At 70.3% G+C, this 57,671-nt stretch carries 33 protein-coding genes and 1 pseudogene (2 of these 34 running past the window's edge); 22 read left to right on the forward strand and 12 right to left on the reverse strand.

What is annotated here, in order from left to right:
• A protein-coding gene (locus H6693_08995) for a M3 family oligoendopeptidase (protein ID MCB9516320.1) crosses the window boundary here: on the forward strand, positions 1–508 show its 3' portion. It extends 1,316 nt beyond the left edge of the window; the window shows 508 of its 1,824 coding nt (coding positions 1,317–1,824); its start codon lies beyond the left edge, outside the window; its stop codon occupies positions 506–508.
• Positions 509–639: 131 nt separating this feature from the next.
• Positions 640–2,418 (forward strand): response regulator, encoded by a 1,779-nt coding sequence (locus H6693_09000; protein MCB9516321.1) that lies wholly within the window; start codon positions 640–642, stop codon positions 2,416–2,418.
• Here H6693_09000 and H6693_09005 read toward each other — a convergent pair.
• Complete coding sequence (locus tag H6693_09005) at positions 2,415–3,767, reverse strand: saccharopine dehydrogenase NADP-binding domain-containing protein (protein MCB9516322.1); 1,353 nt, start codon at positions 3,765–3,767, stop codon at positions 2,415–2,417. The genes H6693_09000 and H6693_09005 overlap by 4 nt on opposite strands.
• Positions 3,768–3,864: 97 nt before the next feature.
• Positions 3,865–4,386 carry a hypothetical protein gene (locus H6693_09010; GenBank protein ID MCB9516323.1) on the reverse strand — a complete coding sequence of 174 codons (522 nt, stop codon included), beginning with the start codon at positions 4,384–4,386 and terminating at the stop codon, positions 3,865–3,867.
• A 120-nt stretch (positions 4,387–4,506) separates the two neighbouring features.
• On the opposite strand from H6693_09010, the gene H6693_09015 reads away from it, so the two are divergent.
• From H6693_09015 to H6693_09025, 3 genes are all read left to right on the forward strand, one after another.
• A complete protein-coding gene (locus tag H6693_09015) occupies positions 4,507–6,555 on the forward strand; it encodes a DUF3857 domain-containing transglutaminase family protein (GenBank protein ID MCB9516324.1) in 2,049 nt (682 codons plus the stop codon).
• A gap of 13 nt (positions 6,556–6,568) precedes the next feature.
• The gene (locus H6693_09020) at positions 6,569–8,518 is read left to right on the forward strand and encodes a DUF3857 domain-containing protein (protein ID MCB9516325.1); all 1,950 of its coding nucleotides are present in this window, start codon (positions 6,569–6,571) and stop codon (positions 8,516–8,518) included.
• Positions 8,519–8,698: 180 nt separating this feature from the next.
• Positions 8,699–10,012: an OFA family MFS transporter gene (locus H6693_09025; protein MCB9516326.1), complete on the forward strand. Its 1,314-nt coding sequence runs from the start codon at positions 8,699–8,701 to the stop codon at positions 10,010–10,012.
• A 59-nt stretch (positions 10,013–10,071) separates the two neighbouring features.
• On the opposite strand, the gene H6693_09030 is transcribed toward H6693_09025, so the two are convergent.
• A complete protein-coding gene (locus H6693_09030; protein ID MCB9516327.1) occupies positions 10,072–10,803 on the reverse strand; it encodes a hypothetical protein in 732 nt (243 codons plus the stop codon).
• Positions 10,804–10,926: 123 nt separating this feature from the next.
• Here H6693_09030 and H6693_09035 point away from each other — a divergent pair, with 123 nt between their 5' ends.
• From H6693_09035 to H6693_09050, 4 genes and pseudogenes are all read left to right on the forward strand, one after another.
• Entirely contained in the window at positions 10,927–12,525 is a 1,599-nt protein-coding gene (locus H6693_09035; protein MCB9516328.1) for a PQQ-binding-like beta-propeller repeat protein, read from the forward strand.
• Between the two features lie 65 nt (positions 12,526–12,590).
• Entirely contained in the window at positions 12,591–13,529 is a 939-nt protein-coding gene (locus tag H6693_09040) for a PD40 domain-containing protein (GenBank protein ID MCB9516329.1), read from the forward strand.
• Between the two features lie 96 nt (positions 13,530–13,625).
• A pseudogene (locus H6693_09045) lies at positions 13,626–13,808 on the forward strand (helix-turn-helix transcriptional regulator).
• A gap of 579 nt (positions 13,809–14,387) precedes the next feature.
• Positions 14,388–15,701 (forward strand): hypothetical protein, encoded by a 1,314-nt coding sequence (locus H6693_09050; protein MCB9516330.1) that lies wholly within the window; start codon positions 14,388–14,390, stop codon positions 15,699–15,701.
• A 9-nt stretch (positions 15,702–15,710) separates the two neighbouring features.
• On the opposite strand, the gene H6693_09055 is transcribed toward H6693_09050, so the two are convergent.
• The 5 genes from H6693_09055 to H6693_09075 form a co-directional block, all read right to left on the reverse strand.
• A complete protein-coding gene (locus H6693_09055; GenBank protein MCB9516331.1) occupies positions 15,711–16,532 on the reverse strand; it encodes a T9SS type A sorting domain-containing protein in 822 nt (273 codons plus the stop codon).
• Between the two features lie 245 nt (positions 16,533–16,777).
• Positions 16,778–18,913, reverse strand: coding sequence for an alpha-glucan family phosphorylase (gene glgP, locus H6693_09060; protein MCB9516332.1), 2,136 nt, complete (start codon positions 18,911–18,913; stop codon positions 16,778–16,780).
• Between the two features lie 98 nt (positions 18,914–19,011).
• On the reverse strand, positions 19,012–21,282 hold the full coding sequence (locus tag H6693_09065) for a S8 family serine peptidase (protein MCB9516333.1): 2,271 nt from the start codon (positions 21,280–21,282) through the stop codon (positions 19,012–19,014).
• 14 nt (positions 21,283–21,296) lie between these two features.
• Positions 21,297–21,647, reverse strand: a complete 351-nt coding sequence (locus H6693_09070) for a VOC family protein (protein ID MCB9516334.1) — start codon at positions 21,645–21,647, stop codon at positions 21,297–21,299.
• Between the two features lie 96 nt (positions 21,648–21,743).
• Entirely contained in the window at positions 21,744–23,729 is a 1,986-nt protein-coding gene (locus H6693_09075) for an FG-GAP repeat protein (GenBank protein ID MCB9516335.1), read from the reverse strand.
• A 344-nt stretch (positions 23,730–24,073) separates the two neighbouring features.
• Here H6693_09075 and H6693_09080 point away from each other — a divergent pair, with 344 nt between their 5' ends.
• Positions 24,074–27,892 (forward strand): S8 family serine peptidase, encoded by a 3,819-nt coding sequence (locus H6693_09080; GenBank protein MCB9516336.1) that lies wholly within the window; start codon positions 24,074–24,076, stop codon positions 27,890–27,892.
• 70 nt (positions 27,893–27,962) lie between these two features.
• Here H6693_09080 and H6693_09085 read toward each other — a convergent pair whose 3' ends face one another.
• Positions 27,963–28,928, reverse strand: a complete 966-nt coding sequence (locus H6693_09085; GenBank protein ID MCB9516337.1) for an HNH endonuclease — start codon at positions 28,926–28,928, stop codon at positions 27,963–27,965.
• Positions 28,929–29,257: 329 nt separating this feature from the next.
• Here H6693_09085 and nifJ point away from each other — a divergent pair, with 329 nt between their 5' ends.
• The 5 genes from nifJ (at position 29,258) to H6693_09110 (ending at position 38,654) form a co-directional block, all read left to right on the forward strand.
• On the forward strand, positions 29,258–32,842 hold the full coding sequence (gene nifJ, locus H6693_09090) for a pyruvate:ferredoxin (flavodoxin) oxidoreductase (protein ID MCB9516338.1): 3,585 nt from the start codon (positions 29,258–29,260) through the stop codon (positions 32,840–32,842).
• 14 nt (positions 32,843–32,856) lie between these two features.
• On the forward strand, positions 32,857–33,858 hold the full coding sequence (locus H6693_09095) for a dihydroorotate dehydrogenase-like protein (protein MCB9516339.1): 1,002 nt from the start codon (positions 32,857–32,859) through the stop codon (positions 33,856–33,858).
• A 54-nt stretch (positions 33,859–33,912) separates the two neighbouring features.
• On the forward strand, positions 33,913–36,000 hold the full coding sequence (locus H6693_09100; GenBank protein ID MCB9516340.1) for an acetate--CoA ligase family protein: 2,088 nt from the start codon (positions 33,913–33,915) through the stop codon (positions 35,998–36,000).
• Positions 36,001–36,012: 12 nt separating this feature from the next.
• Positions 36,013–37,881 (forward strand): GNAT family N-acetyltransferase, encoded by a 1,869-nt coding sequence (locus tag H6693_09105; GenBank protein MCB9516341.1) that lies wholly within the window; start codon positions 36,013–36,015, stop codon positions 37,879–37,881.
• A 71-nt stretch (positions 37,882–37,952) separates the two neighbouring features.
• A complete protein-coding gene (locus H6693_09110) occupies positions 37,953–38,654 on the forward strand; it encodes a hypothetical protein (GenBank protein MCB9516342.1) in 702 nt (233 codons plus the stop codon).
• A gap of 6 nt (positions 38,655–38,660) precedes the next feature.
• On the opposite strand, the gene H6693_09115 is transcribed toward H6693_09110, so the two are convergent.
• Together H6693_09115 and H6693_09120 are read right to left on the reverse strand one after the other, a co-directional pair.
• On the reverse strand, positions 38,661–41,156 hold the full coding sequence (locus tag H6693_09115; protein MCB9516343.1) for a hypothetical protein: 2,496 nt from the start codon (positions 41,154–41,156) through the stop codon (positions 38,661–38,663).
• 72 nt (positions 41,157–41,228) lie between these two features.
• Positions 41,229–44,831 carry a right-handed parallel beta-helix repeat-containing protein gene (locus H6693_09120; protein MCB9516344.1) on the reverse strand — a complete coding sequence of 1,201 codons (3,603 nt, stop codon included), beginning with the start codon at positions 44,829–44,831 and terminating at the stop codon, positions 41,229–41,231.
• A 220-nt stretch (positions 44,832–45,051) separates the two neighbouring features.
• Between H6693_09120 and H6693_09125 the strand changes: the two genes are divergently transcribed.
• From H6693_09125 to H6693_09135, 3 genes are all read left to right on the forward strand, one after another.
• The gene (locus H6693_09125) at positions 45,052–46,194 is read left to right on the forward strand and encodes an AI-2E family transporter (protein ID MCB9516345.1); all 1,143 of its coding nucleotides are present in this window, start codon (positions 45,052–45,054) and stop codon (positions 46,192–46,194) included.
• A gap of 118 nt (positions 46,195–46,312) precedes the next feature.
• Positions 46,313–48,412, forward strand: coding sequence for an elongation factor G (locus H6693_09130; protein MCB9516346.1), 2,100 nt, complete (start codon positions 46,313–46,315; stop codon positions 48,410–48,412).
• A gap of 12 nt (positions 48,413–48,424) precedes the next feature.
• Positions 48,425–49,138, forward strand: coding sequence for a hypothetical protein (locus H6693_09135; protein MCB9516347.1), 714 nt, complete (start codon positions 48,425–48,427; stop codon positions 49,136–49,138).
• 124 nt (positions 49,139–49,262) lie between these two features.
• Here H6693_09135 and H6693_09140 read toward each other — a convergent pair whose 3' ends face one another.
• Complete coding sequence (locus H6693_09140; protein MCB9516348.1) at positions 49,263–49,787, reverse strand: ferritin; 525 nt, start codon at positions 49,785–49,787, stop codon at positions 49,263–49,265.
• Between the two features lie 251 nt (positions 49,788–50,038).
• Between H6693_09140 and H6693_09145 the strand changes: the two genes are divergently transcribed.
• The 4 genes in view from H6693_09145 to H6693_09160 are tightly spaced (at most 1 nt apart) and all read left to right on the forward strand, a layout consistent with a single transcriptional unit that may run on beyond the window.
• Positions 50,039–51,319: a 6-bladed beta-propeller gene (locus H6693_09145; protein ID MCB9516349.1), complete on the forward strand. Its 1,281-nt coding sequence runs from the start codon at positions 50,039–50,041 to the stop codon at positions 51,317–51,319.
• 1 nt (position 51,320) lies between these two features.
• Complete coding sequence (locus H6693_09150; GenBank protein MCB9516350.1) at positions 51,321–52,628, forward strand: efflux RND transporter periplasmic adaptor subunit; 1,308 nt, start codon at positions 51,321–51,323, stop codon at positions 52,626–52,628.
• Positions 52,625–55,744: an efflux RND transporter permease subunit gene (locus H6693_09155; protein MCB9516351.1), complete on the forward strand. Its 3,120-nt coding sequence runs from the start codon at positions 52,625–52,627 to the stop codon at positions 55,742–55,744. The genes H6693_09150 and H6693_09155 overlap by 4 nt, the downstream gene beginning before the upstream one ends.
• Positions 55,741–57,671, forward strand: partial view of an efflux RND transporter permease subunit gene (locus H6693_09160; protein ID MCB9516352.1) — the 5' portion only. Its footprint extends 1,411 nt past the window's final position; the window shows 1,931 of its 3,342 coding nt (coding positions 1–1,931); it begins with the start codon at positions 55,741–55,743; the stop codon falls past the right edge of the window. The genes H6693_09155 and H6693_09160 overlap by 4 nt, the downstream gene beginning before the upstream one ends.

Genomic DNA, 57,671 nt, shown 5'->3' on the forward strand with positions numbered 1-57,671 from the left:
GAACCCGACGCAGCGGCTGCACATCCTGCAGGAGATCATCGAGGACGGCTTCGCCACCACCTTCCGGCAGATGCAGTTCAACCGCTTCGAGAGCGCCGTCCACAACTACCGGCGCGACCACGGCGAGATGAGCACCGAGAAGATCGCCGAGCTCTACCGCGACGCCGAGAAGGACTACTTCGGCAACACCATGAAGCCCGCTCCGCGCGCGGAGAACTTCTGGATGTACGTGACGCACTTCGTCAACGTGCCCGGTTACGTCTACGCCTACTGCGCGAGCTACCTGGTGGTCCTGGCCCTCTACCGGCGCTACCAGCAGGAGGGCGAGTCCTTCCTGAAGGGCTACGAAGCCATGCTGGCCGCCGGCGGCAGCCAGGCGCCGGCCGAGCTGCTGGGCGCGCTGGGCGTCGACTGGACCGACCCGGGCTTCTGGCGGGGAGGATTGGACGTCCTGGACGACTACGTGAAGCAATTCGCCGCCACGGCACGCGAGCTGAAACTGGTCTGAGCCGGACGCGAGCGGCTTTTCGACACGGGGCCGGGGGCATCAGCGCCTCCGGCCCTTTCTCCACTTTAGTGTCACGCGAGAGTGGCCGACAACCCCTTGGGTAGCCCTGACAGGCTGACGGGGGTTTCGGCGTGCCCACTGCACTCGACAAGCTGGAGTTACGGCGCCGCCGCGAGTTGGACATCGCGGTTCGTGCGCGCTATGCGGGGTTCGTCTACCTCCCCCTGTCGGTGGCGCTGGCCTTCCTCACCCGCCTGGGGGACGAGCGCCCCCTGCTCGGCTATCTCTGCATCGCCGCGTTCGCCTTCTTCGCCTTCCAGCGCTGGCTCCTGCACCGCCGCTTCGACGCCTGCTACGCCCGCTCCCCCCAGGCGACCGCACTCTGGAGCACGGCCAACTCCCTCGCCGGCCCCCTGCTCTGGGGTCTCATCGTGGCCTTCACCTACGGGCTCTACGGTGTGAGCGAGGACTTCATGCTGATCATGCTCCCCACCACGGGCCTGGCGACGGGCGCGTCGGCCTCGCTGGCGCCGAGCCCGCGGCGCCTGGCGGGCTTCCTCAGCTGCCTCCTGCTGCCCATGCTCGTCCCCATGGGCCTCGACGCCTCCCGCAGCGCGGGCACGCTCATCATCCTCGACCTCATGCTGCTCGGCTTCAGCTTCGTGCTGGGCCTCTACCTGAACCGCCAGTACCGGCGCGACCAGGAGAGCAAGCTCTTGCTGCAGCAGCGGGCCGAGGAGCTGGAGCTCGCCCAGCGCCGGCTCGAGGCGGCCAACGAGGCCAAGGACGAGTTCCTGGCCAACATGAGCCACGAGATCCGCACGCCGATGAACGGCGTCATCGGCCTCACCGAGCTCGTGCTCGAGACCGACCTCAAGCCTCTGCAGCGCGAATACCTGAAGGACGTCAAGAGCAGCGCCCTCTCGCTCCTGCGGGTGATCAACGACATCCTCGACCTCTCCAAGCTCGAGGCGCGCAAGCTCGAGTTCCACCCCGAGCCGGTGGATCTCAAGCACCTGCTGGACGAGCTGCTCCGCACGGTCTGGGCGCCGGCCAACGAGCGCGGCCTCGAGCTCCGCACCGACTTCGACGCCAACCTGCCGAAGACGGTGGAGATCGACCCCGTGCGCATCAAGCAGGTGCTCTGGAACCTGCTGGGCAACGCGATCAAGTTCACGGAGGCCGGGCACATCGTCTTCCGCGCGCGCCTGGCCGACTGCGACGGCTCCCAGTGCACCCTCGCCTTCGAGGTGGAGGACACGGGCGGGGGCATCCCCGAGGCCGAGCAGGAGCGCATCTTCATGGCCTTCGAGCAGGGCGACGGCTCCATGCGCCGGCGCACCGGCGGCACGGGGCTGGGCCTCGTGATCGCGCGGCAGCTGGCGCGGCTGCAGGGCGGCGACGTCGTGCTGCTGCGCAGCGGCGCGGGCGGCTCCTGCTTCGGCTTCAAGGCGCGCGTGCGCCTCCTCGAGCGCGCTGCCGAGGAGCGTCCGCGGACGGCGTCCGCGAGCACGTCGCCGCTGGAAGGGCGCGTCCTGCTGGCCGAGGACAACGCCATCAACCGGCGGCTGGCCACGCGCCTGCTGGAGGGCTGGGGGCTCACGGTGATCAGCGCCGGCGACGGCCAGGAGGCCCTGGATCGCATCGCGTCGGAGGCGGTGGACGTGGTGCTGATGGACGTCCAGATGCCGGGGATGGACGGACTCTCCGCCACGCAGGAGCTGCGCAGGCGCGAGCCCGCCGGCGGCGCGCACCTGCCGGTCGTCGCCCTCACCGCCCACGCCATGGAGGGCTACCGCGAGCGCTGCCTGGCGGCGGGCATGGACGACTACCTGAGCAAGCCCCTCGACCCCCGCGCGCTGCGCGCCTGCCTCGAGCGCTGGCTGCCGGCCGCGGTGGAGAACCGCTAGGCCAGGGGCATCACCCGTTCGTCGAAGCCGATGCCTTCGGACGCCAGTCCCGCGAGGATGGGCGTGTAGATGGACGGGTGCGTCGGAATCTGCGAGCCCCGCAGGTGCAGATCCTCGCAGAGCACCAGCCGCACGGCGAGGGCCGCGGGCAGGCCCACGGTCTTGGACATCGCCGTGAAGCCGCCGGGCTCTCCTTTCGCCACCAGCGTGGACGTGACCCGCTCCGCGGGCCGGTCCTGGTCCGGGTAGTCCACTTCGAGTTCGTGCAGGAGCAGCACCATGTCCTTCATGTCGGGGGCCAGGGGGAGCTTGCGTTCCAGGAGCTCCTGCAGCAGGGCCGCGGCGGTGTCGCCCTTGCAGCCGCTGGGGGTCTCGTCGAAGAGTCCGAGCCAGCGCATGTTCTCGATGATGCGGCCCGTGGGACTGATGGCCAGGAAGCGGGCGATGCGGGTCTCGATGCGCGGCCCCGAGACGCTGAGCGGCAGGAACATCTCCACCACTTCGCGCGGGCTGCGCGCGCCGAGGGCCGGAATGCGGGCGCCCTCGTTGGGCAGGCCCAGCTTGACGATCTGCGCCCAGGTCTCGCTCCAGCCGGGCCAGCGCAGCGTGCCGCGGATCATGGTGCGCACGTGCTCGAGCCCGAAGGACTGCATGTAGGACAGGCTGTCGCGGTTGGGGTAGGCCTCGAGCGCGCCCACGCCCGGCACCTCCACGCGCCAGGTGTGATGAAAGACGTGGTGGTAGGGCACGATCTTGATCTGCCCGTCCTCCATGTACTGCGCGCCGCCCTCGCCGGCCATCACCACGTTGCGGGGATTCCAGGTGATGACGTAGCGCAGCGGGTAGTCCCGCGGGTTGTCCGGCGCGGGGATGCCGCTGCCGTAGGAGCAGAAGCCCGTGACGCGCCCGCCGTCGGCCTTGAGCCTGTGGATCAGGCTCATCGCGGACATGTGATCGATGCCGGGGTCGAGTCCCAGCTCGCAGAGCAGCAGCACGCCCTCGCGCAGCGCGTCGGCGTCGAGCTCGCGCAGCGCCTGGTTGCGGTAGGACACCGAGATCATGTGCTTGCCGTGGCGCACGCAGTCGTGGGCGATGAGCTCGAGGAAGCGCGGGGCCATCATGTTCACCACGAGATCCGAGCTGCCGATCTGCCGGTCGCGCAGCTGGGCGTCGTTGACGTCGAAGCGCACGGCCTCGCCGCGGCTGTGCCCGTTCACACGGCTGCGCGCCATCTCCAGATCCAGATCGCCCACGGTGACGAACCAGTCGCACTCGCCGGCCATGTCCAGAAGCTTGGCGATCAGATACGGCGCGCTCTTGCCGGCGCCCAGCACGAGAACCTGTTTCATCGTCACTTCCTCACTGCGGCTGCGAAGTCGTGTCCGGGGCCGACCCCGGACGGGATTCGCTCAAGGTAGCCAATCGACCGCGGGCCGCCAGGGCCCGTCACTCCGCGGTCTGGGGAAAGCTGCGGATCAGGGCCGGCAGCCCGATGGCGCCCTGGGGCTGGCCGTAGAAGTCCAGGGTCCAGGTCTTGTAGAAGCCCTCCTCCCAGACGCGGGTCTGGTCCGAGCGGATCTTGAGGAAGGCCAGTTCGCCCAGCGTGGCGCCGAGAAAGTACTGCTCGCCCGCCGCGAACTCGAGGTCCACCGAGAGCACGGGGCGGCGGGCGTCGGGGTCCGCGACCAGTTCGTCGGGCGGCTTGTCCGCCGCGCTGATGTTGGGGGGGCCGGCGAGCTTGATCCGGTGCAGCCCCGGCTGCAGGAAGACGTAGTTCGGCGGGCTGGGCCTGCCGTCCACCGCCAGCAGCTCCACCGTCGTCCCCGAGCGGTAGCAGTCGAGCTTGGCGAGCTGCGTCACCGGCTGCTCCGGCCCGGGGTAGAGGTGATGCGTGCCGCCGCCGCAGCCCAGCAGGCCGGCGAGCAGCAGCGGAGTCAGCGAAGCGAAACGTCGAAGCGGTGCGCGCATGGAACCTCCTGGCTGCGCCCATACTGCCCGTCGCTCCCGCGGGTGTCAAAGGGCGTCTGGACGGCGCGGCCGCCGCGCGCTAGAGTGGCCGCGACCGCGTCCCCTTCCGCTGGAGTGACCATGCGCGCCCTGTTCGCCGCCCTCGTCCTGCTGCTGCCGGCCGTGGCGCCGGCCCAGGAACCCGCCGCTCTGCTCGATCCCGCCCAGGCCCGGGACCTGCTCGAGGCCCCCGTGCCGGAGAGCCTGACGGCCGGCGCCGACCAGCTCGTCCTCTTCGACCGCGAGCGCGTGATCGTGGAGGACAGCGGCCTGTCCCACCGCCATCGTCACCGCTTCGTGAAGGTGCTCACCGCCGACGGCGCGCTGGCCCTGCGCGCGCTGCGCTTCGACTACGATCCCGCCAGCAACACGCTGGAGCTGCGGGGCATCCGCGTGCATCGCGCCGGCGGAGGCGTGGAGGACGTCCCCGCGGCCACCGCCCGGGACGTCGCCCAGCCCACCGGGCTCATCAACTGGGGCGCGCGCATGCAGATCGTGGGCCTGCCGCCGCTCGGCGTGGGCGACGGCGTGGAGACCCTCACCTACAGCAAGGGCTACCTGATCGCCTACCTCGGGCAGCCAGAGGATTCGCCGGTGGATCCCGTGCCCGCGGCCGATGCCATGCACCTGCTGGACAGCACGGCCACCGCCCTCGGCGACGCCGACGACTCCCGCTACGTGCCGCCCATGCGCGGCCACTTCTACGACAAGGTGCGCTTCGCCGAGGAGCTGCCTCTCCTCGAGAAGCGCTACGCGGTCAGCCTGCCCGCCGACAAGCCGCTGCAGTTCAGCGTCTACAACGGCGAGGTGGCCAGCCGGCTGCTCTTCGAGGGCGAGGGCGCGGACCTGCGCCACCGCTACGAGTTCTGGCGCGAGGACGTCCCCGCCGTGAAGCACGAGCCGCGGATGCCCGATCTCGACGACGTCGCCCCCAAGGTGGTCATGGCCACCACCGCCAGCTGGCAGGAGAAGAGCCGCTGGTTCTGGGAGACGAACGAGTGGGTCTTCGCGAGCAACGCGGAGATCGACGCCAAGGTGCGCGCCCTCACCGCGGGGCTTCCCCGCGACGAGCAGATCGCCGTGCTCCTGCACTGGGTCGCGCAGAACATCCGCTACTTCGGCCTGTCCATGGGCAAGGGCGAGGGCTACACCATCCACCCCAGCGCGATGACCTTCCGCGACCGCGCCGGCGTCTGCAAGGACATCGCCGGGATGCTGGTCACCATGCTGCGCTCGGCCGGCTTCGAGGCCTACGGCGCCATGACCATGGCCGGCGCGCGCGTCGAGCAGATCCCCGCGGACCAGTTCAACCACTGCGTCGTCGCGCTGCGCCGCGAGGACGGCAGCTTCCAGATGCTCGACCCCACCTGGGCGCCCTGGAACAACGCCGAGTGGAGCCGCTGGGAGGGCGAGCAGAACTACGTCATCGGCACGCCCGAGGGCGAGGGGCTCGCGAGCACGCGCAGCTTCGCGCCGGAGGAAAACCTGCTGACGGTCGAGAGCGAGGCGCGCCTCGCCGAGGACGGCGCGCTCGTCGGCACCCTGCGCTTCGAGGGCCGGGGCGTGGCCGATGGCGCGCTCCGCGGCATGGTGGCGAACCACGCGCAGCGGGAGCTGCGGCCCACCCTCGAGCGCTGGCTGGGCCACCTCTCGCCGCGGGTGGAGCTCACGGAGTTCCTCTTCAGCGACCACCGCGACTTCACGCGCGACACGACCCTGCGCCTGACCTATCGCATCCCGGGCTGGGCCGCCGACCGCGGCGACGCCGTGGAGCTGCGCTCGCCCGCGCTGGCGCTGCTGGCCCACGGCGGCCAGACGCGGATCGGGGCGATTCCCGCCGGCGACACGCGGGAACATCCGCTCTTCCTGTGGGCGGGACAGCGCGTCCAGATCGACGAGACGCTCGAACTGCCCCGCGGCCTGACCTGGAAGGCCCCGGAGCGCCTCGCGCTGAGCGAGAGCCAGGCCGCGCTCGCCTGCGACTGGACCGCCCGCGGCCGCAGCCTCGCGCTGACCGCCAGCTGCCAGGTGAACCAGCGCACGATTCCCGCGGCGGACTTCCCCGGCTTGCGCAAGGTCGCCGACGCCCTCGAGCAGCGCGCCGACGAACCCCTCGTGGCGACCCGCTAGAAAGGTGAGGACGATGACGACGCGCCTGTGCACCCTGCTCCTGCTCGCCGCCCTGGCCGCGCCGGTTGCCGCCGCGCCCTGGGGTCCGCTGGACGACCCTGCCGTGCGCGACATCATCGCCGGCGCGCCGGCCCCGGCGGCGGGCGAGGACGGCCTCGTCCTCTTCGAGGGCCGCTACTACACCCACGCGGACGGCCTGACGACGCTGCGCCACCAGCGCCTCGTCCGCGTGAGCACCGAGTGGGCGCTGGAGCGGATCAGCGATCCGCGCCTGCGCTACGACTCCAGCCGCCAGGAACTCGAGGTGATCGCCGCGCGGAGCTACCTCCCCGGCGGCGAGGCGGTGGACGCGCCGGCCAACGCCCTGAACCGCGTCACGCCGGACGCCCTGACCCTGGCCGTCGACTTCCTCGACATCCAGGAGCTCGCGGTCACGCACACGGCGCTGGAGCCCGGCGTCGTCGTGTGGCTGGACTACACGCTGCGTGACACCGCGCCGGCCGCGCTGCCCGCCGGCGAGCTGATCTTCCCGCAGGCGGACTTCCCCACGTTGCGCTGGGAGCTGATCGCCGGCGAGGGCATCTTCGGCGAGGTCGTGAACCCCAGGGACGGGCTGCTGGCCCTGCCGCCGGCCTCTCCCTGGCAGTTCGAGAATCTGCCGGCCGCGCCGGGGGACGCCCCCTTCCGTCTCGGGGACCAGCTGCCCCACCTGCACCTGTCGCCGCAACTCGGTGGCGTCGGAGAGGCGATCGGCGCCGTCATGGCCAGCCTCGACAGCGCCATGGCTGACACGGCCGGCCTGGGCATCTGGCTCGCCCGGCAGGAGGCGGACCGCCCCTTCCTCAGCGACCGCGAGGCCATCGAGACCTGGGTGAAGACGCTGGGCGAGAGCACGGCGCTGCTTCGCCTCGACGACTGGGAGTGGCGGCGCGCGCCCCGCTCCGTGGCGCGGGTGCTGCAGACCTCGGTCGCGACGCCGCTGGAGCGCGCCGCGCTGATGCTGGCCGCGCTGCGCAGCCGGGACATCGACGCGCGCCTCTACTTCCCGAAGCGCTGGCTGAGCATGCCCACGCAGCGCTTCGCGCTGCCGGCGCTCGACGCGCCGACGATCGCGCTCAATCACCCGGGCGACGCGAACATCGGTCGGATTGATCTCGTCTCGCCGAAGCTGCGGTCCTGGCGCGACGGCATGGCCGTGGACGAACCCTACTTCGTCGACAACAGGGGAGAGGTCACCGATCGCGTCAACATCGTCACCCTGGGCAGCTTCGGGGGACGGCTGACCCAGTACCTCGACTACCGCGAGAACACCTTCCGCGTGGACGGCCAACTCGGCTTCCCTGCCGGAAAGACGGCCAGTGCGAACTCCCTGGAGGCCTACCTGCGCGACTGGCTGGAAGGTCAGAGCGCGCGGATCGACGCGCTGCGCCTGCACGGGGGAGGCTGGGGAGGCGGTGCCATGTTCGACGCCGCCGGCGCCCTCGACTCGCTGGCGCTGGACGAGGACGGCGCCGCCCGCATCGACCTGCCCCTGCCGCCGGTCACGCTGGAGGACGCCCTCCCGCGCGGTTTCGACCGCAGCCGATCGCGGCTTCGCGGTCAGCTCTTCCCGGCCGAGCGCCCGCGGCTGCATCTAACCTGGATCCTCGACCTCCCCGAAGACCTGACGCCCGTCCCCGTACCGCCTCTCGAAGCGACCTGCCCGTGGGCCAGCTTCACGGCGACCCGCGACGTCCAGGGCAACCGCCTGACCGTCCACTACGATCTCGAGTTCGCCGTCGAGCGGCGGATCCCGGTTCACGATGAGACAGCGGATGAGATCAGGACCGTGCCCGCGAGCCATCAAACGCCCGAAGCGATGAGGGTCGGCCCGGCCGACTACCCGGCCTTCCGCGAGTTCGTGAACGCGGCCCTCGACCCCGCCGCGACCCGCGTGATCCTGCGCCCCCGCGCGTCCGACTGAGCCCCGGGCAGCCCGGCCCCCCGTCCCGCGCGCACGGGCGGCCGGCGCGGCGCGCGGAAACAATATAAACAGGTCTTGATTGCCATCTTATCCCTGCTATATTGGCACCCGTGAGTTTCCTCACGGTCCCACGCCTACAGTCTGGAGCGGCCAGTCCCCGCCCCTCTCGGGAGGACAAGCATGCAGAAGCAGGACAAGGTCATGAATCGCTGGTGGGTGGTGCTGGGGGCGTTGGTGATCCAGCTCTGCCTGGGCGCCATCTACGCGTGGAGCGTCTTCACGCCGAGCCTGAAGGCCGCGCCCTTCAACTTCAGCGCCACGCAGACGCAGGTGGTCTTCTCCGTCGGGCTTGCGGTCTTCGCGCTGGTGATGGTCCTCGCCGGCCGCTGGCAGGCCAAGGCCGGGCCGCGCCGCGTGGCGCTCAGCGGTGGCGTGCTGCTGGGTCTCGGCTACATCCTGGCCAAGTTCATCGGCTCGAGCTTCATGGGGCAGATCCTCTCCATCGGCGTGATCGGCGGCGCGGGCATCGGTCTCGCGTACGTGTGTCCGATCGCCGTGGGCATGAAGTGGTTCCCCGACAAGAAGGGACTCATCACGGGTCTCGCGGTGGCCGGCTTCGGCTTCGGCGCGCTGATCTGGATCAAGCTCGCCGGCGCATGGGGCCACCTGATCGAGAGCATGGGCGTGCTGAACGTCTTCGGGCTCTACGGCGTGATCTTCCTGGTGGCCGTGAGCCTGGGCAGCCTCGTCATGGTCAACCCGCCGACGGGCTGGAAGCCCGCGGGCTGGTCGCCGCCTGAGCCCAAGGTGCAGGGCAGCAAGGTCACGGGCCAGCTCACCATGCAGCCCGACCAGATGCTGCGCACGCCCCAGTTCTACATGCTGTGGACGATCTTCATCTTCAGCGGCATGGCCGGCCTGATGACCATCGGCATCATCAAGCTCTTCGGCATCGACGCGCTCAAGGCCAGCGGCCACGACGCCGCCTCCGCCAGCGCGATCGCGGGCACGGCGATGGCCGTCTTCTACTCCCTGGCCAACGGCATCGGCCGCATCGCCTGGGGCGCCATGAGCGACAAGCTCGGCCGCAAGCTCTCGATCACGCTGATGACGGCCGTGCAGGGCGTCATGATGCTGCTCTTCTACTGGATGGGCGGCAACACGGCGCTGCTCTACCTGGGCGCGACGATCATCGGCTTCAACTTCGGCGGCAACTTCGCGCTCTTCCCCACCGCCACCGCCGACTTCTTCGGCACGGCGCACGTGGGACAGAACTACGGCTGGATGTTCACCGCCTACGGCGTCGGCGGCATCGTCGGCCCGATCATGGCGGGCGCCTTCCGCGACAGCGGCAGCTGGCTGCCGGCCTTCATCATCAGCGGCGTGCTCTGCCTCGTGGCCGCGGGCATCGCGCTGGCGCTGAAGCCGCCGCGGCCGGCGGTGGTGAGCGTCCCGGACCTGGAGCGCGCGCCCGAGAGCGTCGGCGCCCGCTAGAGTCTTTCCCCGAGAGACGAGTCAGGGGGAGCCGGCCGGCTCCCCCTTTTCGTTGGCGGCTAGTCGGTGGCCGCGCCGATCTCGCTCATGCTGAGCGCCACGCGGATCTTCTCGTGCACCAGCAGCGGCACCTTGATCTCCAGGTCCATGTCCACCTGGCGCGGCAGGTCGAGGCCGCGGTAGTCCTCGAGCGCGGCGTCCACGCGCCAGCGCTTCACGCCGAAGCGGCCCTTGGCGGGCTCGAGCTCGGCGTGGCAGAGCGCGCCGGTGGCCGGGTCCAGCCAGAGGCGCCCCTTCCAGAGGCCCTTCTTCTTGACCCGCGGGCGCAGTTCGAGCACCGCGAACTCGCGGCCCTCGCGCGTCTCGCGGCCCTGGGCGACGAAGCGGTACTCGTCGCGGCGGCCGGCTTCGAAGAAGTCGTAGCTGACGTCGAGGCGGTGGTCCTCCTTGTCGTCCTTGGCCTCGGCGTCCTTCTCCTCGTCGGCGTCCTTCCCGTCCTCGTCCTTGCTGAAGACCAGCTCCTTCCCCTCGGTCAGGATCTCGGTGGAGTCGGGGCTCCACTGGATCGCGTCGGCCCAGGCGCGCTCCTCGTGCTCGAGCTGCTCGTCGCCGTTGGAGAGCCGGGTGTGGGTCTCGAGGTGAAAGCGATAGGGCGCGAAATCGGCCGCGGCGGCGTCGGCGCGGTCGAAGGCGCGCTGGACGACGGGATCCACCTCGGCGGCGAGGGCGGGACCGAGCCCGACCGCGAGCAGCACGGCCCCCATGAGAGGCCAGGACGGTGTCGATGGCATGCTTCCTCCTTGCGCCCCGGGTCGTGGGCCGCGGCAGTATAGGCTCAGGAACGCCCGCGAACGCAAGCCAAGCCCTGGCCAGCTGTGCTAGACTTATTGCATCCAACACCAGGGGGGTGGGTCATGAAGCACTGTTTCCGCTTGATCGTCAGCCTCTGCTTGCTCGCGACGCTGTCGGCCACGGCCGGCGCCACGCTGAGCCGTCAGGTCTTCGTGCAGGACGAGCAGGGCACGCGGATCGTCCGCAGCGACATGCCCGGCGAGGACACCGGCGCCTCGGTCACGATAAGGGATGCGCTGCTCTGGCAGCACAACATCACGGGGAACATCTACTCGAGCTGCGCGGTGGCGCCGACCACCCTCATCGGCGGCAGCGGCAACGGCGCCAGCTGCCCGGCCAACTACTTCCATGTGAGCTCCGGCGGCGTGCCCGACTGGACCTTCACCGGCGGCGCCAACCAGGCCCACCTGCGCGCGCTCACGCTGGCCATCAGCGAGGAGATCCCCGCGATCAACGGCCAGCGGCTGCACGTCTACGACGCGGACATGCCGCCCACGGAGCTGTGGAGCAAGGACGTGGCGAACGTCTCCCTGCCCTCGTCCTGCCTGCGGGTCTCCGAGGACGGGAGCGTCGTGGCCGTGGCCTACAACAGCGACACCGGCTGCACCGTGAAGGCCTTCGACGCCGCCACCGGCGCACACATCTCCACCTTCGATTCGCCGGTCGGCCAGTATGCCCGCGCCCTGCGCATCACCGAGGACGGCAGCCGCATCGTGCTGCGGGCGGGCGCGACGCTGCACGCCATCGACACGGCCACCGGCACCAGCATCTGGACGGGCAACGTGGGCGCCAGCGCCGACCCGCTGGGTCTCTCGCCCAACGGCCGCTGGATCGCCTCGGGCTGGACCTTCATCTTCGTCTACGAGTGGGACGGCAGCACCTACCAGTTCCGCTGGTCCTACAACGGGGGCAGCAGCAGCTGGTACCTGGGCACCTGCGCCGTGGCGGACAACGGCGCCCTGATCGCGGGCTGGTACACGACCAGCTACAACCAGAACAAGGTCCACTGGTTCGACGCCGCCGCGGGCAACGTGCCGAGCTGGGAGTATCTCTTCCCGGTCTCCGGCGGCAGCTACCAGGACGTGCCCTCGGCCAGCGCCATCGACGGCTACGCCGCCGCGATGGGCAGCTGGGGCGATCAGACCGGCACCAACGCCGAGATCAACATCTTCCGCTCCAGCGAGACCTCGCCGGTCTTCAGCGTGAACACGAGCGGCTCCATCTACGACCTCGACATGCACGGCTACGGCCTCCCCGGCGGCCGCTATCCCAACTGGGTGGTGGCCTGCGGGAAGCACGTCCACGCGAACGAGTTCGGCAGCGGCGGCGACCTCTATCTCACCAACGTGCTGGGCCCGACGGCCGTGCCTGACGGCGCCGCGCCCGCGCCCATCGCGCTCAGCGCCCATCCCAACCCGTTCAACCCGCACAGCACGCTCACGCTGACGCTCGATGCGGCCGGTCCCGCGCGGATCGTCCTCTACGACGCCGCCGGCCGCCGCGTGCGCGCGCTGCTCGACGGCCTCTGCGTCGCCGGGGAGAACACGGTGGTCTGGGACGGTCGCGACGACGCGGGCCAGCCCGCCGCCAGCGGGGTCTACCTGGCGCGCGCGAGCGCCGAGGGCAGCACGGCCGTGCGGCGGCTCGTCCTGCTGCGCTGATGCTTTTGCGAAGGCGGCGCCGAGGCCTTAGACTGGAGATAGCCACGCTTCACTCGGGAGGCCCCGTGCGCCGCCTTCTGCTCGCGCTCCTCGTCCTCGCCCTCGCGCCCGCGCCGGGCGGCGCCACGCTCTTCCGCCCGGTGGCCGCCAGCCCCGATCCCGACGGCGCGCCCAGCTTCTCGCCCGACGGCCAGTGGATCAGCTTCTCCTCGCCCATGAGCGGCGACTGGGAGATCTACACCGTGGGCGCCTGGGGCGGCCCGCTGACGAACTTCACCGACAACCCCGGCGTGGACATCTACGCGAACTGGAGCCCCGTGGGCGGGTGGATCCTCTTCACCTCGCGCCGCGACAACGGCCACGGCGTGGACGACATGGACCTGTGGCTGAAGAGCACCGACGACGGCGCCCTCGTCAACCTCACCACCTACGACGGCTACGACAACTTCGGCGCCATCGATCCCACGGGCGAGCGCGTGGCCTTCTCCAGCGACCGGGGCGGCGAGGTGGAGATCTGGGTGATGCCCCTGGCGGACCCGTCCGCGGCGGTCCGCCTCTGCACCGGACCCGTGGACTGCTTCCACCCCTGCTGGAGCCCCGACGGCGCCTGGGTCGCCTTCGACGCCCACGCCCCCGGCGACTTCACCAAGACGCGGCTCTACCGCGTGCCCGCCACCGGCGGCGCGCCCGAGGAGATCCCCATCGACATGAAGGTGGGCAGCGACCCGGGCTGGTCGCCCGACGGCCGCTACCTCGCCTTCGCCGGGGGAGACGACGTCATCCTCTGGGACCTCTGGCTCTGGGACTTCGAGAGCCAGGAGCTCGTGCAGCTCACCGACACGCGCTTCATCGAGCAGTCGCCGCTCTGGAACGCCGCGGGGACGGAGATCGTCTACGCGGCCTTCCCCGACGGCAACAAGGACATCTGGGTGGCCTACGATCTGCCGGTCACCGTCCCCGTCGCGCGCCAGAGCATGAGCGGCCTCAAGGCGCTCTTCCGCTGATTCCCCCGCCGGCCCCCTTGACAGGCTTGATCGTCGCTGCTATTATCTAACCGTTCAATTAAAACAATCGGTCAAGACGGAACGGACAGGCCATCCATGAGCGCGGTCACCCGTCGGCAGTTGCTGAACGCGGGCCGCCGGGTCTTCGCCCGGCTGGGCTTCGACGGCGCGCGCGTGGACCTGATCGCCCGGGAGGCCGGGGTCAACAAGGCCCTGATCAACTACCACTTCCGGGGCAAGGAGGGCCTTTACCGGGAAGTGCTCGCGGAGGAGCTGCGCGGGGCCACCGAGGCGCTGGAGTCGCGCCTGGCGGCCGAGCACTCGGCGGAGCGGCGCCTGCTGGCCTGGCCGGCGGCCCTGGCCGCCCTGCTCGAGGAGCGGCCGACCCTGGCGCCGCTGCTGCTCGGCGAGGGTCTGCGGGGCGGGCCCGGCCTCGACCCCGACGCGCTGCCCGGCGAAGCCCTGCTGGCGCGAACGCTGGGCGAGGCCCGCGGGGACGGGCGTCTGCCGCCCCTCGAGACCGCGGACCTGCAGCCGGTCCTGCTGGGGACGGTGCTCCTGGCCGGGCTGCAGGGCAGCGCCGCCCCCGCGGCGACGCTGCTGGCCGGATTGCTGGAGCGGGGGCTCCTGACGCCCCCGACGGACACCGGGGATCGCTGACGCAGGAGGGTGAGAGCGACTCGCGGCGATCCCAGGCTCGGGGGCCGGCGTCCGGCGGACGCCGGCCCCAGCGGCACGCGGCCCGCTTGACCTGCGTCGGCGCAAGTGTATCTTGGACCCTGGACTCTGTTTGACCCGCCCCCGTCGCCCAGCGCTCGGGCCCGCACGGGGCGCCGGCCCAGCTCCCGGAGACACAGCATGCCTCACATCATCGGCATTCGTCGGGAAGACAAGAACCGCTGGGAGCGCCGCGTGCCCCTGGTGCCCGCCGATCTGGGCCGCCTCGCGCGCGAGGACGGCCTGGACTTCATCGTGCAGCCCTCGCCCATCCGCACCTACAAGGACGAGCACTTCGCGGGCGTGGGTTGCCGCGTGGAAGAGGACCTGAGCCCCGCGAAGGTGGTCTTCGCGGTGAAGGAAATCCCGCTCGACCTGCTCGAGCCGGAGACGGCCTACGTCTTCTTCGCGCACGTGATCAAGGGCCAGGCCTACAACATGCCGCTGCTGCAGCGGCTGCTCGACCTGCGCTGCACGCTCATCGACTACGAGCGCATCGCCGACGCCAAGGGGCGGCGGCTCGTCTTCTTCGGACGCGAGGCCGGCCAGGCCGGCATGATCGAGACCTTCCACGCGCTCGACCGCCGGCTGCGCTGGGAGGGCTTCGACTCGCCCTTCCAGGGCGTGAAGCAGGCCTACGCCTACAGCGACCTGGAGCACGCGAAGCGCGAGCTGCGCGAGCTGGGCCTGTCCATTCGCGCGGGCATCGACCCCGACCTCGCGCCGATGGTGGTGGGCTTCGCCGGCTACGGGAACGTCAGCCGAGGCGCGCAGGAGATCTTCGACCTCTTCCCCCACGACGAGGTGGAGCCCGGCGAGCTGGCGGCGCTCTTCTCGAACAAGCAGCCGCCGCGGGACCGGCTCTACAAGGTCGTCTTCCGCGAGGAGGACATGGTCCTGCCCGTCGATCGCGACGCGGACTTCGATCTCCAGGACTACTACGCGAACCCCGAGCACTACCGCGGCCGCTTCGCGGACTACCTGCCCTACCTCAGCGCGCTGGTGAACTGCATCTACTGGACCGAGCGCTATCCGCGGCTCATCTCCCGCGCCGACGCCCGCAGCCTCTGGAGCGCCGGCCGCCGCAACCTGCGCGTGGTGGGCGACATCAGCTGCGACATCGACGGCAGCATCGAGTTCACCACCAAGGCCACCGAGCCCGATCGGGCGACCTTCGTCTACGATCCCATCTCCGACGGCTTCAAGGACGGCGTCGAGGGACGCGGCATCGTGGACATGGCCGTGGACAACCTGCCCTGCGAGCTGCCCCGCGACGCCTCGAACACCTTCAGCGCCGCGCTGCGGGGCTTCGTCGCGCAGCTGGCGCGGACGGACTTCGACCGTCCCTTCGCCCAGCTGGGATTGCCGCCGGAGCTGGCGCGGGCCGTCGTCACGCACCAGGGCGCACTGACCCCGGACTATCGCTATCTGGAGGAGTTCCTGGGGGACGACTGAGCCGCGGGCCTACTTGACCAGCATCAGCTTTCGACTGCCCTCGAGCCCGTTCCCGCTGGTCAGGCGCGCCAGGTAGACGCCCGACGGCAGCGGGCTGCCCGCGTCGTCGCGACCGTCCCAGACCACGCTGTGCGTGCCGGACTCGAAGCGCCCCTGGGCCAGCACGCGGAGCTGCCGGCCCGCCGTGTCCACGATCGCCAGGCGCAGGAAGCTCTGCTCGGCCGTGGTCTCGAAGCGGAGGGTGGTGCTGGGATTGAAGGGGTTGGGATAGGGCGCCGCGAGCAGATTGCCGGGGCCGACCGGGGCGACGTCCGTGCTGTTCCCGAAGGTCAGCAGCGGGCTGTGGCCATCCCAGCCGTGGACGGGCGTGTCGTCGCTGCTGTTCCGCAGGCCGAACCAGCCGTCGCCATTGGTGGTGAAGGCGCCCTCGCCGCCCGCGCGGATCGAGTAGCTGATCACCACGCGATCGCCGGGCGCCAGCACGCCACGGCCGCCGGGCCCGGACGGATCGTCGAGGATCCAGCGGAAGCTGCGACGGCCAGGCATCAGCACGTCGCCGTTCTCGTAGGCGAACTCCACCGGCTCGTCGTTCACGGTCACGGTGCCGGGCGCGACGGTGATCCAGGTCGGGTACTGGTCGGAGAAGTAGAGCCCGCCGATGGTGTCGCTGCTGTTGTTGACCAGCTGCACGCGGACGGGGACGAAGACCCCGGCGGGGAGGGTGCCCGTGGGGTACTCGCGCACGTAGGCCATGGGCGTGTTGGGCGGATAGATGGCCCCCTGCACAGGCATCGCGAGCAGGCAGATCAGAATGACGAGCAGGTGTCGCATCGTGCTGCAGCCCCGTTGTGGCGGTGGGTCGATCCCCAAACAAAAGCCCGGGCTCTCTCGCGAGTTCACGGGAGACCGCGGCGCCGGGCTCCAAGGTCTGTAAGGGTCCTTACCTGTCGGCGCCCGAACGGCCGACAGTATAGCACAGTGGATGGGAATCCCCCAGGGTTTCCGGGAAAATTCACAGGGAATGGACCTTCCGAACAGGTGGAAGGGATCTTGAATGATCGAAATGACGCTCGCGGTCAGACGCGCGAGCGCTGGGCGGTCCCCGCGGCCGGCTGATAGCACTGGTACAGGTAGTCCCGCACCATGCGATTGGCGCTGAAGCGCCAGGCCAGGGTGGCGATGCTGTTCTTCATCATGTCCACCCAACCCAGGGGGATGCCCTCGGGATTGCGCTGGAAGTAGAGCGGGATCACCTGCTCCTCCAGCACGCGGAACAGCGCCTCGCGGTCGTGCGCGTCCTGCACCTCGGGATCGCTGTGGTGGTAGTTGCCGCCGATGGCGAAGCCGTTGGCGCCGTCGTAGGCCTCGGCCCACCAGCCATCCAGGATCGAGCAGTTCAGCCCGCCGTTCATGACGACCTTCTGCCCGCTGGTGCCGCTCGCCTCGAGCGGGCGCCGCGGCGTGTTGAGCCACAGGTCCACGCCCTGCACCATGTGGCGCGCCACGTTGATGTCGTAGTCCTCCAGCACCACCAGACGGCCCTTGAAGCGCGGGTCGCGGGAGAGCTGGAAGAGGCGCTGGAGCTTGCCCTTGCCGGGCTCGTCGGCCGGGTGGGCCTTGCCGGCGTAGATGAACTGCACGGGGCGCTGCTCGTCGCCCAGCAGACGGGCGAGGCGGTCCATGTCGTCCAGCAGCAGGTCGGCGCGCTTGTAGGTGGCGAAGCGGCGCGCGAAGCCGATGGTGAGGGCGCGCGTCGAGAGCACGCGCGAGGCGTCGGCGACGGCCTCCTTGCCCTCGCGGCGGCGCGTCACCTGGGCCACGGAGCGGCGGCGCGCGAAGCCCACCAGCCGCGAGTTCAGCAGCTGGTGCGCCTCCCACAGCTCGCCGGGATTGAGCTTGTAGATGCGCCGCCAGGTCTCGGGCTCGTGGATCCGGTCCTGCCAGTCGCTGCCGATGCGCTGCTCGTAGAGCTTGGCCATCGACGGCGCCACCCAGGTGGGCACGTGCACGCCGTTGGTGATGTGACCGATCGGCACCTCGCGCTCGGCCCGCTCCGGCCAGAGGCGGTGCCACATGCGGCGGCTCACCCGTCCGTGCAGCGCCGACACGCCGTTGGCGCGGTCGGCCGAGCGCAGGGCCAGGGTCGTCATGCAGAAGAGCGAGTTCGGGTTGCCAGCCTCCACGCGGCCGATGGCGAGGACGTCCTCCACGGACCGGCCCATGCGCGCGGCCAGCGGCGCCAGCGCCTCCTCCACCAGGTCCGGCGAGAAGCGGTCGTGCCCCGCCTCCACCGGCGTGTGCGTGGTGAAGACGGTCATCCGGCTCACCTCGGCGCGCGCCTCGTCCCAGCTCATGCCGTCGCGCTCCATGAAGCGCCGCGCCTGCTCGAGCACGACGAAGGCGCTGTGGCCCTCGTTGAGATGCAGCACCCCCGGATCGATGCCCAGCGCGTTCAGCGCGCGCAGCCCGCCCACGCCCAGCAGCAGCTCCTGGCGGATGCGCGTGCTGCGGTCGCCGCCGTAGAGCGTGCTGGTGAGCTGGCGGTTGAAGGCGTCGTTCGCGTCCACGTTGCTGTCCAGCAGCAGCATGGTGCAGCGGCCCACCTCGGCCTTCCACACGCGCGCGTGGATGATGCTGTCGCGGGTCTCCACCGCGATCATGAGCGGCTGGCCGTCGGCGCCCTTGGCCAGGGACATGGGCAGGGTCTCGAGGTCCGCCTCGCCGTAGGACTCCTGCTGCCAGCCGTCGCTGTCGAGGTGCTGGCGGAAGTAGCCGTGGAAGTAGAACAGCCCGACGCCGATCAGGGGCAGCCCCAGGTCCGACGCACTCTTGATGTGATCGCCCGCGAGAATCCCCAGACCGCCCGAGTAGAGCGGCAGCGACTCGTGCAGGCCGAACTCCGCGCTGAAGTAGGCCACGGGCTGCGCCAGCAGCGAGCCCGGGCCGCCCTGGTCCCGCAGCCCCGGGGTCGCCAGGTACTCCTCCAGGCGGTGGAAGGCGTAGTTGATGCGGCTGTCGATGGCCATCTCTTCGGCGCGCGGCAGCAGCTCCCACTCCTCGAAGTGCTCGAGGAAGGCCAGCGGGCTGTGGTGCGTGCCGCGCCAGCGGGCCGGATTCAGATCCCGGTAGATGGCGATGACCTCGGGATGCCAGGTCCACCACAGGTTCCGGGACAGCTTGCGGAGCTTGTCGAGGTAGGTCGTCATGGCCATGCCGCCGTATAGCATGCCCCAGGGGGGCTGTCCAGTTGGCTGATGATGGGAAAGTCCTGCCGTGCCGGCAGATATGACCCGAGGACGCCCGCCCCCGCTCAGCGCAGGAGCAGGATCCGTGCGGCCTGGGAGACACCGCCGCCCGCCGTCTCCAGCCGAGCAAAGTAGATGCCGCTCGCCGCGGGATTGCCATCGTCGTCGCGGCCGTCCCAGCGCAGGTCCACCTCGCCGCCCTGCTCCGCGCCGCCGAGCCGCGCGACCCGGCGACCGGCCACGTCGTAGATGCGCAGCGCCACGCTCTGGTCCGCCCGCAGTTCGGCGCGCAGCGAGAGCGTCGCTCCCCCACCGGCCACGAAGGGGTTGGGGAAGGGGTTCTCCAGGCGGACGAAGGCCGGATCCTCGAGGTAGGCGGTGACCGACTCGCCGAGGTCGCCGTTGACGGCGAGTCCGTAGCCCTGGGGCCCGAGGGGAACGCGACGGCCGCGCACCCGGATCTCCCACTCGCCCGGCGTCGGCGCCTTGACCAGCACGCGCTCCACCATGTTCAGCGCGTCGGGATCGCCGCCGGGCATGGACTCGCCCGCGTCGACGTCGAACACGTTGCCGAGGAACAGGCCATCGGGCCCCACGACCTCCAGGTCGAGATCGTTCACCACCGGCGTCAGCGCGCCGGGCTGCGCCGGCGGGTCCGTGAAGGCGAGCGTCACCGCCAGCGGCTCGCCGGCGGTTTCGACCTGGATCCGGTAGATGTAGCGATCGCCCGTGTCCAGGCCCTCCGCGTTGCGGCGGTCGGCGAGCCAGAGCTCGCGGCTGTCGCCGGCGAAGAAGAGGGCGTCGTCGAGCAGCACGCGTCCCCAGCCTTCCACGTCGTTGGGATAGCCGGGCGGGAAGCTGTCCATGGGGACGGTGGCGTTCATCAGCAGCGCGCGCAGCAGCGCGCCGCTGGGCGCCAGCGAGTCGGCGGGCGTCGCCGCGCCGCTGGGGTAGAAGCCGTCCGTGAGGTACTGGCGGATGAGCGCGACGGCCCCGGCGGCGGAGGGACAGGCCATGGACGTCCCCGAGATCGCGCGGAGGCCGCAGTCGGCCTCGGAGTCGGCGGCCCAGACGCCGGCCCCCGGCGTGAACACCTCGGGCTTGCGGCGGCCGTCCTGCGTGGGGCCGCTGCCCCCGTTGGCGTGCGCGTTGAAGTCGCCCACGGACTCCTCGATGTGGGCGGCGGCCACGCCCACCACGTCCTTCGCGTTCTCGGGCGAGCCCAGCGGCGCGCCGATGGCCCCGTTGGCCACGGCGAAGAGCACCACGCTCTCTTCGTAGTCGTGGCTGAAGGCGTCGATGTCCGCGCAGAGCGCCGTGTAGGCCTGCTCGGAACTGCCCCAGGAGTTGCTGTGCACGCGCGCGCCGTGCTCGTAGTGGGTGACGAGGTCGCCGTAGAGGTCGTAGCCCGTCTCCTGGTAGTCGGAGTGCGCCATGCGTGCGGCCCAGGCCATGCCCCTGAACTGCGTGCCCATGGTCTCGTCGATGGGCGCCGCATCCCCGCAGAGGATGCCGGCCGTGTGCGTGCCGTGGGTCTGGCCGTGCGCGATCTGCGGGCCGCGGTAGACGATCTTCCGATGGTCGGGCCCGATGGGATCGCCTTCGGGATCGGCGAACCAGCAGACGGTGTCGTCGAGCTGCGAGTCGATGTGCCCCACGATCTGCCCCTCGCCGTGGATGCCGTGGTCCCAGACCGGCGTGCTGTGCCAGATGCCGCTCTGCACGATCCAGGGGACGCGGCTCATGCGGTCGGAGAGCTCCGCCGCCGGCTCCAGCCAGAGCAGATCGGGCAGCGCCGACAGGGCGTCGAGCGCGCCGGCGGGCGCGCTGAGCCACAGTCGCGGGCGCCGCTCCCGGTCGGCCGTGCGTTCGACGCGCGCGCCCAGCGCCGCGGCCTGATCCGCCCGCAGGCGGACGGGCGCGCCGTCGGCGAGCAGCGCCGTCAGCGTGAGCGGGCCGGCCGCGTCACGCGCGGCGACCCGCGCGCGCGGCGCGACGCGCCAGGACGGTCGATAGTCGGTGAGCAGGTCGACGCCGGGCAGCGCCGCGAGGCGCGCGAGCACGGCGTCTTCCGCGCGCAGCAGATAGGCGTCGTCGGGCAGGTAGCCGAGGATGCGCGCGCCCACGCCCTCGATCCGATCGCGGTCGCGCCGGCCGGGCGCGTGGTCGAACTGCAGGATGCGCAGGGCGTCCGTGGCGGCGGGGCCTTGCAGGGCGGGCAGGGGCTCCCCCGCCCGCAGCGTGGCCGCGTGGAGCGCCACGCGATCGGCCCACGCGGCGGTCGCGAAGGAAAGCAGCAGCAGGGCGGCCAGGGGTAGGGCGCCGCGTCGAGGCATGCGAATCTCCTCGTTCAGTGGCTGGTCGCCTTGAAGAAGCTGATCAGGTTGCCCTCCGGATCCCGCACGTGCAGGAAGAGCGCGGCGTCCGTGAGCTCCTCCTTGAAGATGGCGACGCCCCGCTCCGCGAGCACGGAGCGCAGGGTGATGGGATCGTCGATCTCCACGTCGAGGAACGTGGAGTCGCCGGTGGGCGCGTCCCAGGCGCCGGGCTCGGACTCCACGAGTCCCAGCGTGAGGCCGCCGGTGTCCAGGTAGCAGAAGTTCGGCCCCTCCTCGCTCACGTCCCAGCCGAGGACGCGGGTGTAGAAGCGCTTCATCTTCTTGAGGCTCTTGCAGCGGTAGGTGACGCTCACGGCGCGCATGGGGCTCCTCGGGTATCGGCATCGCCCCGGCAGCGCGGTCGGCCGCCGGGGCTGGAGGGAGTCAAGCGGCCCGGGGGGCCGAAGTCAAGCCTCTGGCTACTTCAGCAGCACGGCGCGGAGGGTGCGGTGCTCGTCCCCGGCGCTGAGGCGGAGCAGATAGACCCCGGCCGCGAGGGCGCGGCCGTCGTCGCCCTGCGCGTCCCAGCGCAGGCTCTGCGCGCCCGCGGGCAAGTCCCGCGCCGGAAGCGTGGCCACGCGGCGGCCGTGGACGTCATAGGCGGCCAGGCTCACGGAGGCCGGGGCGCCCAGCGTGAAGTCCAGCGTGCAGCGGGGGTTGAAGGGGTTGGGCGCGAGCGAGGCCGACTGGATGAGCGCGGGAGCGAGGTCCTCGGGTTCGAGGGTGAGCAGCAGGAACTCGGCGCCGTCCGCCGTGAGGCCGTAGAGCTCGTAGCGGGCGCCGCCGGCGGGGGCGGCGTCGTCGAAGGTGTACCGCCAGCGGCCGTTCTCCGCGCTGGGCTCGAGGGGTTCGGGGTTCAGCGGCTGCGGACTCGTCTCAGGCTCGGATTTCACCGCCGCCACCAGTTCGCGCTGGCTGATCCCGCCCTCGCGGAAGCGCTGCGCCAGCGCCGCGCGGCCCTGCGCGGCCTCCGGCGCCGGCAGCAGCCGGTAGACGTTGAAGGGCAGCGGCTCGCTGCTCTCCCAGCGGAGGCGCACGGGGCCGTCCTGGCTGCGCAGCGCGCGGCCGTCCACGGCCACCGCGGGCGGGACGGCGGTCAGGTCCACGCCGCCCTCGATAGCGTAGGCCCAGCCGCCGCTGGTCAGGTACTGCGTGCCGGCCAGCACGTCGGGGCCGCCGCCGTTCAGATCGTCGGTGCCGCGCACGCTGAAGAGGCGCGCGCCGGCCGCGAAGATCCAGAGCGTGTCGCCGTCGGCGCCGTTGAAGAGGTAGACCTTGGTGTCGAAGGAGCCGCCGATGACCTCGTTCACGCCGTCGCCGGTGACGTCGTCCACCCTGTCCACGGCCCAGAAGTCGCCGCCGTTCAGCGTGCCGGCCCAGGACTGCCAGATCAGCGCGCCGTCGGCGCCGCTCACCACGCGCACGGCGCGATCCCAGGAGCCGATGGCAACGTCGCGGACGCCATCGCCGTTGACGTCATCGAGGGTGACGAGCCGCATGATGTACTGGAAACTGCCGTTGTCGAAGGTCCAGAGCAGGTTGCCCTCGCGGCCGCTGTAGCAGCGCACCTGGGCGGACTGGCCCCAGTTGCCGATGACAACGTCGTCGACGCCATCGCCGTTGACATCGTCAACCAGGGTGGCGGCGTAGTTGCTGGCCCCGGTGTCGCGGACCCAGAGCTGGGTGCCAACACCGTTCACACCGACGCCGCTGGCGCAGTAGACGCTGTGGTCGTTGTCGCCGGCACAGAACAGCACGTCGGCCGCGTCGTCGCCGTTCACGTCCGGCAGGGCCACGGCCATGTAGACCGCGTCCAGGGGATGGTAGAAGCGCCAGAGGGGAACGCCGTCGGCGCCGCTCAAGAGGTAGCCGCTGTTGCTGTCGCTGCCCAGGGCGCAGGCGACTTCGGGGAGGCCGTCGCCGTCGATGTCGGGGACGGCGCTCACGTCGTAGACCCAGCCCGAGGCGGGCGTGTCGTAGGAGTCGAAGGTCCAGAGCAGGGCGCCGGTGCGGCCGTCGATGGCGTGGACGCTGCGGTTGCCCCAGGCCGTGCCCAGCAGCACGTCGGGAAAGCCGTCGCCGGAGAGGTCGCCGCAGACCTCGAGGCAGTTGTCGCCGTCGCCGCCACCGTCGCTGACGCCGCTGCTCGGCCGGGCCGACCAGATCACCGGCGGCGGGTCCCCCATCCCGCCGGAGAGCAGGTAGAGATGGTCGCCCGCGGCGCCGGCGTCGTAGGTCTCCACCACGATGTCAGGGGATCCGTCGCCGTCGACATCCGGCAGCGTGGCCATGGCGTTGATGTCCTCGATGCCCTGGAAGCGCCAGATCTGGTCGCCGGCGTCGGCGTGGGCGAGGGCGGGAAGGATCAGGGCGAGGGCGACGAACCACGGGGCGTGGCGTGACATGGCGGACCTCCCGGCTTGAGCGGCTCAATTGTAGCGCCAGCGCTGGTCCGGACACAACGCGCATGGGCGCGCGCGGGCAAGCAGTTATCGTGAAAGAAGTCTCATGCCAGTCGGGACGTGTAATCAATCAAGGACACTGTCGCCTCCCTGGACGTAAACGTCGACAACCCTCACTTGCGCAGGGACTTGCCCGGTATCGCCGAGAATCCTCCTCCTCAATCAGCTTTTTTGCAGACAGGCTAGCGCACGCATGTTACATCTACGAGCATGGGGGAGCCGGCACATCGCTCCCCTCGCGCGGTCTCCCCATCCGCGCCACAACCCCAGCATCGAGGAGGATCGCGATGAAAGCTGCGCTTCACAAGGCGCTGGCGCCGGCGGCTTTGGCCCTGGCCCTCTGCATCCTGCTCGCGCTGCCCGGCCCCGCGGCCGCGGCGAACACGCGCGAGTTCACCCCGGTTCAATCCGGCTTCCAGGCCCGAGGCGAGGCCCTCCCGCTCTTCGCCCCGGGCCGCGTCCTGGTGAAGCTCCAGCAGGACGCCATGGAGGCATCGATCATCCCCGGCACGCTCGCGCGCGACGCGGCCCTGCCCGCCGCCCGCACAGGCATCGACCGTGTGGACGCAGTGCTCGCCTCCGTGCAGGCGGCGACCGTCCGCCGCGCCTACGCCACGCCCGCCGATCAGCGGCAGGCCGAGGCGCTGGGCGTGGAGCGCTGGTTCATCGTGGACTTCACGGCGCGCGTGGCGGCGGACCAGCTGGCGCGGCGCCTCGCCGACCTGCCCGAGGTGGAGGCGGCCACGGTCGACTGGCGGGCCTTCCCCGCGGTCGTGCCCTCCGACCCCATGCACTCGCTGCACTGGGGCCACAACAACACGGCCCAGCTCCTCAGCTACGACTGGTCCACCTTCAGCCACGAGAACGGCTCGCCGGTGGGCACGCCCGGCTTCGACGCCAACGCCCACGCGGCGTGGGACGGCGCGCAGGGCTTCGGCAACAGCGGCGTGATCATCGCCATCATCGACAGCGGCGTCGAGGCGGGTCATCCGGACCTGCGCCAGGTCGCCGGCTACGACTACGGTGACAACGACAGCAACCCGGACGACAACTCCGCCTCCCCCGGCCACGGCACCGCCTGCGCCGGCGTGGCCGCGGCCATGACCAACAGCCTCGGCACGGCCGGCATCGCCGCCGACTGCAGCATCATGCCGCTCAAGGTGGCCAACAGCGCCGGCAGCATGTACTTCTCGTCCATCCAGAACGCGCTCTATCACGCGGCGGACAACGGCGCGGACATCATCAGCATGAGCCTGGGCGCGGCGATCAGCAGCGACCCGGCCACGGACACCGCGCTGCAGTACGCCTACAACGCCGGCGTGACGATCCTCGCGGCCACGGGCAACGAGAACGCCAGCACCATCAGCTACCCGGCGATCAACCAGTACGTGATCGCGGTGGGCGCGGCCTCCCCCTGCGGCGAGCGCAAGCGCTCGAGCAGCAACAGCAGCGAGCTGAACCCCGGGGTGAATGCTGACCCCAACGGCTACACCTGCGACGGCGAGCGCTGGTGGGGCTCGAACTACGGTTCGACCTCCCAGGGCGCTGCCAGCGCGGTCGACGTGATCGCCCCCACGATCCTGCCCACCACCGACCTGCTCGGCTCGGCGGGCTACGATCCGAGCGACTACTCCAAGTGGTTCAACGGCACGAGCTGCGCCACGCCCTACGCGGCGGGGGTCTGCGCCCTCATCAAGGCCGCCAACCCGGGCTGGACCCCGGCGCAGGTGCGCACCCAGCTGCGCAGCACGGCGCAGGACATCACCAGCGTCGAGTCCGGCACGGGCTGGGACCGCTACACCGGCTACGGCATGGTGGACGCGGCGGCGGCGGTCGGCGGCGGCACGACCACGGACCAGGTGACCGTCACCTATCCCAACGGCGGCGAGACGCTGACCGGCGGCGGCAGCGCCACCATCACCTGGACCAGCCAGGGCAGCTTCAGCACCGTGAACATCGACTTCTCGAGCAACGGTGGCGCGAGCTGGAGCACCGTGGTCACCGGCACCGCCAACGACGGCAGCTACGGCTGGACCGTGCCGTCCACGGCCACGACCCAGGGCCGCATCCGCGTGAGCGGCGGCACGGCGTCCGACACCAGCAACAGCAACTTCACGATCAACGTCTCCACCGGCGGCGACTACGCCACTCTGCCCTACAGCACCGGCTTCGAGTCTGGCGCGGTGGACAGCTACTGGACGACCACGTCCAGCGGCAACGGCCGCGTGCTGATCACCACGGCCAACACGCCCCACTCGGGCAGCTACCAGATGACCATGGACACGTCCACCAGCGGCAGCTACGCCACCAACGAGGCCTGGCTGCACCTGGACCTCTCCGGGGAGACCGGCGTGGACCTGGACTACTGGTGGAAGGAGTTCGGCGACGAGACGCACAGCACCGACGGCGTCTACTTCTCCAGCAACGGCGGCGCGAGCTTCGTCAAGGTGCAGAACCTGAACGGCGGCAGCACCACGAACAACACCTGGCAGCACTACACGCTGGACCTCGACGCGCTCGCCTCCGCCAACGGCCTCTCGCTGACCAGCACCTTCGTCGTCAAGTTCCAGCAGTACGACAACTACCCGATCAGCACCGACGGCTTCGCCTTCGACGACATCACCGTCCAGGGCAGCGCCCCGCCGCCCGACGCGATCACGGTGACGGCGCCCAACGGCGGCGAGAACTTCACCGCGGGTGACGCCGCCGGCATCACCTGGAGCTGGACCGGCACCTTCACGACGGTGAGCATCGACTACTCCACCAACGGCGGCTCGAGCTGGACCAGCATCACCGGCAGCACGGCCAACGACGGCAGCTACACCTGGACCGTGCCCGCCGAGGCCACGACCCAGGGCCGCGTGCGCGTGTCAGGCGGCACGGCCTCCGACGCGAGCAACAGCAACTTCACGATCACGGTGCCCAGCGGCGGCGATCGCGCCACGGTGCCCTACAGCACCGGCTTCGAGTCCGGCGCGGTGGACAGCTACTGGACCACCGCCTCGACCGGCAACGGCCGCGTGCTGATCACCAGCGCGAACTCGCCCCATTCGGGCAGCTACCAGATGACCATGGACACCTCCACCAGCGGCAGCTACGCCACCAACGAGGCCTGGCTGCTGCTCGACCTCGCCGGCCAGACCGACGTGGTGCTGGACTTCTGGTGGAAGGAGTTCGGCGACGAGACGCACAGCACCGACGGCGTCTACTTCTCCAGCAACGATGGCGCCAGCTTCGTGAAGGTGCAGAACCTGAACGGCGCCAGCTACGCGAACAACACCTGGCAGCACTTCACGCTGGACCTTGACGCGCTCGCCAGCGCCAACGGGCTCGCGCTCAACGGCAGCTTCGTCGTGAAGTTCCAGCAGTACGACAACTACCCCATCGCCACCGACGGCTTCGCCTTCGACGACATCAGCGTCACGGCAGGCTCGGGCGGCGGCAGCGGCATCACCGCCGAGACCGAGCCCAACGGCGACTCGAGCACGGCCAACGGCCCCGTGGGCGATGGCACGGCCGTCGCGGGCACGATCTCCAGCAGCAGCGACGACGACTGGTTCTACCTGGACGTCGCCACTGCCGGGAACATCAACATCTCGGTGGCGATCGGTTCCAGCGCGGACCTGGACTGGTACCTCTACAACTCGTCGCTGACCGAAGTCGCGCGCGGTTACACCACCTCCAACCCCGAGGCCGGCAGCTACAATGCCGCCGCGGGCCATTACTACCTGCGGGTGGACGGCTACCTCGGCGCCACGAGCAGCTACACGCTTACGGTGGCCGGCGGCCTCGCCCGGTATATGCCCGGCACGCCCAAGACCGTCCCGGCGGTCTTCGCGCTGGGCCAGAACCACCCGAACCCCTTCAACCCGAAGACGACGATCCGCTTCTCCCTGCCCGATGCCGGGCAGGCGCGCCTCTTCGTCTTCGACGTGAACGGGCGCCAGGTCGCCACGCTCATCGACGAGCACCTGGAGGCCGGCGAGCACACGGTCGACTGGAACGGCCGCGACGACGCGGGCGTGCGCGTGAGCTCGGGCGTGTACTTCTACCGCCTGGACGCACCGGACCACACCCAGACCCGCAAGATGCTGCTCCTGCAGTAGCCGCGGTTCCGCGGAAGCTCCAAAGCCCGGCGACCCCGTGTCGCCGGGCTTTTTCGTGCAGCGGCGTCAGTCAGGGCGAGCCGCGCGCGCTCGCCCCGGCGACGACCGCCCGCGCGAGGCCCCGCTCGTGATGGAGCTGATGGCACGCGCTGCAGAGCGTGATCAGGTTGCTCGGGTCGTTCGTGCCGCCGTTCGCGCGGGGCTTCCGGTGGTGAACTTCGAGGAAGCGCGTGCTCGTGCAGCCCGGACCCTGGCAGCGGTGGCCGTCACGGGCGAGGATCTTCCGCCGCAGCGCGGGCGTGAGCGTGCGCGGCGGGTCGCCCCCGGGGGCGGGCAGTTCGCCGCGGCCCGTGACGTAGGCCTGCGCCCCGCAGTCCGGGCAGCGGCGAATGATCACGGTGGCGGCTTGCTTCACCCGCCCCCGGGGGCGGATGGCGAGCGCTGCGAGCACCAGCTCTTCCTTCGGGTCTAGCTGCCCGTCCTTGCGAAGCTGTTCGATCAGCGCTTCCCAGCGCGCGTACTGCTCGGGCGTGAAGCTCAGCGTGACGCGCAGGGGCGCGGCGGCTTCGGCGTCGCTGCGACGCGCTTCGGGCTCGCCCGCCGCGAACAGCGCCGGGGGATCCTGGCGCTTCCTCGGCGGCCGCGGCCGGCTCGCCTTCACCTTGCGCTCCAGCGCGCGGCGGCCGAGCCGCTTGGCATCGTCGAGCCAGCGGCCTTCGTTCGCCGGCGTCGCCACCGAGACGAGCTCCCGCGCCTTGGTCCAGGGCAGCTCGCCAGACTCGACGGCGCGTCGTGTCTCCGGCAGGCGCTCGAGTGCACCGGCCATGCGCACGAAGGCCGAGAGCTTGCGCTCGGAGAAGCCCAGCGCCTCTCGCCCGTAGGCATGGATCGAGGAGTAGCCCAGTTCGCGGTAAAGCCCCTCCTCCAGGATCGACGCGAAGGAGAGCAGCGCGCCCTTCTCGAGGCGTTGCAGTCGCTCAAGTTCAGTCGTCAGAGCCCGGTGCAGTCGCCGGGCGCGGTCGGCTCGAGTCTGCATGATGAAAGTCCCAGGAAAGTGCAGCGGGAGGCTTGCGAGGGATACCAATGTATAGTATCATACGAAGGCCGTCAAGGGCGGCACGACAGATAGTCGAGAGAATCTTCCCGCGGCAGCCCCCAGCCGCCCCCGGGGGCGGGCGAGACCAGGAGGTCCGATAGCGCCAGACACGCGCCGCCGCTGAACAACCCGCCCCCGGGGGCGGCCGAAGACAGCCAATAGCGGCCTCGGTCAGACATAATTTACGGCCCGAAAACCAAGTTTCTTCGCTGGCGCGCCCGTGCGCTTGTCAGTAAATTGGGTCCCGAATTCCACATGGAGGGACCAGCATGAGCCGCAGAATGGTGACCATCGACGGCAACGAAGCCGCTGCCTACGTGGCGCACAAGGTCAACGAAGTCATCGCCATCTACCCGATCACGCCCAGTTCGAACATGGGTGAGCTGGCCGACGACTACTCGGCCCGCGGGCAGAAGAACATCTGGGGCACGGTGCCCACCGTGGTCGAGATGCAGAGCGAGGGCGGCGCGTCCGGCGCGGTGCACGGCAGCCTGCAGACCGGCGCGCTCACCACGACCTTCACCGCCTCCCAGGGCCTGCTCCTGATGATCCCCAACATGTACAAGATCGCGGGCGAGCTGACGTCCACGGTCTTCCACGTGTCGGCGCGCACGGTGGCCACCCACGCGCTGTCGATCTTCGGCGATCACAGCGATGTGATGGGCGTCCGCCAGACGGGCTGGGCGCTGCTGGCCAGCGGTTCGGTGCAGGAGGTCATGGACAACGCGCTCATCGCGCAGGCGGCCACGCTCGCGGCGCGGGTGCCCGTCCTCCACTTCTTCGACGGCTTCCGCACCAGCCACGAGGTCCTCAAGGTGGAACAGCTCACCGAGGACGACATGCGCGCCATGGTGGACGACGCGCTCGTTCGCGCGCATCGCGAGCGCGGGCTCAGCCCCGAGCGCCCGGTGCTGCGCGGCTCGGCGCAGAACCCCGACGTCTTCTTCCAGGCCCGCGAGGCGGCGAACCCCTACTTCACCGCGTGCCCGGAGCACGTGCAGGCGGCCATGGACCGCTTCGCCAAGCTCACCGGCCGGCAGTACCACCTCTTCGACTACGTGGGCGATCCAGAGGCTGAGCGCGTGCTCATCATGATGGGCTCCGGCGCCGAGACCGCCCACGAGGCGGTGGAGGCGATGAACGCCGCCGGCGAGAAGGTGGGCCTGATCAAGGTGCGCCTCTACCGTCCCTTCGCCGCGGACGCCCTCCTCGCCGCGCTGCCCAAGTCCGTCAAGGCCATCGCGGTGCTCGACCGCACCAAGGAGCCGGGCGCCCAGAGCGAACCGCTCTACGCCGACGTCCTCACCGCCCTCGCCGAGGCGCAGGCCGAGGGCCGCCTGCCCCTGCCCGCCATGCCGCGCATGGTCGGCGGCCGCTACGGCCTCTCCTCCAAGGAGTTCACGCCGGCCATGGCCCGCGGCGTGCTCGACGAACTGGGCAAGGCGAAGTCCAAGAACCGCTTCACGGTGGGCATCAACGACGACCTGACCCAGAGTTCGCTCGACTACGACCCGGCCTGGACCGTCGCCGACAAGGGCACCTTCCAGGGCATGTTCTTCGGCCTCGGCGCCGACGGCACCGTGGGCGCGAACAAGAACAGCATCAAGATCATCGGCGAGAACACGGACAGCTTCGCGCAGGGCTACTTCGTCTACGACTCCAAGAAGAGCGGGTCGATGACCATCAGCCACCTGCGCTTCGGCAAGAAGCCCATCCGCAGCAGCTACCTGATCCAGGACGCGGACTTCGTGGCCTGCCACCAGAGCGTCTTCCTCGAGAAGTACGACATGCTGGCCAAGGCCAAGCCGGGCGCGGTCTTCCTGCTCAACACCCAGGCCGGCCCCGAGGAAGTCTGGGAGACGCTCCCGCTGCCCACGCAGCAGGCGATCCTGGACAAGGGGCTGCGGCTCTTCGTCATCGACGCCTACAAGGTGGCCGGCGAGACGGGCATGGGCGTGCGCATCAACACGATCATGCAGACCTGCTTCTTCGCCATCAGCGGCGTGCTGCCGCGCGAGGAGGCCATCGCCCAGATCAAGAAGGCCATCGAGAAGACCTACGGGAAGCGCGGCGAGGAGGTCGTGCGCAAGAACTACGCGGCCGTCGACGGCACGCTGGCCGGCCTGCACGAGGTGAAGACGCCGGCGGCCGTCACCAGCCGGACCGGGCTCAAGCCGCCGGTGTCCGACCGCGCGCCGGAGTTCGTGAAGCGCGTGACGGCGGAGATCATCGCCGGGCGCGGCGACGACCTGCCCGTGAGCGCCTTCCCCGCCGACGGCACCTTCCCCACCGACACGGCGCGCTGGGAGAAGCGGGCCATCGCGCTGGAGGTGCCGGTCTGGGATCCGGCCGTGTGCATCCAGTGCAACAAGTGCGCGCTGATCTGCCCCCACGCGGCGATCCGTCCCAAGATCTACGAACCCGCCGCGCTCGCGGGCGCGCCCGGGACCTTCAAGCACACCGACGCCAAGGGCAAGGAGCTGGCCGGCCAGGCCTACACGCTCCAGGTGGCGGCCGAGGACTGCACCGGCTGCGGGCTCTGCGTCCACGTCTGCCCGGCCAAGAACAAGGCCGAGGTGCGCCTCAAGGCGATCAACATGGAGCCGCTGACGCCCATCCGCGACCAGGAGCGCGAGAACTTCGAGTTCTTCCTCGGCCTGCCCGAGCCCGACCGCCGGGCGCTGAACGTGACCAAGGTCAAGGACAGCCAGTTCCTGCAGCCGCTCTTCGAGTTCAGCGGCGCCTGCGCCGGCTGCGGCGAGACGCCCTACGTGAAGCTCGTCAGCCAGCTCTTCGGCGACCGCATGGTGGTGGCCAACGCCACGGGCTGCTCGTCGATCTACGGCGGCAACCTGCCCACGACGCCCTGGTCCAAGGACGCCGCCGGCCGCGGCCCGGCCTGGTCCAACAGCCTCTTCGAGGACAACGCCGAGTTCGGCATGGGCTTCCGCCTCAGCATCGACAAGCAGACGGAGTACGCCCGCGAGCTCCTGGCGGACCTGCGCGACGCCGTCGGCGCCGGCCTGGCCGACGCCATCCTCGGCGCCGAGCAGAAGAGCGAGGCGGACATCCACGACCAGCGCGAGCGCGTGGAGCAGCTGCGGGCCCGTCTGGCGAAGGTGGACGACCCCCGCGCCAAGCGGCTCGCCGACCTGGCCGACATGCTGGTGAAGAAGAGCGTCTGGATCATGGGCGGCGACGGCTGGGCCTACGACATCGGCTACGGCGGCCTCGACCACGTGCTGGCCTCCGGCCGCAACGTCAACGTGCTGGTCATGGACACCGAGGTCTACTCCAACACGGGCGGCCAGATGTCCAAGGCCACGCCCATGGGCGCGGTGGCCAAGTTCGCGGCCAGCGGCAAGCCCGCGGGCAAGAAGGACCTCGGCATGATGGCCATGAGCTACGGCAACGTCTACGTGGCGCAGATCGCCATGGGCGCCTCCGACGCGCAGACGGTCCGGGCGCTGGTGGAGGCCGAGGCCTACGACGGCCCCAGCCTGATCATCGCCTACAGCCACTGCATCGCGCACGGCATCGACATGGGCAAGGGCACCGACAACCAGAAGGCCGCCGTGCAGAGCGGCCACTGGCTGCTCTACCGCTTCAACCCCGAGCGGGCGGCCGAGGGCGAGAACCCGCTGCAGCTCGACTCCAAGGCGCCGACGCTGCCGCTCAAGGACTACGTCTACCAGGAGACCCGCTACAAGATGCTGACCAAGAGCAAGCCGGAGATGTCGGCGGAGCTGGTCAAGCACGCCCAGGCGGACGTCCGCGCCCGCTGGCACTTCTACGAGCAGCTCGCCGCCCTGAACTATGGGACGGAAGACAAGACCACCGACGAGAACGCGTGACCGGGAGGACCGTCATGGACATGAAGACCCGCTACCTGGGCCTCGAGCTGAAGAACCCGCTGGTCGCGTCGGCCTCGCCGATCAACCTGGACCTCGACGCCGCGCGCCGCTCGGAGGACGCCGGCGCCGCCGCCCTGGTCATGCCCTCGCTCTTCGAGGAGCAGATCCTCGCCGAGTCGCGCGAGCTGGATCACTATCTCACGCACGGGACGGAGAGCTTCGCCGAGGCGCTCAGCTACTTCCCCGAGCAGGAGGACTACCGCCTCGGCCCGGAGCGCTACCTGCAGACGCTGCGCCGCCTCAAGGCCAGCCTCGACATTCCCGTGATCGCCAGCCTGAACGGCGTCTCCGAGGGCGGCTGGACGGCCTACGCGCGCCACCTCGAGGAGGCCGGCGCCGATGCGATCGAGCTGAACGTCTACTTCATCCCCACCGACCCGAACCTGTCGGGCCGCGAGGTGGAGCAGATCTACGTGGACGTGCTCACCCGCGTGAAGGCCAGCGTCTCGATCCCCGTGGCCATGAAGCTCAGCCCCTTCTTCAGCAACATGGCCGAGATGGCCCACCGCCTCGACCAGGCCGGTGCCGACGGTCTCGTCCTCTTCAACCGTTTCTACCAGCCCGACCTCGACCTGGACGAGCTGGTGGTGCGCCCGAACATCCTGCTCAGCACGCCACAGGCCATGCGCCTGCCGCTGCGCTGGATCGCGATCCTGCACGGGCACCTGAAGGCGAGCCTCGCGGCCACGAGCGGCGTGCACACGACCACCGACTGTCTGAAGATGCTCATGGCCGGCGCCGACGCCGTCATGCTGGCCTCGGCCGTGTTCCGGCACGGGCCGGAGGTCTTCGGCGAGCTGCTCGAGGGCGTCCGCTCCTGGATGGAGGAGCGCGAGTACGAGTCCGTCGAACAGCTCAAGGGCAGCATGAGCCAGAAGTCGGTGGCCGAGCCCGCCGCCTACGAGCGCGCGCTCTACGTCCAGGCCCTGCAGCGCTTCGACGGCCGCAGCCTCTAGCCCGAGATTTCATGGAAGCCCACGCGACCCGCGTGGGCACAGCGAGGTACGCTCATGCTCGACTCCCTGCTCGCCCCCCGCACCGTCGCGATCGTGGGCGCGTCGGCCACCCCTGGCAAGGTGGGCCACGCGATCCTGGCCAACATGATCGAGGCGGGCTTCGAGGGACGCATCGTCCCGGTGAACCCCAAGGCCGACACGTTGCTCGGACTCGACTGCGTCCACAGCCTCGGCGAGATGGACGGCAAGCCCGACCTCACGGTGATCGCCGTGCCCACGCCCGCGGTGAAGGCCGCCGTGACGGACGCGATCGCGGCCGGCACCGGCGCGGTGATCGTGATCACCGCCGGCTTCAAGGAGACCGGCGCCGAAGGGGCCGCGCTCGAGAAGGAGATCACCCAGCTCTGCCGCCGCGCCGGCGTGCGCATGATGGGCCCCAACTGCCTCGGCCTCATCAACACCCAGGAGCGGATCAACGCGTCCTTCGCCAAGCAGACGCCCGTGCAGGGCAACATCTCCGTGCTCTCGCAGTCCGGCGCGCTCTGCACGGCGATCCTGGACTGGGCCGCGGCGCGGCATCTGGGCCTGGCCAAGCTCATCAGCATCGGCAACAAGGCCGAGCTCGACGAGACCGACTTCCTCGAGGCGCTCGCCGAGGATCAGGCGACCAAGGTCATCGTGGGCTATCTCGAGAACATCACCGCGGGCGACGCGTTCATCAAGCGCGCCGAGGCCGTGGCGGCGAAGAAGCCCGTGGTCATCCTCAAGGTGGGCACCACCGCGGCGGGCGGGAAGGCCGCCAGCTCGCACACGGGCAGCCTCGCGGGCGCGGACATCGCCTACGGCGCGGCCTTCAAGCGCGCGGGCGTGATCCGCGCCGAGGGTTTCGAGGACATGTTCGACACCGCCACCGCCCTGGCCATGCAGCCGCTGCCCCGCGGCGGGCGCGTGGCGATCATCACCAACGCCGGCGGACCGGGCATCATGGCCGCCGACGCGGTGGAGGAAAGCGGGCTCACCGTCGCCAGCCTGAGCGAGAAGCTGCGCGACGAACTCGCGCGCCAGCTCCCGGCCGCGGCCAGCGTGGGCAACCCCATCGACGTGCTGGGCGACGCCGGCCCCGAGCGCTACGCCATGGCCGTGGCGGCGGCGCAGGACGACACGTCGATCGACGCGATCATCGTCATCCTGACGCCCCAGGCGATGACGGACCCCGCGGCCACGGCGCGCGCCATCGCGGCCAAGGCCCGGGGCGAGAAGCCGCTGCTGGCGGTCTTCATGGGCGGCCGCGAGGTCATGCCGGGCCGCGACGAGCTCGTGGCCGCCGGCCTGCCGGACTACGCCTCGCCGGAGCGCGCCGTGCGCGCGCTCAAGGCCATGGCCGACTACGCGGCCTGGAAGGAGCGGCCGCCGCGGATCGTGACGCGCTTCCCGGTGAACCGGCGGCGCGTGGAGCGCATCCTCCACCGCCACGAGCGCACCGGCCGCAAGCAGGTCGGCGAGGTGGCCGCCAAGGAGATCCTGCGCGCCTACGACTTCAACGTGCCCCCCGGTCGTCTGGCCACCAGCGCCGAGGAGGCCATGGAAGTGGCCGAGCGCGTGGGCTTCCCGGTGGCGATGAAGATCGCCTCGCCGCAGGTGGTCCACAAGTCGGACCTGGGCGGCGTGCAGCTGAACCTCGCCACGCCGGGCCAGGTGCGCGACGCCTTCGAGCTGATGATGATGCGCATCCCCCGCCGTGTGCCCAACGCGCAGCTGGACGGGGCCTACGTGGAGAAGATGTGCGGACGCGGCACGGAGGTCATCATCGGCATGACCCGGGATCCGCAGTTCGGCCCCATGATGATGTTCGGCCTGGGCGGCATCTTCGTGGAGGTGATGAAGGACGTCACCTTCTACCTGGCGCCCATCACGGCCGACGAGGCCATGCAGATGCTCATGGGCACGCGCTCCTACGCGCTGCTCAAGGGCGCGCGGGGCAAGGAGGCCGTGGATCTGGCGGCCATCGCCAGCGGCCTGCAGCGGATCAGCCAGCTCGCCACCGACTTCCCGCAGATCGCGGAGCTGGACATCAACCCCTTCATCGTGGGCGTGCCGGGCAACGAGCCAGTGGTAGCCGACGCCCGCATCACCCTGGCCTGAGCAGGAGCGACCGTGAGCACCAGCCTGCAGACCGACTGGCAGAAGCAGTACCGCGAGCAGATCCTCACTCCCGACCAGGCCGTGGCCAAGATCAAGCCCGGCCAGCGGGTCTTCATCGGCACGAGCTGCGCCACGCCCCAGGCGCTGGTGCGCGCGCTGGCGTCCCACGCCGGCGAGCTGGCCGACACGGAGATCGTCCACATGCTGAGCCAGGGTGACGCCCCCTACGCCACCCGGGAGCTCGCGGGCAACTTCCGCGTGAACAGCTTCTTCATCGCCGCCAACGTGCGCGACGCGATCCAGGAGGGCTTCGGCGACTACACGCCGATCTTCCTGTCGGAGATCCCGCGGCTCTTCGCCTCGGGGCAGCTGCCGCTGGACGTGGCGATGATCCAGGTGAGCCCGCCCAACGAGCGCGGCTTCGTGTCGCTGGGGATCTCGGTGGACATCGTCAAGAGCGCGGCGCAGAACGCGGCGCTGGTGATCGCCCAGGTGAACCCGCAGATGCCCTGGACCCACGGCGACGGCCAGCTCGACATCAACGACATCGACTGGCTCGTGCCGGCCGACGAGCCCCTCATCGAGTGGCACTCCCCCGAGCCGACCCCCCTGATCCGGCAGATCGGCGAGTACGTGGCGGCGCTCGTGGACGACGGCTCCACCGTGGAGGTGGGCATCGGCCGCATCCCCCACGCGGCGCTCGAGCACATGCGCGGCAAGCAGGACCTGGGCATCCACACCGAGATGCTCACCGACCGCATCATCGACCTGGTGGACCGCGGCGTGATCACCGGCACGCGCAAGTCGCTCGACCGGAACAAGGTGGTGGCCAGCTTCTGCATGGGCACCCGCAAGCTCTACGACTACATCGACGACAACCCCGCCTTCGCCTTCCACCCCACCGAGTACGTCAACGACCCCTTCGTGATCAGCCGCCAGCAGAACATGGTGGCGATCAACGTGGCCCTCGAGGTCGACCTCACCGGCCAGGTCTGCTCGGACACCGTGGGCGGCCGCTTCTTCTCGGGCATCGGCGGCCAGGTGGACTTCAACCGCGGCGCCGCGCGCGCCCACGGCGGCAAGGCGATCATCGCGCTGCCGTCCACGGCCAAGGACGGCTCGATCTCCCGCATCGTCGGCCGCCTCTCCCCGGGCGCGGGGGTCGTGACCACGCGCGGGGACGTCCACTACGTGGTCACCGAGTACGGCGTGGCCTACCTGCACGGCAAGAGCGTGCAGAACCGGGCGCTGGCGCTGATCAGCATCGCGCACCCGGACTACCGCGCGAAGCTGCTCAAGGAGGCCGTGGAGGCGAAGTACGTGCGGCCCGAGATGGGCGCCATGGGCGACCGCCTCGTGGTGGGTCCGCAGGAGCTGCGCAGCAGCTTCGTGCTGGACGACGGCACGCAGCTGGGCTTCCGCCCCATCCACCCCACCGACGAGCCCCGCATGAAGGACCTCTTCTACGCCCTGAGCCAGGAGACGGTCTACTACCGCTTCATGCAGGCCATGACGCGCATCCCCGAGCGTCAGGTGCTGGACTTCGTCTTCGTGGACCACCGGCGCGACGTGGCCATCGTGGGCACCGTGCCCGAAGCCCACGGCGACGAGATCGTCGCCATCGGCCGCTACTACCTCGACCCGGTGACGAACCGCGCCGAGGTGGCCTTCGTCGTACGCGACGAGTGGCAGCGCCGCGGGATCGGCACCTACCTGCTGCGGAACCTGATCACCATCGCCCGCCGCAACGGCATCAGCGGCTTCACGGCGGAGGTGCTCAAGGAAAACCGGCCGATGCAGACCGTTTTCCACAACAGCGGCTGCAAGGTGAGCAGCCGGCTCGAGGGCGGCGTGGTGCACTACGAGCTGGAATTCGTGTAGCGGCACGCTTGAACGGGTCTCCTTCGGGTGTCAGAATTGAGTGTCGCCCCACCACCCGGAGGAGGTTTCCGATGTCTCGTCTGCTGCGGCTCCTGTCGCTCGGTATGCTCACCCTCCTCGTCGCCGGCTCCGCCTCGGCGACCACTCTGCTCCAGGAGGACTTCAACGACGGCGTCGCCGACGGTTTCACGCCCCTCTCGGGGGACTGGTACGTCGAGGGCGGCAGCTACCACTGCTTGGTGGAGGGCACGAATCTGGCCTACAGCACCTTCGCGGGCGACTCCAGCTGGACCGACTATGACTTCCGCGGCCGCGTGCGCGTCGACGGCGGCGTCGCCAACATTCTTCGCTTTCGATCCGACGGCCTGATCTCCCGGGGGCAGGGCAATGGCTACGAACTCGATGTCCGCTACGGCACCTACCGCGACGTCTGGCTCTTCAGCTGGGTGAACGGCACGCGGCGCTTCCTCAGCTCGCACGACCAGGTCGCGTTCCTGGCCGGACCCTGGCATGACTTCGAGATCTACTGCCAGGGCAGCCAGATTGTCGTCTACTGGGATGGAGAGAACATCCTGACGTACAATGACAGCGGCTCTGCCAACCTCAGCGGCGGCGTCGAGCTGATGGCCTACATCGGTGGGGACACCGACCACCAGCTCGCCAGCTACGACGACATCGTGGTGGAGGCGTCCACTACGACCGGAGTGGACGATGCGCAGGAGGACTTCCCTGTCCTGCAGTCCAATTGGAGCGCCCTCAAGGCGCTCTACTAGGGCCGCCTAGCGGATCAGCGTGAACTTCCCCCGCTTGCGCGGAAAGCCCGGCGCATCCACGGTGAAGAGGTAGACGCCGCTGGCCACCTGCTGCCCGTTGCGGCTGACGAGATCCCAGGCCTGGCTGCCCGTGGACTCGTAGTCGCCCTGGGCGATGGCGCCGGTGGCGTCGTGGCGCAGCACCTGCACGAGGTCTCCCGACAGCGTCCAGATCCGGATCGTGCAGGCCGCCGCCGGCAGATGGCGGAACTCCACCTTGAGGCCGCTGGGGTCGTCGTTGTTGGGCTGCAGGGTCCAGGGCGCCATGGTCTCGCGGGTGGCCGGGTTCGGCACCACGTAGACCGCCCCGGGATCGTAGTCCCAGGCCGGCTGGCTGCGGCTGCTGGGCACGGCCAGCTGGAAGCCGTTGCTCGGACTCCCCTCGCGCCCGCGGGCCAGGCCGACCACGTGACCGGTCGCGTCGGTGACGGTGACGTGATCGGTGGCCGAGATCGAGTAGAAGTAGGGCAGGCCGGCGCGGACGTCCGTGTCCTTGTAGCGGTAGTAGTGACGGCCGTGGGGCAGGCCCAGCTCGGCCCGGGCGAGCGCGATGGCCGTGTCCGCCTCGGCGAGGCTGTAGCCCGCGGGCGGCAGGTAGTCCCGCGCGTCCTCGACCCAGGGCAGGTCCATCAGGGCCGCGGTGTACCAGCCGACGAGGTTGGGATCCACGGCCGGCTGGTAGCGCAGGCGGTCGAGACCGCGGTCGGGATCGAGGCCGTTGATCTGGTCGGCCTCGTCCAGCAGCATCCAGAGGCTCTCCGGCGGACCGGTGAACGCCGACGAGCCCGGCGGCCGCGTCCAGTTGTCCGCCCGCCAGATCCGGTAGCCCTCGAAGTCGTACTTGCCCGTGATGCCGTCGGGCACCTGCTCGCTGAAGCTGTCCCAGAAGAGCACGTTGCCGCTCTCCGTGGGCCAGACCCGGAGGTTGGGCGGCGGGGGCGCGGTGGCCTGCATCCAGGGCACCCGGGTCTCCCGGCCGTTCACGCCGGTGCACCAGGTGAGGATGTTGTCGCAGAACCCGTTGGTGGCGCCCTCCCAGGCGCAGTCCGCGTTCACCCAGAGCGGGTTGCCCTTGGGGATCACGATGGGGTCGGGGTCCATCGAACAGGGGTCGTACCACTCGATGGTGCGGGTGGGATCGAAGATGAGGGTCTCGTTGCAGTCGCGCCCGGTCTGGAGGTCGCCGTCGAGATCGTGCCAGCTGCCGTCCTGGGCCAGGGCCAGGCGCGTGGCGAGATCGAGGAGCGCGGGCGAGTCCTCGGCGGCGAGAAAGGCGAAGCGCACGTAGACGCTGTCGCCCGGCGCGAGCTGGAAGGGTCCCGTCGAGACGAGGTAGCGCCAGTCGCGGTCGCCGCCGTCGTTGCTGTCGGTGCCGTAGCCGCTCATCAGCTCGTAGCGCTGCTCGTCGACGACGGCCTCGCCCCCCTCGCTGAAGGGCGCCGTACGCGAGAACTCGTTGTAGCTGTGCAGCGTCACGTAGCCCTCGTACCAGGGCGCCACCTCGCCGAGCACGTCGGTGGTGGTGTCCAGCAGCATGAGACCGAGGCGGCCGGGCGCCGGGTGGGCGTTCTCGGCGTCACCGTCGCCGTCCCAGGCCTCGACCATCTCCAGGTAGAAGGCGCGGCTGTAGGGACGCTGGCGCAGGCAGACGAGACTCCGCCGCAGGCGGATGCGATCGTCGTTGTATCCCCGGGGGTTCGAACGGTGGGCCACGTCGGGGTCCACGTAGAGGCCGACGTAGACGCCGCTCAGCGGACTCTGCCCCACGTTCTTCACCGTGTACTCGAGCGCCACGGCGTCGCTCAGCTCGGGCTGCTCCCACTGGTAGGCCTCCTGCGTCACCTCGACGCCCAGCGGGTAGTGGTCGGGGGCGTCCACGAGGATGCGGGGGTAGTCGTCGCGGTAGCGGCAGCGCAGCATCTGGTTGCCGATGGCGCCGAAGTCCTCGTCCACGCGGCCGTCGCCGTCGTTGTCGAGGCCGTCGAGGGGGTCCTCGTCGATGGCGCCGTCGCCGTCGTCGTCGGGAAAGGCCGTCTGCACGCGATTGCCGCCGACGGCGCCCTCGAAGCTGCTGTACATGGTGTCGGTGGTCTGGTCGCCGGGATAGAACTCGGGATCGGGGTAGGCCGTGCTGACCTTCGGCAGGCCGTTCACGCGCGCGCCCACCCAGAGCGCGGCCACGTGCAGGAACTCGACGCCGCTGCCGGCGGGCCACTGGGCCGAGGGGGAGAAGGACATCTCCAGGTCCTCGCCGGGCATGGAGCCGAGCAGCCCGAAGTTGGTGACGTTCATCTGCAGGCCGCCCACCTTGAGCACGTAGCGGCCGTCGATGATCTTGCTGCCGAGGAGCTCGTCCTGGAGCGCCGCCGGCGGAGCCACATGCGCCTGCGACGCCACGCCCCACACGGACACGAGCGCCGCGAGCAGACCGATGCCGGTGAACCTGAAGCTGCCTGCGCGCAAGCCGCACTCCCCGCGTCCGCAGTCCCTCAATTCGGTAACATGGGCGATGCGGAAGCGCAGGGCAAGGACGCGCTACTTGACCAGCAGCATGGAGCGTGTGGCGATCTGCCCCAGCGCCTCGAGACGCGCGAGATAGACGCCCGAGGGCAACGGGCGGCCGTCCGCGCCGCGTCCCTCCCAGCGCAGCCGGTGCTCGCCGGCCGGCAGCGTCACGTCCGCCAGCGGGGTGGCGACCTCGCGGCCCAGCACGTCGAAGATGCGCAGGGTGACCGACGCCTGCCGCGGCAGGCCAAAGCGCAGCATCGTGGCGGGATTGAAGGGATTCGGGTGGTTCGGCGCCAGGTAGAACGCCGCGGGACCGCCCTCCGCCTCGGTGAGCGTGCAGCCGATGCCCACGGCGCCCACCTGCAGGCCGCAGTCGTTGTTGTCGGGCATGCAGGGACTCTGCTCCGAGAGCGAGTAGTTCTCGTTGCCGAGCGTGCAGTAGAGCGGATCGAGCGAGAAGTTGTCCCCCGACGGCGCCGAGGCGAAGCCGCCGAAGGGACTGGGGCCGTTGTCGAAGATGTCGCTGCAGGCCCAGACGGGCGCCGACGGCGAGTCCGCGGCGTGGAGCGCGGCGCCGGAGCCGGCGCTGTTGCCGGTCACCAGGAGCCGCTCGAGCGACGGCGTCGCCGCGTAGGCCAGACCCAGCCCGCCGCCGCGCTGCGCCTGGTTGTCGCCGACGGTGGCCTCCACCAGGCTCGCCGTGCCCCCGCTCAGGTAGACGCCCCCACCCGCCTCCGTGGCCACGTTGTGATGCACCAGCAGCCCCGTGAAGGTGGGTGAGCCCCCGAAGACCGCCAGCCCGCCGCCGTTGCCGTAGGCCACGTCGTAGGCCTGGTTGTGACGCAGCACCACGTTCTCCACCAGGGACGCGGAGTTGGCCATGGCGATGCCCCCGCCCGCGCTCTTCGCCCGGCAGTCCTCGATCACCAGGTTGCGCAGGGTGGGCGAAGCGCCGCTCACGCGAATGCCGCCGCCGCTGCTGGACTCCCACTCGTAGAAGACGTGACCGCCGCGAATGGTGAAGCCGTCCACCACGGACGCGGGCCCTTCGCCGTTCTCGAAGTTCAGGGCGCGGCCTGCCCCGCCGCACTCGATCACCGTCTGCGCCGCGCCCCCCTCGCTGAGCAGGGCGATGTTGCGGCCGAGGAAGTCCAGCCGACGGTTGTCGTCGCCGTCGTAGCTGCCCGGCGCCACCAGCACCGTGTCGCCGTCCACCGACACGGCGAGGCCGGCCGCGATGGACGGGTACTCCGAGGGCACGCGGTGCAGCCGCTCGCGGATCGCGAGGAAGTCCTGGTCGGGGATGTCCGCGCCCACCAGATCGTAGTGCCGCAGCGTCGGCTCGAAGGTGTAGAGCACGGCCAGGGGCAGCACGTTGCCCGACCACTGGTCCGGCACCAGGATCGTGTAGGCGCCGTTGCTGTCCGTGTGCGCTTCGTAGTAGCTGCCGTAGACGCCGATGCCCTCCACCGGCACGCCTCCCGCCGTGAGCAGCCGCCCGCTGATCGCGTGGTGGACGTTGTCGCAGGCCACGCCGTAGATGCCCATGTCCACCGCGCAGGCGTTGTTCGCGGCCGCGCAGGGCGAGTCCTGGTCCAGGTGGAAGTCGCGCGTGGACGGGGCGCAGAAGAGCGGATCCGCGCTCAGGTTGCCGTCGGCGCCCTGGGGGTCCACGGCGTCGCCGCTCCAGTCGCCGCCGCCGTTGCCGAAGACGTTCGAGCAGCTGGCCTGCAGCAGCGCCCCCGTCTCCACGTGGATGCCGCCGCCGCCGTACCCGAAGGTCACGATCGAGCGCTCGAGCGTGCAGAGCCCGCCCTGCTGCAGCCAGAGCCCCGCGCCGCCGAGATCGGCGTTGTTGAAGGCCACGGTGCAGTCCAGCAGCGAAGGCGACGCGCCCTGGGCATAGATCGCGCCGCCGTTGCCCGTGGCGTCGTTGTCGAAGAAGAGCACGCGCGTCAGCTGCGGCGAGCCGCCGCTGGCGCAGAACATGCCGCCGCCGTCGTCGAAGGCGGTGTTGTCGTGGATCAGGACGTCGGTCAGTCGCGGCGAGGCGTTGATGCAGACCAGCGCGCCGCCGTCCGACAGCGAGATGTTGTCGCGCAGGATCAGGTTCTCCAGGGTCGGCGAGGCGCCGATGCAGGTGATCGCCGGCCCCAGCGCGTAGCGGCAGCCCTTGATCGTGAAGCCGGAGACCGTCATCGCCGCGGTCTCCCCGGTGGCGATGAGCAGCCCGCGGGAGGCCTGGCCGCCGTCGATGATGCTCAGCGCCGGTCCCGCGCCCAGCAGCACGACGTCCTTCCCCTGAGGATTCAGATCCACGTTCCCCGCGCCCGCGTAGGTGCCCGGCGCCACGATGATGCTGTCCCCCGTCACGGCGACGTTGAGCGCGGCCTGGATCGTGGCGTACTCGAGCGGCACCTCGTGGCGGTGGATGTTCCCCGCGCAGGCCTGGCCGTAGGCGCCGATCCGCACGCCGCAGGCGTTGCCGGCGGGCAGGCAGGGCGAGCTCTCGTGCAGGCCGAGGGGCAGCGCGCCCCCCACGGCGCCGCAGTAGATGGGATCCTCGCCCAGGTTGCCGTCGAGGCCGGTGGCGTCGGCGAGCGTGCCGCCGTAGCCCGGCGCCCCGTCGCCCCAGACGTCGCAGCAGGCGATGTCCAGCGCGCCGGACTCGGCGCCGAAGAGCCCCTCGGGCAGGTTGAGCGTCACCAGGCTGCTGTCCAGCTCCGCCGTGGCGCTGCCCGCCAGGTAGACGCCCCCGCCCTCCCGCTCGGCCGCGTTGTCGTGCAGCGTGCTCCCGCCGAGGCGCGCCGCGGCCACGCCGACGAACGCCAGCGCGCCGCCGTGTCCGCCGAGGTCGGGCGTGCCGTCCTGGGCGTGGGACGTGTTGCCGGTCCACACGCAGCGCGTGAGGACTGGCTGCCCGCCCGTGGCGAGCACGGCGCCGCCGTCGCCGCCCACCAGCGTGCCGCCGACGTCCGCGAGCGGGTAGGCCGTGTTGCCCGCGAAGACGCAGTCCACGAAGAGCGGCGAGGCGTCGTCGACGTAGACCGCGCCGCCCAGCGCCGCGGAGTTGTTGCTGAAGTCGCAGTCGAGGAAGCTCGGCGCCGCGCCCGACAGCACGCAGGCGCCCGCGCCGCGCAGGTGCGCGTTGCTGCTGAAGGCGCAGCCGTCCACCAGCGGCGAGGCGCCGTTCTCGCAGCGAAGGCCCGCGCCGCCGACGCCGCTGGACGGGCTGCCGTAGTTGCCGGTGAAGTCGAGCTTGCTGAGCGTGGGGCTCGCGCCGTCGCAGAGGATCGCGTTGCTGGAGCCCAGGAAGGTGATCCCGGAGACCCTGGTGGCCGCGGTCTCGCCGCTGCGGAAGAAGAAGACCGTCTGGCCGCCCGCCGTGAACGTGGCGCCCGTCGCCTCGCTCGCGAGGTAGACGAGGTCCTTACCCGCGGGGTCGAGGCCCACGTTGCCCGCGCCCGAGAAGTTGCCGGAGAGCCGGAGGGTGTCGCCGGGGGCGGCGGCGTCGATCACGGGCTGGATGCTTCCGCTGCCGGCCACCACCACGTGCACGGTGGCGACGGACAGGCCGGGGCAGAGCACGAGGAGAGCCAAGAGCAGGGCGCCAGGGGCGAGTCGGAGCAACGGAGCCTCCCGCAGGCCTCGAGGGGCGGAGATGTGCGTTCGTTCTGACCGTGGCGCCGCCGGTGGGGAAGGGCGCGGCGCCCGGAGTCCCCAATTCTAGCACATCCGCCAGCCTTCTGGCAGGGCCGAGCGGGGCCGGCGCAAGCCCCTGCAACGGGGACGCTTGCGCCTCGACGCTTTCCCGCTGGCCTCGGCCCCGGCCTTGGGCTAGGCTGCCGCCATGACCCATCGCCGCTTCAGCCTGGTCTTCCTGCTCCTGCTGCTGGCGCTCATCTCGGGCCTCTTCCTGGCCATGATCCGGGCCTTCCTGCTCACGCTGCTGCTGGCCGCGATCGCGGCGGGCATGGCCAGCCCGCTCTACCGCCGCCTGCTGCGGCGCCTGGGGCAGCGGCGCGCGCTGGCCAGCGCGGTGACGCTCGTCATCCTGCTGCTGGTGGTGCTGGTGCCCCTGGGCCTGCTGCTGGGCGTGGTGGCCGGCGAGGCCTACCAGATCGCGCAGAGCGCGCGGCCCTGGGTGGAGACGCGGCTGCAGCACCCCGATCTCATCCTCGATCGCCTGCAGGGCCTGCCCTTGCTGGGGCAGCTCACCCCCTACCGGGAGCAGATCTTCCAGAAGGCGGGCGCGCTGGTGGGCAGCCTGGGCAGCTTCCTCTTCGACAGCCTGCAGGCCACGACCCGCGGCACGGTCAGCTTCCTCTTCCACCTCGGCCTGCTGCTCTACGCGCTCTTCTTCTTCCTCATGGACGGCGGCCCGCTGCTCCGTCGCATCCTCTACTACATGCCCCTGGAGGCCGAGGACGAGCGCCGCATGGTGGACAAGTTCACCTCCGTCACGCGCGCCACGCTCAAGGGCACGCTGCTCATCGGCCTGGCGCAGGGCGCCCTGGCCGGGGCGGCCTTCGCGGTGCTGGGGATCGAGGGCGCCGTCTTCTGGGGCACGGTGATGACCCTGCTCTCGGTCATCCCCGGCATCGGCACGGCGCTGGTCTGGGTGCCGGCGGGCGTGATCCTCCTCGCCTCGGGGCGCGTGGGGGCGGGCGTCGGCCTCATGCTCTTCTGCGGACTGGTGGTGGGCAGCGTGGACAACCTCCTCCGCCCCCGTCTCGTGGGACGGGACACGCAGATGCACGAACTGCTCATCCTCTTCGGCACCCTGGGGGGCATCACGCTATTCGGGGTGCTCGGCTTCATCGTGGGGCCGATCCTGGCGGCGCTCTTCGTGACGGTCTGGGAGATCTACGGCGTGGCCTTCAAGGACTGGCTGGGGCCGGTCCCGGAAAGCGCCGACGCGATGCCGTCGCCGTCCGCGAGACCCGAGCAGGAATCGCCGGCCGAGGCCCCGGAGGAGACGGAAAGATCCTGAAAAAATTGCGCTTCTGCCCTTGCGCACGGCCACACAGCCCCTATCTTGCCGTCTCCCGCCCGGGCCTGCCGCCTTTGGCCCCAACCGGCGGAAAATCAATGGGATACAGGAGCGGATCATGAACGGAGAGCTGTCGAAGCTCCGCAATATCGGGATCAGTGCGCACATCGACTCGGGCAAGACCACGCTGACCGAGCGGATCCTGTTCTATACCAACCGGATCCACGCGATCCACGAGGTGCGGGGCAAGGATGGCGTGGGCGCCACCATGGACTCCATGGAGCTCGAGCGCGAGCGGGGCATCACCATCGCGTCGGCGGCCACCCACGTGGAGTGGGGCGGTCACCGCATCAACATCATCGACACGCCGGGACACGTGGACTTCACCATCGAGGTGGAGCGCGCCCTGCGCGTGCTGGACGGCGCGGTGCTCGTCCTCTGCTCGGTGGCCGGCGTGCAGAGCCAGTCCATCACCGTGGACCGGCAGATGCGGCGCTACAAGGTGCCCCGGGTGGCCTTCGTCAACAAGTGCGACCGCTCCGGCGCCAACCCGGCGCGCGTGACCGAGCAGCTCCGCGAGAAGCTCGGGCACAACGCGGTGATGATGCAGATTCCCATCGGCCTGGAGGCGGACCACCAGGGCGTCGTGGATCTGGTGACCATGGAGGCCGTCTACTTCGACGGCGCCAACGGCGAGCACATCCGCCGCGAGCCGATTCCGGCGACGCTGCTGCCCGAGGCCGAAACCCGCCGGGAGATCCTGGTGGACGCCGCCTCCATGTTCGACGACGCGCTCATGGAGACCGCGCTCGAGGGCGCGGACGCCGTCAGCCCCGAGATGCTTCACGCCGCCGTCCGCAAGGGCGTGCTGGCCCGCGAGCTGACGCCGGTCTTCCTGGGCTCGGCCTACAAGAACCGCGGCGTCCAGCTCCTGATGGACGGCCTGGTGCGCTACCTCCCCGATCCCACCGAGGTGGAGAACGAGGCGCTGCGCCTGGACAAGGAGAACGGCGAGAGCAAGTTCGTCGTGAGCAACGACCCGTCCGACCCCCTGCTCGCGCTGGCCTTCAAGCTGGAGGACGGCCTCTACGGCCAGCTGACCTACATCCGGCTCTACCAGGGCACGCTGCGCAAGGGCGACACGCTGGTCAACGTGCGCACGGGCAAGAAGGTCAAGGTGGGCCGTCTGGTGCGCATGCACGCGAGCACGATGGAGGACATCGAGGGCGCGAGCGCGGGCGACATCATCGCGCTCTTCGGCATCGACTGCGCCTCCGGCGACAGCTTCACCGACGGCACCCTGCTCGCCTCCATGGCCAGCATGCACGTGCCGGAGCCGGTGATCAGCCTGGCCATCAAGCCCAAGGACAAGAAGGCGCAGGATTCCATGTCCAAGGCCATCCAGCGCTTCTCCAAGGAGGACCCCACCTTCCAGGTGGCGGCCGACCCGGAGACCGGCGACACGATCATCAAGGGCATGGGCGAGCTGCATCTGGACGTCTACCTCGAGCGCATGAAGCGCGAGTACAAGGCGGAGGTCGAGACCAGCCCGCCCCAGGTGGCCTACCGCGAGACGCCGGGCAGGGCCGTGGACTTCGACTTCGTCCACAAGAAGCAGACCGGCGGCTCGGGCCAGTACGGCAAGGTGCTGGGACGCCTCGAGCCCTGGACCGACAGCGACTTCGACTTCGAGAACCAGGTGACGGGCGGCAACATCCCGACCGAGTACATCGGCGCGGTGGAGAAGGGCTTCCGCAGCATGCTGGTCAAGGGCCTGCACATCGGCGCCCCGGTGGTGAACCTCAAGGTGACCCTGGTGGACGGCGGCTACCACGCGGTGGACTCCTCCGACAACGCCTTCCAGGAGACCGCCCGCGGCGCGTTCCGCGAGTACTATCCCAAGACCGGCCCCAAGGTGCTGGAGCCGCTGATGCTGGTGTCGGTGGAGACCCCCCGCGAGTTCCAGGGCGACACCATGGGCACGCTGATGCAGCGCCGCGCCATCGTGCTGGGCACCACCGAGGACGACGACTTCGTGCGCATCGACGCCGAGGTGCCCCTGGCCGAGATGTTCGGCTACGCGACCGTGCTGCGCTCGTCCACCCAGGGCAAGGCGAACTTCACCATGGAGTTCAAGCGCTACGCGCCGGCCCCGAACGAGGTGGCCGAGGGTCTGCGCAAGGTGTTCCTCGAGAAGCGCCAGGCCGGCAACAAGTAGAAAGGGAGCGTCGTGGTCTACCGCAAGCAGTTGAACAAGCGCAGTCCGCTGCGCGTCTTCGAGCGCTCCCTCCACGGGGGGCTGGGCAAGGGGAACATCGGCGTCGTCACCAGCCGCAAGGGCGTCGGCAAGACGGCCTTCCTCACGGACATCGCCCTCGACGACCTCATGCGCGAGCGGCCCGTCCTGCACGTCACGCTGCAGCACAGCGTGGAGCGCGTGCTGGGCTTCTACGACGAGGTCTTCCAGGAGCTGTCCCGCAGCCAGAAGCTGGAGGACGTCGCCGAGACCCGCCTGGCCGTGGAGCGCAACCGCCACGTCCTCAGCTACCGCGGCCTGAGCGAGTTCAGCCTCGAGCACCTGGAGCGCAGCCTCGGCTTCCTGGCCGAGCACGCGGCGTTCAAGCCCGAGGCCATCGTCCTCGACGGCTACCCGGACTTCGCCACGGTCGCCGACACGGAGATCGCCGCCCTCAAGGCCATGGCCGAGAAGCACCAGGTGGAGCTCTGGGTGACGGCCCTGCGGCACCGCGAGGGCCAGGGGCGCGACAGCCGCGACGTCCCCGACGAGGTGGCGCGCTTCGACGCGCACATCTCGGTGATCGTGCGCCTGGAGCCCAAGGCCGACCACGTGAAGCTGATCATCGTGAAGGACCACGAGAACACGGAGCTGGCCGATCTCCACCTGGAGCTCGATCCCAGCTCGCTGCTGCTGCGCTGGAGTTAGGGGCTCGCGCAGAGGCACTCGGCCAAAGAGCGATCACGACCGCGGGCGGACGGCGCTCGACAGGAGCCTGCCCTCGCCTAAGTGCAGAAGCCCCTCGGCAGAAGTGCTGGGGGGCTTTCGCGTTCTAGGTGGCGCTGCCCCCGCTCGGGGCTGCGCCGGCCGCGCTGCGCTGACTCAGCTCCCGGTCGATCATGAACAGCGCGTGCCCCGCGTCCCCCACCAGGCGCAGCTGCTTGACCACGGCGTCCACCGAGGCCTCCTCCTCCACCTGCTCGTTCACGAACCACTGGAGATGGGCGTTGCTGGCGTGGTCGGACTCCTTGATCGCCAGGTCCACCAGCTTGTTGATCGAGGTGGTCACCGACTGCTCGTGCTCCATCGTGAACTCGAAGACTTCCAAGGAGTTGGCCCAGTCGCTCGGGGGCGCGTCGATCTCGCCCAGGCGCACCTGCCCGCCCCGCTCGAGGATGTAGTCGAAGAGCTTCATGGCGTGGAGGGTCTCTTCCTGGTTCTGCAGCCGCATCCAGTGGGCGAAGCCACTGAGATTCCGCTCCTCGAACCAGGCCGCCATGGCCAGGTAGAGGTAGGCCGAATAGAGCTCGTTCTTCACCTGATCGTTGAGCGCGGCTTCCATGGCCTTGCTGAGCATGCTCCCTCCCTGGGGACGGGTGTTGGGGTGGCCGCCGGCGGCCCGTCGCCGCCGCGGGGTCCGGGCTCAGTGTGGGAAATCGTCGGCCACAACTCAAGGGCTGATCGCCCCCTCGGACGTCCCATTGCACTTTGGGGTGGAACAGGAGCTCGAATAATCCGTACGCTGGCCCGGTAACTCCCCGCGCGTACCCACTTAACGATTCCCGACGGACCTCCAGTCGCGAGGCCCCAACCCGGAGAAGTGTCACGATGTCATCACGTCCGAGCACCCCCACGACCACACGGCGAGCGCTGCACTGGCTCAGCGCGGGGCTGATCTGCCTGCTCCTCGCCGGGCCCGCCGCCGCCGACTGGCAGGGCAGCATGGGCCAGGAGAACGGCGTCACGGTCGTCCACAATCCCGCCACGCCGGCCCAGGGCGCGAAAACCCTGGAGCTGAAGCCCACCTGGACCCTCGGCGGCGACACCGACGACGAGGATGAGTTCTTCGGCCTCATCGCGCGCATCGTCGCCGATGACGACGGCAACCTCTACGTGCTGGACGCCCAGCTCAACGAGGTCAAGCTCTACAGCGCCGACGGCGAGTTCATCCGCAGCATCGGCCGCGAGGGCGAGGGCCCCGGCGAGTTCCGCGGCGCCAATGGGCTCTTCCTGCTCAAGGACGGCACCGTGGCCGTCGCGCAGCTGGCCCCGGCCAAGATCGTGCTGCTCTCCCCCGACGGCACCCCCGCCGGCGAGCGCCCCGTCCCCCTGCCCGAGGGCGCCGGCTTCGCGATCATCATGGGCGCGATGAGCAGCGGCGACACGGAGACGATCGTGCTGGCCTGGAACGAATTCCAGGAGGGCAAGTTCACGCAGCACAGCTCGCTGGTGCAGGTGGACGCCGAGGGCAAGATCCTCCACACCTTCGCCACCGGCGACCGCACCATGGAGTTCTCCAACGCGATCATCGACGAGAAGATCTGGGACGCCTGGCAGAACCGCTGGGGCATGTTCCCCGATGGTCGCGTGGTGGCCAACGAGAGCTGGGGCGACTACCGCCTCACCGTGTGGACGCCGGACGGCAAGGTGGACCACGTGATCACCCGCGACTACAAGCATCGGCAGCGCACGGCCGAGGAGGTCGCGCGCGTCAGCAAGATCTTCGAGGCGTTCACCCGCCAGGTGCCCAACGCCAAGATGGAGATCAGCGACGTGGACCAGGACGTCTTCCGCGTCTACCCGCTCGACAACGGCAACCTGCTGATCAACCCGAGCCGAGGCGCCATGGGCCTGGACGACGGCGTGATCGGCGTCTTCGACCTCTACGACGGCCAGGGCCGCTACCAGCGCGAGATCACGCTCAAGGGCAAGGGCAACCCGCGCACCGACGGCTACTTCTTCATCGGCAATCGTCTCTACGTGGTCACCGATCTGCTCTCGGCCGCGATGGCCGCTCAGGGCGGCGGCGCCGACGACGAGGCGCTCGACGATGCCGAGCCCATGAGCATCATCTGCTACGAACTGCCTGCTGACGTGCTGGGAGGCTGAGATGCGTCGGGTCGCGGACACCGCCCTTTCCTTCGACGACAACACTCTGCGACGCGGGCCCCTCGGCCCGCGTCGCCGCGTCGTCGCCCTGTCCCTCATGGCCCTGCTGGCGCTCGGGCTCGGCGCCTGCAAGTTCCCCGGCGGCGGTGATGCGTCCGCGCCGGACAGCACCGCCGTCGCGGCGGCCGCGAGCGACAGCGTGGACACCCAAGACGACAATGACGAAGACGCCAAGGGCTCCAGCAAGACCAGCTCCGTCACGGTGGCCGAGACCATTCGCGGCGACCTGGTGCTGCCCATCCTCGCCGAGGGCACCGTGCGCGCGCGCAGCCAGACGGAGATCCGCCCCGAGGTGGCGGGCACCGTGGCCAGCGTGGCCGTGAAGGAGGGCGACCGGGTCAAGCGTGGCCAGCTGCTCGTCCGCCTCGACCCCCGCGACTACAAGGTGGCCTACGAGGAGTCGCGCAGCGCCTACCTGCGCGCGCTGGGCACGCTGAGCGTCGAGGAGGGCGACTCCGCCCTGGCGGACGGCGCCAAGCTTCCCGCCCTGGGCGACGACCTGGACAGCCAGGTGGACGCGATCCGCAGCGGCGCCTACCGCGGCGAGATCGCCGCGGCCCGCACCGGCGTCAGCGCGGCAGCCGCGGCCATGCACCGCGCCCAGCTCAACCTGGAGCGCTGCGAGCTGCGGGCGCCCTTCGCGGGCGTGGTCAGCGGCCTCACCCTGGCCGCGGGCGAGTGGGTGACGGCCGGCCAGACCCTCTGCACCCTCACCGACAACCTCCGGCTCGAGGCCGAGGTGAACGTCCTCGAGTCCGATCTCGGCGCCCTCGAGGAGGGACGTCCCGCCCTGCTCGCCTTCCCCGCGCTGGCCGAGACGCTGCAGGTGAAGGTGGACGTGGTGAGCCCCCTGCTCGAGACCGACAGCCGCAGCTGCCCGGCCCTGCTGCGCCTGGAGAACACCAGCGGACGCGTCCGCCCGGGCATGTTCACGCGCGCGGCCATCGCCGGGCGGATCGTGCCCGACCGCCTGCTCGTGCCGCGCGAGGCGGTCCTCACGCGCGACGGCCGTCCCCTGGTCTTCAAGGTGGCCGACGGCCTGACCCAGTGGCTCTACGTCGAGCTGGGCGAGCGCAACGAGCAGTTCGTGGAGATCAAGCGCGTGCTGCAGGGCGGCAGCCTGGAGCCCGGCGACCCCGTGGTGGTGTCGGATCACCTCACGCTGACGCACGGCGCCAAGGTCAAGATCAAGCGCACGCTGCATCCGAAGAGCCCCTGGAAGCTCGACGCGGCGGACGGCACGCCGTGATCCGCGGCGCCATCGGCAGGCCGGTCGCGATCAGCATGTTCTTCCTGGCGCTGGTCCTGATCGGCGCGCTCAGCTATCGGCGCCTGCCCGTGGACCTGCTGCCCGCCATCAACTACCCCCGCCTCACGGTGATCACCAACTACGCGGACGTCCCCGCGGGCGAGCTGGAGCGGCTCGTCACGCAGCCGCTGGAGGAGGTCATCACGGCGCTGCCCGGCGTGCGCTCGGTGAAGTCGCGCACGCGCGAGGGCATCAGCGCGGTCACGGTGGAGTACGAGTGGGGCACGCAGATGGACTTCGCCAACCTGCATCTCAGAGAAGCCGTGGATCGCGTCGCCTATCGCGACGACTTCCCCGACGCCGCCGAGCGCCCCCTCATCCTGCGCTGGGATCCCACCGGGCGGCCCGTGAGCGTGCTGGTGCTCGAGGGCGAGGGCCGCCTGGAGCAGCTCAGCGACTTCGCCCGCGAGGTGGTCAAGCCCGCCCTGGAGCAGGTGGACGGCCTCAGCCAGGCCGAGGTGGTGGGCGCGGCCGAGCGCGAGATCCTCGTGGAGCCCGATCCCGACCGCCTCGCGCTCTTCGGCCTCGAGCTCGAGGACCTGCGCGCGGCGCTGGCCCGCAGCAACATCAGCTTTCCCGGCGGCCAGGTGCGCCAGGGTCCCCTGACCCTGAGCCTGCGCATCGCCGGCGAGTACGGCGACCTGGATCAGATCCGCGACACGGACGTCGCCAGCGTGGGCGGCAACACCGTGCGCATCGGCGACGTGGCCCGCGTCTACCAGGGCGTCAAGGACCCGGACGGCGTCACGCTGCTGGGCGGCAAGCAGGTGGTCTCCGTGCTGCTCTACAAGGAGCCCGAGGCCAACACCCTGCAGGTGGCCGCGAAGGTGGACGAGGCGCTGGGCGTGCTGCAGGACAGCTACGCCGACTTCAAGTACGCCTTCGTGACGCGCGACGCGGACTTCGTCCGCGCCTCCTTCGTGGGCCTGGCGCAGTCGCTGCTGCTGGGCGCCGGGTTGGCCTTCCTCGTCCTGTTCCTCTTCCTGAGCGACTTCCGCAGCCCGGTGGTGGTGGGACTCGCGATTCCCATCTCCATCATGATCACCTTCGCGCTGCTCTACTTCGGCAAGGTGAAGCTCAACCTCATGAGCCTGGGCGGCCTGTCCCTGGCCGCGGGCATGCTGGTGGACAACGCCATCGTGGTGCTGGAGAACATCCGGCGGCACCTGGACCGCGATCCCGCCACGGCACGCGCCGAGGGCATGGAGCGCAAGCGTCTGGTGGCCGCGGCCTCCGCCAGCGGCACCAGCGAGATGGCGCGCCCCGTGATGGCGGCCACGCTCACCACCATCGCCGTGTTCTTCCCGGTGGTCTACGTCCCCGGCATCGCCGGCGCCTTCTTCCGCGACCAGGCGCTCACGGTGACCTTCTCGCTGCTCATCTCCATCGCCGTGGCGCTGCTCCTGCAGCCCACGCTCGCCGCGCGCATCCTCGCCGCGCGTCTCGGACCGCCGCGGGGCCTCTTCCGCGCCTTTCAGGCCGGACTCGATCGCCTCCACGACGGCTACCATCGGCTGCTCGAACGGGCGCTGGCCCGCCCGGCCCTCCTGCTGACGGTGCTCGTGCTGGGCCTGGCCGCCTGCGGCGTCTGGGGCCTCGAGCTCCACCGCAGCTTCATGCCGGCCAGCACCGTGGGCGACATCGGCCTGGAGATCGAGCTGACCCCGGGCACCTCGCTCGAGGAGACCCAGGCCTTCAGCGAACGGCTGGGCAGCTGGCTGGAGGACGACCCAGCCGTCGCCGCGGTCTTCTCTCAGGTGGGGCGCACGGAGAACACGCTCGCCTCGCTGAACGAGTACACCGCCCCGCACACGGTGCGGCAGCGCATCGTGCTCAAACCGGGCCGCAGCTACCGCAAGGACTTCGGTCGCCTGCAGGCCGCCGTGCAGGGCTACATCGCCCCCATCCCCGGCGTGCGCAGCAGCTTCCAGGAGGAGAGCGTCGGCCTGAACGAGATCCTCGGCAAGGAGGGCGCGCCCTTCAACCTGGGCGTCATCGCCGAGGACGCAACGGTGGCCGCCCGCACCGCCGAGGACCTCATGCCCGCCCTTTCCACGGTGCCCGGGCTCGTGGAGCTGAAGGTGGACCGCGTGCTCGGCACGCCCAACCTCGTGGCCACCATCGACCGCGAGGAGGTCCTGCGCCGCGGCCTGAGCGCTGACCTGGTGTCCCGCGAGCTGCGCAACCGCGTGGACGGCGTCGTGGCCACCACCTTCAACGAGGTGGACCAGCGCGTGGACATCGCCGTGCGCCTGCCCCGCGAGCGGCGCCGCGACCTGCGCGAGGCGCTGACGGCCTCGGTGGAGCTGCCCGGCGGCAAGTCGGTGCCCCTGGGCGAGCTGATCCACCTGGAGGAGGAGCGTCCCCTGCGCGAGCTGCTGCGCAACAACCAGCGCCGCATGGTCACGCTGAGCGGGCAGCTGGCGGGCCGCGACCTGGACGACGTCTGGCGCGACGTCCACCAGCGCATCGACGCACTGGAGCTGCCCGAGGGCGTGCAGCTCATCGAGGCCGGCGAGCAGCAGGCCATGCGCGACAGCTTCCGCGCCCTGGGCTGGGCGATGGTGCTGGCCGTGCTGCTCGTCTACATGATCCTCGCGGCGCAGTTCGAGTCCTTCCTCGATCCGCTGCTCATCGCCGCGGTGCTGCCCATCGGCCTGGCGGGCTCGATCATCGCCATCGGCATCACCGGCAACAGCATCAACATCCTCTCGCTGATCGGCGTGCTGGCGCTGCTGGGCATCGCCGTGAACGACGCCATCGTGAAGGTGGACACCATCCGCCGCCTGCGCGAGGAGGGCATGGCCGGCATGGCGGCCATCTACGAGGCCAGCCGGCTGCGCATGCGGCCGATCCTGATGACGAGCGTCACCACCGTGCTGGCCATGCTGCCCATGGGCATCGGCATGGGCAGCGGCGAGCAGCTGCAGCGCCCGCTGGCGGTGACGATCATCGGCGGCCTCACGCTCACCACCGCCCTCACGCTCTTCTACACGCCGCTCTTCTACATGCTCGCCCACAAGCTGCGCCGCGAGGACGTGGAGGCGCGGCCGTGACCGGGCCCTTCCTGCGGCGGCCCGTCACCACCTGGATGGTCTTCACCGTCTTCGTGGTGACGGGTCTCTACGCGCTGCCCAAGCTCAAGATCGAGGCCATGCCCGAGGTGGACCTGCCGTCCATCTCCGTGGTGACGAGCTGGAACGGCGCCTCGCCGCAGGCGATCCAGCGCTCGCTGACGCTGCCCATCGAAGAGGCGGTGCGGCGGGTGCACGGGGTGGAGTCGGTGCGCTCCGAGAGCCGGCCCGGCCGCTCCAGCGTGGAGATCTCCTTCCGGCGGGACGTCAACCTGGACTTCGCCGAGCTGGACATCAACGAGCAGCTCGGCGCGCTGCGGCGCGATCTGCCCCTGGGCGCGCAGCCGCCCCAGGTGCTGCCCTACGTGCCCGAGGACTTCCGCACCGAGCAGTTCTTCGCCGCCAGCATCCAGTCGCCGCTGCCGCCCAACGCGCTGCGCCAGCGCGCGGAGGACTGGGTCCTGCCGCGCATCCTGGGCATCGAGGGCGTGGCCGACGCGTCGATCCAAGGCGGTTCGCGGCCGGTGGTGAAGATCCTCTTCGACAAGCGCAAGCTGGACCTCTACGGCCTCAGCGTCGACCAGGTCATGCAGGCGATCCGCGCCATGGACGCGGTCGCGGCCGCCGGGGTGATCCACGACGACGGCCTCGAGAAGTCCATCTCCCTGCGCGAGCCGCTGGACATGCTGCGGCTGGAGAAGGCCGAGGTGGCGCGGCGCGCCGGGCGCATCTTCCGGCTGGGCGAGGTGGCCACGCTGGAGGCGGGACACGAGGACCCGCTGAACATCGTGCGCGCCAACGGCCAGAACGTGGTGCAGCTCGTGGTGGACAAGAGCTCCGGCGCCAACACCGTGGCCGTGAGCAAGGCGTTGCGCGACGCCCTGCCGGGCATCGAGGCCACGCTGCCCTTCGAGGCGCACTTCCACGTGGAGTCCGACCAGGGCGAGGATCTCGAGAAGAAGCTCTGGGAGCTGGTCTATCGCAGCCTGGTCATCCTGGGCCTGCTCTTCCTGCTCATGGCCATCAGCCTCCGCCAGGTCAAGCTCACCGCAATCGTGACGGGTTCGATCTTCTTCGCCATCCTGATCAGCCTGAGCTTCTTCTACTTCCTCAAGCTCTCGGTGAACTTCATCACCATCAGCGGGCTGACGGTGAGCTTCGGCCTGCTGCTGGACAACAGCATCCTGGTGCTGGACTCCGTGCACCGCCGGCTGGAGAACCTGCGCAAGGACGGCTGGAGCCAGCTCACCCGCCGCGCCAAGCTCGCCGTGACCACGCGCAGCATCCTCGCGGGGACGAACGAGGTGGTCTTTCCCATCCTCGCCACCACGCTGACCACGCTGGTGGCCTTCGTCTCCTTCATCTTCCTGTCGGGACGCCTCTCGCTCTACTACGTGCCCTTGGCCATCGCCGTGGCCACCGCCCTGATGTCCTCGCTCTTCGTCGCCTTCGGCTGGATCCCGGTGGTGCTCAAGCAGGCCTGGGCGGGGCCCCTGGTCAAGCGCGAGCAGGCGGGCGATCGCGAGCTGGAGGACGAGGACGCGCTGGAGGCCTACGTCGAGGAGCTGCCCGACCTGGACGAGGCGCCGCGGCGCTTCGAGAAGTTCGTCCACTGGACGCAGCGGCTCTGGTGGATCCTGCTGCCGGGCCTGGTGGCGCTCTGCCTGTGGACGGGCCTGGACGTCTACAAGAACCGCGTCATCAAGGGCGGCTTCTTCCGCATGCGCGACCGCGAGCAGCTCTTCCTCTACCTGCAGATGCCCGCCGGCACCGACCTGCGCTACACGGCCGAGATCCTGCGCGGCTTCGAGGAGCAGCTCCTGCCCGTGCCCCCCGGCGCGCGCGTCCAGGCCAACTCCTTCGGCAACCAGGCCACCTTGAGCGTCACCTTCGAGGACAGCCTCCGGGC

This window comes from Candidatus Latescibacterota bacterium, from assembly GCA_020633725.1.
GTDB lineage: Bacteria > Krumholzibacteriota > Krumholzibacteriia > JACNKJ01 > JACNKJ01 > VGXI01.

What these genes read in the sequence shown, in the direction of transcription:
- H6693_09005 (MCB9516322.1), bottom strand. Translation starts at nt 3,767, where the DNA reads ATGAAACAGGTTCTCGTGCTGGGCGCCGGCAAGAGCGCGCCGTATCTG.
- H6693_09010 (MCB9516323.1), bottom strand. Translation starts at nt 4,386, where the DNA reads ATGCGCGCACCGCTTCGACGTTTCGCTTCGCTGACTCCGCTGCTGCTC.
- H6693_09015 (MCB9516324.1), top strand. Translation starts at nt 4,507, where the DNA reads ATGCGCGCCCTGTTCGCCGCCCTCGTCCTGCTGCTGCCGGCCGTGGCG.
- H6693_09020 (MCB9516325.1), top strand. Translation starts at nt 6,569, where the DNA reads ATGACGACGCGCCTGTGCACCCTGCTCCTGCTCGCCGCCCTGGCCGCG.
- H6693_09025 (MCB9516326.1), top strand. Translation starts at nt 8,699, where the DNA reads ATGCAGAAGCAGGACAAGGTCATGAATCGCTGGTGGGTGGTGCTGGGG.
- H6693_09030 (MCB9516327.1), bottom strand. Translation starts at nt 10,803, where the DNA reads ATGCCATCGACACCGTCCTGGCCTCTCATGGGGGCCGTGCTGCTCGCG.
- H6693_09035 (MCB9516328.1), top strand. Translation starts at nt 10,927, where the DNA reads ATGAAGCACTGTTTCCGCTTGATCGTCAGCCTCTGCTTGCTCGCGACG.
- H6693_09050 (MCB9516330.1), top strand. Translation starts at nt 14,388, where the DNA reads ATGCCTCACATCATCGGCATTCGTCGGGAAGACAAGAACCGCTGGGAG.
- H6693_09055 (MCB9516331.1), bottom strand. Translation starts at nt 16,532, where the DNA reads ATGCGACACCTGCTCGTCATTCTGATCTGCCTGCTCGCGATGCCTGTG.
- glgP (MCB9516332.1), bottom strand. Translation starts at nt 18,913, where the DNA reads ATGGCCATGACGACCTACCTCGACAAGCTCCGCAAGCTGTCCCGGAAC.
- H6693_09065 (MCB9516333.1), bottom strand. Translation starts at nt 21,282, where the DNA reads ATGCCTCGACGCGGCGCCCTACCCCTGGCCGCCCTGCTGCTGCTTTCC.
- H6693_09070 (MCB9516334.1), bottom strand. Translation starts at nt 21,647, where the DNA reads ATGCGCGCCGTGAGCGTCACCTACCGCTGCAAGAGCCTCAAGAAGATG.
- H6693_09075 (MCB9516335.1), bottom strand. Translation starts at nt 23,729, where the DNA reads ATGTCACGCCACGCCCCGTGGTTCGTCGCCCTCGCCCTGATCCTTCCC.
- H6693_09080 (MCB9516336.1), top strand. Translation starts at nt 24,074, where the DNA reads ATGAAAGCTGCGCTTCACAAGGCGCTGGCGCCGGCGGCTTTGGCCCTG.
- H6693_09085 (MCB9516337.1), bottom strand. Translation starts at nt 28,928, where the DNA reads ATGCAGACTCGAGCCGACCGCGCCCGGCGACTGCACCGGGCTCTGACG.
- nifJ (MCB9516338.1), top strand. Translation starts at nt 29,258, where the DNA reads ATGAGCCGCAGAATGGTGACCATCGACGGCAACGAAGCCGCTGCCTAC.
- H6693_09095 (MCB9516339.1), top strand. Translation starts at nt 32,857, where the DNA reads ATGGACATGAAGACCCGCTACCTGGGCCTCGAGCTGAAGAACCCGCTG.
- H6693_09100 (MCB9516340.1), top strand. Translation starts at nt 33,913, where the DNA reads ATGCTCGACTCCCTGCTCGCCCCCCGCACCGTCGCGATCGTGGGCGCG.
- H6693_09110 (MCB9516342.1), top strand. Translation starts at nt 37,953, where the DNA reads ATGTCTCGTCTGCTGCGGCTCCTGTCGCTCGGTATGCTCACCCTCCTC.
- H6693_09125 (MCB9516345.1), top strand. Translation starts at nt 45,052, where the DNA reads ATGACCCATCGCCGCTTCAGCCTGGTCTTCCTGCTCCTGCTGCTGGCG.
- H6693_09130 (MCB9516346.1), top strand. Translation starts at nt 46,313, where the DNA reads ATGAACGGAGAGCTGTCGAAGCTCCGCAATATCGGGATCAGTGCGCAC.
- H6693_09140 (MCB9516348.1), bottom strand. Translation starts at nt 49,787, where the DNA reads ATGCTCAGCAAGGCCATGGAAGCCGCGCTCAACGATCAGGTGAAGAAC.
- H6693_09145 (MCB9516349.1), top strand. Translation starts at nt 50,039, where the DNA reads ATGTCATCACGTCCGAGCACCCCCACGACCACACGGCGAGCGCTGCAC.
- H6693_09150 (MCB9516350.1), top strand. Translation starts at nt 51,321, where the DNA reads ATGCGTCGGGTCGCGGACACCGCCCTTTCCTTCGACGACAACACTCTG.